Genomic DNA, 45,166 nt, shown 5'->3' with positions numbered 1-45,166 from the left:
AAATAGATGTTAATTTGCTGCAATTTTCTTTCACCCATTGGGTGAAAGAATGGTTTTGGCTTAACGATTATAAATACTTGCTTAAAGGGTTATATGAGTAGATTGCACGTAGAATCTAGGTGTTATCATTATAACAAATCTAAAAAAAGTTTATATGGTCAAAAGTCACACAAAAGTTAAGAATTCATCACAAAATTTTTCAAAAACTGCCGCCGGCCATCTGGACATTCCGAAGAATGAACAGATGGCCGGCGCTTATGTATAATCTTGCTGATGACTTAGATCTATTTTGATTTGCCGATGGTTATGCTGAGTTACTCCCATCTCCTATCTTCAGTCGACTTTGCTGAGCGAATTAGAAAGGCGCTATCTCAACGGCCTCTTCTGAAGAAAGGTCTGCCGGTATAATTTCAGTTGTGCCGCGGTTAGGTGTCAAAAATCGAATATGTGACGCAATGATATCTGTGTTGAACACTTTATCCCCATCCTTATTTTCATAAGATGAAGTTGAAACCCTGCCTTCCACGCTGAACAAATCACCCTTCTTCAAATACGTCTGGCAGGTTTCCGCCAATTTCCCCATTGCGACAACTCTTGGAAAGTCTGCGGTCGGTTTGCCCTGACGCCTGAGCTCATCCCGTTTTTCGCGCCCGAGTGAACGGTCCACCGCAATGATCAGCTTGTTGACAGCTAGTCCGCCCTGGGTAAATTTCAACTCTGGTTCATGGGTGAGACGGCCGATCAGACTAACATTGTTCATAGAATCCCTCCTGTGATTGGTATATTTTTACATTATCAAAAGAGGGATTAATTGTCAATATTTACCACACTGAATTTGCGAATTTTTTTATAAGTGTGGCGAGAACACCCGTGACTTGAGTCATGGGAAGTTCAAATGAAAACCACTACCACATCAACCCTTCGCGCACTAAAAAAAGAAGTTGGTTAAAATTAAGAATCCGCAGAGCGTTCTCATCTCAACCAACTTCCACCAAAACTTCACATTAAACTTTCTTCGCTACTCATAAAACCCGGCAGACAAGGACTCCAGCCCTGCATAGTCCTTGATGAGGATCTGGCTGCGGCGCTTCTCAATAAGTCCCTGGTCAGAAAAATCTTTGATCACCCGGCACAAATGTCTGTAACTGGTCCCCAGCATGGTTGCGATTTCCCTGAGATCAAAGGTCTTTATTTCCTGAACGCGTCGGTCATTAACCTGAGAGGAAATCGACAGCAAATACCCCGCAAACCTGTTTTCCAGCGGATAACTCAGATTGATGGCCATGGCATTGGACACCGCCATGACTTTATGGCTCAGACTCTCGATGATGAAATCCTTAAACACAGAGTCCTCTGCCGTTTGCGCCTTAATCACCTCAAGGTGTATTCCAATCAGGTGACAATCCGTCGCAGCGCTGACGGAGGTCCTCACCGGCCTGTTGATGCCAATCTCAACATCCCCGCACACCCCCGGCGGTTTTATAAATCTGAGAAGCACGACTTTCCCATTATCCAGTGCATAGGAAACCTTCAGCGTCCCCATGGCCAAAAAGTAAAACATGGTCACCGGCTGATTCAGTTCGTATACCTCTTCCCCGCGCTCAATCTGATACAGGGTCATATGAGGTCTGAGATCCTTTGAAAAACACGACATAACGCCCAGTTTCTCCACATAGTAATCAATCAGCTTTTCATCCATCAGTCTGATCACACGTCATCCCTCCTGCCATTTGTCCTTGTTATTGACATTATACCACCAATAGGGATCTTGCCGCCATAAATTAGGTCAATCTGCCACAAAATAAAGAGGAGTTGAACTATGGCGCCACGCGCCATAGTTCAACTCCTCAACCTTAACTAAACCTTATCTGGTCCGCCTTACGCCGTCGCCTCTTTAATAAACGCCCCAAAGAGTCGCTTCAGATAGTTCGTCTCTTCAATCGAGTCGAAGAGTCTGCCTTCCTGCGGGATGACGTAACGTCCATGAGCCGCCAATTGCTCGCGAGTGTAAAGCTGCGGGGACTGACCGATTGGCCAGTAGACAGGACCATCGGCAGCCTTCATTTTATTAGTGAGGCCTACATAGCCAAACATGTCGCGGCTGTACTCCTCGGTGATCTCCTCGTGGCTCTGGACCGCGCAGTTGGTGCTGTAGGTATTCATGAGCTCCTTGAAGATCTCCCAGTTGCTGAGACCCGTTGGGGATTCAACAGCAGCGCTGACGCTGTGGATGCGGCGCTCCGCGGAAGTGATCGTGCCGTTTGACTCAACCATGACCGTGGCAGGAATGACGACATCCGCGATTTTCGCGAGCTCAGTCATGTGGGTATCCTGAACCATCAGGAAGGACAGTCCGCGGACGGCGTCCACAGAGACATCCTCACCAAAGACCATCAGGCCTTTGATTTCGCCGCTGGCGATTTTCGCGTACTTGGACGCGCTGTCGAGGTCAATGCCCATGTCGACGAGGCCCTGGCCGTTGGCGTTGGCGCGCAGTTTGATGAAGCCTTCCCGCGCGGACGCAATATGGCCGGACAGCATGCAGAGTGATGCAATGAGCTGCTCGCCTTCGAGGCTGATTTCACGGCCGTCATACACGATCATGGCCTTCTTGGCGTTGAGATAGAGCTCCGCAATTTCTGCGGCTTCGGAAGACACGCGAACATCTGAGAGAGATGCCTTAACGTCCTCTAAACCGGCAGCCCGGATTGCCTTAGTGCTGTGATCTGCCAAATACTTGGCGATTTCGCGGAGGAATTCCAGATTATTCTCCAGCTTGACGGAGCGCGCTGCCCAATCGTCCAGCTTATTCTTGCGATTATTGAGGTGAATCAGTTTAGCGCCGTTTCCAACCGCTTCCTTCACCTTCAGCGCCGCGATCGCGTAATCCGCCATCATGTCGCCGCCAACAGAGATTATGACATCCGTCCTGGTCAGCTCGTCGAGCAGGTTCGGAGACGCGTCATACGGGAGGACATCCTTAAGTCCGCTCTTCTTGTTGCCAAGGGAGAAGATTTCGTTGGTACCCAGAACCTCGACGCCGAATTTCTTCGCCATGTAGAGCTCCTCGTTGGTGTAGCGGTCAGAGATACTGATACCCACGGAATTGCGTCCGTGCAGGAGATGCAGGCTCTGAGCGCGTCTTGCCGCATAGAGGAAGGCCTCTCTGAAAGTCGTTTCTACCAGTTCGCCGTCTTTGCGGACCATCGGCTTAGTAATACGGTTTTCTGTGATATATGCCGAGAAGCCAAAGCGGCCCTTCGAGCACAGGAGCCCGTCGTTGACCGTGTTTTCACCGCTCACCGGCAATGAGCGCAGCAGCATGGCGCCGCGGCTCTCAAGGTCGCGGGTACAGCCCACGGAACAGCAGGAGCAAGCCGTCGTAGTCAGCGTAGTGCGAACCGGTACCGGCTTATGGATTGGCGTACGCTCCTGGAGCGCTCCGGTCGGACAAACGCTGATGCACTGGCCACAGGAAATACACTCCGTCTCTTTCAGGTTTTTCTCCATGGATGGCTTCACAATAGTGTCAAAGCCGCGGCTGACAAGACCCAGCGCCGTGTTGTCCATGACCTCGTCACAGATTCTGACGCACTGGCCGCACAGTATGCACTTGTTTGGATCCCGCTTGATAAACGGATGATCGTCGTCGTCCATACGCTTGTGCATCTCACCGGCAAAGCGCTCCGGTTTGACATCATAGGCCTGGGAATGGGTGATCAGATCGCACTCGAAGTAATCGTGGCAGCCGCACTCCAGGCATCTGTTGCCTTCCTGCACTGCCGCCGCCTCGGTATAGCCCTTGACGACCTCTTCAAAGTTGTGCTTTCTCAGTTCAGGATGCTCATGAGCCATATGCGGGCGAAGCTCGCGAACCACATCCGGGAAGCTCTCGCTGGTGAGGTCCTCACGCTTGACGTAGAATGGATCCTTGTGGGGCTTCAGGTTGCCGTGGAGATAGGTATTCATGACGCGCGCCGCCCACTTGCCTTCTGCAATCGCAGCAATGGCAATATCCGCGCCCTTATTCGTCGCGTCCCCGCCGGCGAAGACGCCGTCCAGGTTGGTCATGAAGGTCTCAAGATCTGCAACAATGTAGCCGTGCTTGTTCAGGGCGAGCTCCTCAAAGCCATCCCCTTTAAGACGTTGTCCAACGGACATGATCACCGAGTCTACATTCAAAATTTCCTCTTCGCCTTCAACAGGCACCACTTTTTTGCGTCCGTCCGCACCGCCGCCGACGACCTGCATTTTCTGCAGCCGGATCTGCTTCACGCGGCCGTTTTCGTCGCCAATAACCTCAATTGGGCTGAGAAGGAACTTAAAGACGACGCCCTCTTCCATAGCCTCTTCAATCTCGATATCCACCGCAGGCATATCTTCCTTGGTTCGACGGTAAATAGTGTAGACTTCTTTGGCGCCAAGGCGGATCGCCGTTCTTGCCGCGTCCATAGCCGTGTTGCCGCCGCCAATAACCGCGATGCGCTCGCCGGTCTTGATTGGTTCATTGACCGCGAACTTAGTCAGAAACTGTATGCCGCCAATGACGCCGTCAAGCTGATCCCCAGGGCAGTCAATGCCCATGCTCGTCCAGGCGCCTATGCCTATGTACACCGCGTCAAACTTCTCTCTGAGATACTCCAGGGTCACATCAGTACCTATACGAATGTTAGGCTTGAGCTCGACGCCCATGCTGCGGATGACTTCCACTTCTGACTTCAGGACATCCTTTGGCAGTCTGTAGAGCGGAATACCATATTTGAGCATGCCGCCAAATTCCGGCATAGCTTCATAGACCGTTACCGCGTGGCCTTGGGTGCGCAGGTAGTAAGCCGCGGAAAGTCCGCTCGGGCCGCCGCCGACTATGGCGACTTTCTTCCCGGAATCCGGCAGCATTGGCGGCATGTAAGGGCTTCCGCTCTTCAGGTCGAGGTCCGCGACAAAATACTTCAGCCATGCAATGGTGATGGACTCGTCCACGAGGCCGCGTCGGCATTGTGTCTGGCAAGGATGAGGACAAACTCTGCCGATGGACGCAGGAAGCGGCAGCTCTTTCTTGATGAGCTTCAGTGCCTCCTGGTACTGTTTGTTGGCGATTAGGCCGACGTAGCCCTGAACGTCAACGTGGCCCGGACAGCCATGGGTACACGGTGCCTTACAGTCGCCGGTATGGTCGGACAGCAGCAGCTCAAGGGTCGTCTTCCGGCTTTCCCGGATACGGTCAGACATGGTTCTGATGACCATGCCGTCCATGATCTCAGTAGAGCAGGAGCGCACCAGGCGCGGGTTGCCCTCGACTTCTACGACGCAGATGCCGCAGGAGCCGTAGTTCTCTATCTTATCGTCGTGGCACAGGGTTGGGATGTCAATCCCGGCCTGAGCCGCGACTTCCAGGATCGTATGGCCGCGATAGGTCTGAATCTCACGGCCATCGATATTAACTCTGATATATGGCATTTGTTCACATTCCTTTCGCCGTTAGTAGACACGAATCGCGTCGAATTTACACTTCTGGAAGCATTGTCCGCACTTGATGCAGGCATCCTGGTCGATCTCGTGGACCTTGCGCAGCTCGCCCTTGATGCAGGAGACCGGACACGCCTTCGCGCATACCGTACAACCGATACACTTGTCCGCAACGACCTCATAGCGGATCAGCGCAGCGCACTGCTTCGCCGTACAAGTCTTGTTGTAAATGTGATCCTCGTACTCGTTGCGGAAGTACTTGATCGTCGTTAAAACCGGGTTTGGCGCCGTTTGGCCGAGGCCGCACAGGGAGCCGTCTTTAACCTTGTAGCTGAGCTCCTCGAGGAGTTCAATGTCGCCGTCTTTGCCCTGGCCGTTTGTGATGCGCTCCAGGATTTCCAGCATGCGTTTGGTGCCCATGCGGCAATACGTACATTTACCGCAGGATTCCTTGCAGGTGAAGTCCAGGAAGAAGCGCGCCATATCCACCATACAAGTGGTGTCATCCATGACGACCATGCCGCCGGAGCCTACAATTGCGCCGGTGCGCGTAATAGACTCGTAGTCGACGGAGGTGTCAATCAGCTGCATAGGCACACAGCCGCCGGAAGGTCCGCCCAGCTGAACCGCTTTAAACGGTCTGTCGCCCACAATGCCGCCGCCAATGTCATAGATGACCTCTCTCAGGGACATGCCCATAGGCACTTCCACCAGGCCGCCTTTTTTGACTTTGCCCGTCAGGGCGAAGACTTTCGTCCCCTTGCTGCTCTCAATGCCGAACTTGGCAAACGCCGCGCCGCCGTTGCGGATGATCCATGGCACGTTGGCGAAAGTTTCGACGTTATTGATGTTGGTAGGCAGCTGCCAGAAGCCCTTTTGCGCCGGGAACGGCGGCTTCAGTCTAGGCATGCCGCGCTCGCCTTCGAGGGACGCGATCAAAGCGGTTTCCTCGCCGCAGACAAAGGCGCCGGCGCCTGCTTTGATGCGGAGATCAAAGTTTCTGCCTTTGATGCCAAAGATATCTTTGCCAAGGATGTTTTTTGCTCTCGCGTCTTTGATAGCCTTCTCAAGACGGCGGATCGCCAGCGGATATTCCGCGCGGACGTAGACGACGCCTTCGTCAGAGTCAATGGCAAAACCGCAGATCATCATGCCCTCAATCAGAGTATGGGGATCGCCCTCGAGTACGGAACGGTCCATGAACGCCCCCGGGTCCCCTTCGTCCGCGTTGCAGACGACATATTTCTTAGGACCAGGTGATTTTCTGGCCGCATCCCACTTGAACCAGGTCGGGAAGCCCGCGCCGCCGCGCCCTCTGAGGCCTGAAGTTTTGATTTCGTTAATGACGGCCTCCGGCGAGCTCGATTCGTAGCAATTGCGAATCGCCTCATAGCCGCCTATATTTATGTAATCCTCGATATCCTCAGGATTGATGACACCACAGTTTTTCAGAACGACGCGGGGCTGCTTCACGAGACTGTCAGCATCCTCCACACTGATCCGGTTATTTGCGTAATTTCTGAAATCCTCCAGGATTGGTCTGACATCCTCCGGCAAGACTTTGACGAACCGGAACACCTCGCCGCCTTCATGAACCTCCATGATAGGCTCCAGGTGGCACATGCCAATACAGCCTGTGATCTCGTAATCGATTTGAAGATCCTGGATGGCTTCCAGCTCATCCATGAGTTTATGCGCGCCTGCTGCAAATCCGCAGCTGCCTGCGCCGACAAGCACTTTCATCAGCTGACCTCCATTTCAGATTGGGCCTCTGCCCTGAGTTCTCTCAGTACGCCGACCGTCTTCTCCGGTGTCAGCTTCGCGTAAGTTTCGCCGTTGATCATCATGACCGGCGCCAAGCTGCAGCAGCCCAGGCAGGCGACATTCGTAAACGTGAAAATACCGTCACTTGTCGTTTCGCCCTCACAGATGCCGAGCTCCTCCACGATTGCCTTCTCAATGGCAGACGCCCCGTTAACGTGGCACGCCGTCCCCTGACAAAGCATGATCAGATTCTTGCCGACCGGCTTCATTCTGAACTGTGTGTAAAACGTGGCGACGCCGTAGAGCTTAGCTTCTTTCATGCCCGTTTTTTTGGCTATGTAAGTTAACGTTTCAGACGGCAAAAACCCGTAAGTTTCCTGCACACCCTGAAGAATAGTGATTGTACTGCCTTTGACCTTGCCGTACTTTTCAATGATAGGATCAATCAGACTGAGATCCACGAGCGCTCGATCCTCAACTTGATCCTGAATCCCCATGGGATCCTGTTTGCAGCTGCATGTCATTTTGGCACCCCGTTTCTTGATGTTTAAGCAATCAAAGCCTTGTTGAAATTTTCTAAACCTGCGGCATCTTTTTTGCTTTTTTTTGCCGATGGTCTTTTCTGCAAATGTTCGTTTAACTTATGTCAAACACAGCCTTCGAGGCACATTGCACCACTATTTTATCATAAAACGAGTCATATGTTACCCAACATCTTATAATATCTTCACTTTATAAAAAGACCACAAATTTTCTAATAATTCTGCAAATTGTAACTATTTTTTGGCAATCCGGGACACTTAGTGTCCCGACTTGATTTTCAAAGGGTTGGAGTAATTTCCTCCAGTGAAGTCGAGGAAGGAAGGCGGTGTCAGACACCGCCTTCCCTACCAATTTTTTTGTCAATATTCACAGAAAGCAACCCAATTTACTCGGGTTGCTTTTCCTTAAAATTCAAATTAATTAAACGCGTTTAACTATTTCCTTAAACCATGGCGTAAATTTCTCCGGATGTGCTTTGATCTCAAGTTTCAGCGTCTCCATGTCGATCCAGCGGACAGCCTCCACTTCTTCGGGATTGATGTTTTCAACCGCCCCATCAAAATGACCAGCCACCATGGTATCGTGTTCGTGCTCCGTAAGGCCATTGTCGAAGGTTGCTTTATAAATAAAATGGCCCTTGACCTGAAGGGCATCCTGCGGGATTACTATACCCAGCTCTTCCCTCAATCGACGGGACGCCGCCGCGGCAACGTCTTCCCCCTCTCTGGGATGACTGCAGCAGGCATTGGTCCAAAGGCCGGGTGTGTGATACTTCCCAATGGCGCGCCTCTGAATCAGCATCTCCCCGGCGTCATTGTACAGGAGTACCGAGAAAGCCCTGTGAAGCAGGCCTTTTTGATGAGCCTCAAGCTTTTCCATAGTTCCGAGAACAACATTCTCCTCGTTTACCAGTACCACTTTTTCTTGCATATTGGGATTCAACATTACGCTGCCTCCGAAGTGCCTTGCCGTTTTTTGAGTTTATCGACGAGGTTGAGTTCAGCCACCAGCATCCCGGCCAAAATGAGCCCGCCGCCTATGACGCCGTTTCTCCCCAGGACTTCACCGATCATCACATAGGCGAACATGGCCGCGAAAACAGGTTCTCCGGAAAAGATGAGTGCCGTGTGAGTTGAAGTGGTGTATTTCTGAGCTACATTCTGAACAATAAACGCTAAGGACGTACAAACTATGGCTAAAAACAAAATGGCAAACCAGGTCTCGCTGCCTGTCGGTACAACTGGCGTTTCAAACAGCAAGGAGGTTATGCCGCTGAAAACGGCAACTGTGCCGAGCTGTACAATGGCAAAGGGGATCGAGTCTACCTGCGTGGTATATTTGCCCACTGCAAGGATATAGAGCGCAAAGCCCACTGCGGCAATCAGCGTCAGCAAATCGCCCAGGTTCAGGCTGCCGGCAGCGCCCGCATCTGAGCTCCCTCCAGTCAGCGTCATCAAGCCAAGACCTACAAACGCCATGAAAGCACCAACCAGCGAGGACCTGTCCGGTATGCGCTTCAGAAAAAGCGCCATAAAAAGCGGAACCATCAGCACACTGGTGCCTGTTATAAAGGCAGATTTTGAAATCGTCGTCAGAGTGATGCCCACAGTCTGAAGGGCATAAGCCGCGAACATCACCGAACCGACACCTATGCCAAGCAACAAAGTTTTTCGGCTCATCCGGATCATGTCCTTCAAAAAAATAACGACTGAAATGAGCGTCGCTATACCAAAGCGAACAGCTAGAAAATTAAAGGTCTCGAGGCCGACCAACGCATTTTTCGTCAGCAGGAAAGAAACGCCCCAGGCTATTGTCACAATGAGCAGCGCCAAATCAGCTTTAACCTGATTTTTGTTCATGAACGCGCCTCCGTGTCAATATCTGTTTCCAGCAGCTGATTCTCAATGTGGGCTCTGGCGAAGTTGATCACCGCCGCATAAATCAAATAGAGAAACAGAACTACCGCCGGCTTTGAAATCAGCCAGGCAGCAAGGGCTACCCCAACAAATCCAAGGCCTATAATCAGGTGATAACGTCTCGTCTTTTCCAAAAATAGTGTCTGACTGGCTGCATCTTCATATCTGATCCGCTGGCCAATGCTGCCGTACTGGGGTTTTCCCCCCTGTTTGATCTGGAGCGCGATATAAATCATCCAAATGCCAAGCGCCGCAGTCAATGTTACCAGAATAATTTTACCCATGATTCACCTCATATGAATTGTCTAAGCAGCATTTAAGGCGCCATGAGCAGAACTGACCGGCTCTTTGCCTCACAAACGGGCCTCTCTCAAAGACAGGCTGTGAAGCATAAAAACGACGCCTTACTGTCGTAATAAATTTTTTGGCATGCGGGCTGCTGTTATGGCCGCAATGGCAACTTTAAAAAAATCCCCTGCCAGAAACGGCAAAGCGCCTGCAATAAAAGCCGCCCCCAGGGACATGCCCGTAGAAATTGCCAGCCAAGGTACGCCTATTGCGTAAACGACTATAACCCCACCGACAAGCGATGCGATCACTGCGCCTTTAAACCCTTGAATTTTGGATTTCAACGCATCAATAACAACAACTGACAAGATCCAGCTAAAAAGATAGCCGCCTGTAGGACCTACTAAAATCGACAAGCCGGCACGTCCCCCTGAAAAAACGGGCACTCCGACCGCACCGAGAAGCAGCATCAATGTGACAGCCATCACGCCGCGCTTTTTCCCAAGCAGGAGACCAATAAGCATGATCCCAAAGGTCTGCCCGGTAACCGGTACGGGTGAAAAGGGCAGCGGGATGGCAACGTAAGCCAGAACAGCGAGAATCGCCGTAAACATGGACACCAGCATCATATCCCGAAGGGATAAGTTTGTACTTTTGGCAGCATTTGTAGTCGTCATGATTGTAAACCTCCAAAGTTAAATTAGTTGACAATTCGAGTATAAAACCCTGGTCATCAATTGTCAACCTATTTAATTTTTAGGTTTACGTTAAGCAAACTTTTGCTGTTAGACTTCTCTTTCTCTTAGAACTACACTGGCCTGAACCTCAGCTTCACCAATCCTTACTGCGAAGCGCGCGCTTTTTGCGAGGATCTTGAACTGACGGTAGGTCAGCGCTTCCATTTTTGCTCCCTTGGCTTCCGCCAGACTCTCAATATAACTCTTCGCTTCTGAATCTGCCTTTTCCAGCTCTTCAGTCCTGGTGATCTGGTCAATGTCCAGCTGAGACATCAACAGCTCAAAAGTGGTCTTAAAGGACGGGACTCCGTCACAAAGGGCAAGGTCAATCACCTCTACACCCTCCGGCGCCGGAAAACGCGCTGCTATGACCACGATCCGGTCCCCTGCGCCAACTTTACTGAGTGCCGCGTTCAGAGCAGCATTGAGAATAGGATTTCGACTCATGAAAATTCTCCTCTTGTTAAAATTTTAATTGGGTGACGCGGACAAAAACAAAACCGGTGCCTGTCACCAAACTTGAAATGGTGCCAGAGCTTCACACAATTTGGACACAATTTATCAGCTTTTCATCCAAGCCTTCTTCATTCGCCAATCTTTTTCCTGCCAGTTTCCAAAGTCCCTCAACCGGCCGCAGGGCGCTCCCTGTTTAATTTCTGGTCCAAAGGTGTATAAATAGAACGTCAAACAAACCTATCACCTATGAATCATTCGAGGAGGGTTCCTCATGGAAGTCTTACTGGCAAAGCAATGTATTCCCTGCACTATCGACACCCCGCCCCTTGAGGCGGATGAGATCCAGCGCCTGAAGCCACAGCTTCACAGTGACTGGACAGTACTCGAGGACAAGCAGCTGGAACGCCGCTTTAAATTCAAGGATTTCGTCAGCGCTCTGGAATTCGTCAACAGAATTGGTTTATTAGCCGAAGAGGAAGGCCATCATCCCGACCTTGAACTGAGTTGGGGACGCGTCGTCGTCCGGTTGATGACCCATAAGATCAAAGGTCTGTCCTACAACGACTTCATTCTGGCAGCAAAAATCGACCTTTTGTAAGGCTGCCGGCCACTTCCAAACTGTCACTATGCAGCGTCACAATCCAAAGCCCAAAGCGCCCTACCAGCGCGCTCTCCCAAACCACGGCGAGAGCGCGTTTTTTCACGCCTATGCCCCTACCCCTTCATCATCAGCCGCTCATACAATTCCGTCCAGCTGCTGACCGCCTCGCCGTCCCAGCCCCGGTTGTAATCCGTAATCCTGCCGTTGTAATTAAACAAAATTTTTCGTTGGGCCTCCGTGGACCGCAGATTGGCCGGATGGTCATCCACGAATACCGCCCCAGGCTCCAGCATGTGAACACGGCCTTTGCCAACCCCATTATTGGATTTGTTGACTAAAATGATGATCTCATCCACAAAGGGCATGTGCTGCTCAATCCACATCACCTTTTTCGAACCGTTCTCAGGGGAGGCAGAGGTACAAATGACTATTTCGTACTCGGACTTCAGTGCCTGTATGGTTTGAAAGGCACCCTCGTAAAACTCAAGATGGCTGAAAAAGTCCTCCAGACCAAAAATCCGCCGCACTTCGGCAACCGGATCCGCGCTGCGCTGATGAATCAGCGGGCACGCATGCCGGAACACCCAGTCCCCCGCATGCTCTTCGTGAGCAGGCACAAAATCTTCAAAGTGCTGATAATGCTGATTATATACCGCGCAAAAAGCGCGTTCGGAATTGACAATGGTCGAGTCAAAATCCAGATAAAGTGTCGGTTTCATGTCAACCTCCCAAAGCATTCAAAACTCATTATAAAAATTGCATGTTTAATTATTATACCTCGTTCGCGCATTAAAGGGAAGACGGTGAAACAGAAACAGGACCCTTTCATCCAACTTCTGTTTCCCCATCTTCCCCCGTCTTCCCTCATCTTTCGAACCTTACAACCCTCTTCTAAAATCCGCAAACACGCGTCCTTCCCGCAGCTCGATCACCCGGTCGGACCTCTCTGCCAGGACCCGCTCGTTGTTGACCATAATGCAGGTCGTCCTGAATTTCTCATGGATCTGCCAAATCAGCCGGATCATGACCTCAGCCGAACGCTCATCCATCCCTGCCACAGGCTCATCGATCAAAAGGATCGACGGCATATTGACCAGTGCCCTCACCAGCGTCACCGTCTTCTGCTGGGTCTCGGACAGCGCCCATGGAAATTCCGCTTCACAGCCGGACAAACCGGCTTCCAGGATCAGCTTCTTGGCATAAGGCAAATTTGACGCTTCCACTTTTCCGTTCAATATACGGTCTGTAAGCAACACATTCTCCAGCACGGTAAATTCTGGAATCAAGGCAGGGCGCTGAAAAACGAAGCCCAGTTCCTGTCTTAAATAGCGTCCACGTGTCGCCCCTGTCATCTCGGAAACACGCCGCTCCCGCACCATGACCTCCCCTTGATCCGGTGTCAGCATCAAACCGGCGATCTGAAGCAGCGTACTCTTGCCAGCGCCGCTTGGGCCGGTGATTGAAGTGATCTCACCATCGGCAAAAGCCAGGTCTATGCCTGAAAGCGCACGTTTCTCATTATTTTTGCCAAAGGATTTGACAACCCCGGAAAGTGATAATGCCGATGGCTGAATATTACCCATGCCGAATCACCTCCGCAGGATCTTTGCTGATCACCCACTGGGCCACGCCCCTCGCTGCCACAGCCGAAGCCAGCGGCAACACCGCCAGGGACAGGACCAGACTGACCAGATTCAGCTCAGGTGCCTGCTGATAGGCGCTGATCCCCAAAACAGACTGAGTCTTATAAAGTCGAATAAGCCCCGACCCTGCTGCAATCCCTCCAAAGACCCCAAACAGCGACAGGTAAAAAGCATAGAGCGCAAACACCATTCCCCCCTGACCGCTGCGAAGTCCCAGGGACTTAAACACCGCCAGCTGAACAGCACGCTGATACACGGACAAGGACAGAATCAGCACCGTCCCCACGAAAATGATCAGCGTCACCGCGATCATCAACAGCCTTATGGCACTGCGCTGCAGGGCTGCGGCTTCAAACAGCTGCTCATGGGTCGTCTCCCAGCTTCTGATTTCGAGGAACGGCCGGTCAAGCACAGAGGCCAGCTGAAGTGACGCTTCGCCTGCCTTGAAAGCGTCTTCCAGCTGCAGCTCAATTTGCGCCGCGGCCTCTTCCAGTCCAAACGCCAACTGCAGCGCGGATAAATCCACATAAGCCATTGACGCATTTTCCTCTTCGAGCTTCAGGTCAAAAATACCAACGACATTAAAAGTTGCCGTTTTCCCATGATCGTCCTCCAGCACCACCCCATCGCCAACCTCCAGAGACAGGCGTTCGGCGAGCAAAGTCCCCACGACAATTTCACGGCCCTCTTTAAAGGTTCGACCGCTGATCATGGCGCTTCCCAGCGGGTACAGATCCCCAGCGCGAGCCAGCTTCAGCCCCCGCATCGTCAGAGGCGTGTCCCCCCCAGCTGCCGGATCGGACGGCGGCAGCCTCAGCACCACTTGCTGATCCAGCGTCGGGGTCATGGCCACAAGCCCAGGCAGAGCTTTGCCGATGGTCTCCTCAAGCCCCACCCTATCCTCCAGGCCTTGCGTCGTTTCTCCCAACTGTCTCACCACAAGGTGCGGAATGTTCCCTGCATAGGTCTCGTCCATGGCAGCGCGCATCCCTTCGACGAGCCAGGTCGTGATCACCAGCACCGCGACGCCCATAGTCAATCCGGCCACAATCAAAGCGGACTGCACCTTGGATCTTTTGATAAATCTCATGGCGAAATAAGAAGCCAGCCTCATCTGAGCTCACCCCTTATCATTTCAAACAGCGCGTCATGATTCGTCACCACTCTGACCTCAGGAAAGGCGTCCGCATTGTGCCTGAGGGAAGCGCCGCCTGCAGCGATCAACAGCTGCGGAAACTTGCCTTTGAGCTGGGTTATGGTATCTTTTAGCGCCAAAAGGTTATAATGATGTGTCACGCTAAACACTACGGCTGCCGGCTTGACACTGTCAACCAAAGACATCAGCTGATCCGCCGGCAGGTCTGCGCCTATAAAGCGCGCATTGAACCCTTTGATCCGCAGCAGCGACGTGGTAACCTTGGCGCCAAGGGTGTGGGTTTCGCCGTCTGGACAGGCGACGATTACTGGCGCGGCGCCTTTTTTGTTTTTTTGATAGAACGCCTCTATGTTGAGCCTTAGATTGGCGAGAACCAAATCCAAGATCTCACTCCGTATGTGCTCCTTCCAGATCGCGCCGCCATCCCTTGTCCATCCTTGGGTGGAACTCATGCTTTGGACAAATCCTTCGCGAAGAAAGCCTGTTAGGGTTTCTTCGGCATCCGCGTAGTCGACAGCGGCCTGGATCGCACCTTCGAGATCCTCGGCACCGACCAGGCTGTAAAACGTCTCAAATTGGGTCATAAGCTCACCTCGCGTACTTGATACCCAAAACAAAGACCCGTCTAACGATGTTGTTCGCTTGACAGGCCTGGCATTCACGGGTATTTTGTTGTGGGCGAGCCGGCGGCTTAATGGGATCCGCCGCTTTTTTTTAATCTGACCCAGGTGTTTTGACGCTGGATCTGGCAGGCATCTTTCTCGTCGCTATAAGGTCCACGCCGCTGCCGCCAACGTTCCTGAATACAGTGGCGCCGGCTTCCACGGGCGCCTTTACGGCTGCAGGCTTCAGCGCGGCTTCAATGATTTCCGAAAGACTTTCGCCGATGGGCACCTCCGTTCGCAGCGCCATACGCTTCATGTGCCCGTTCTCCACCGGGACCAGATAGGTCCTGATCTTGACGGCGTCCGGATGGTAGGCCTTCGCGAAGGCTTCGCCTCTGGGGCATTTGCTGCCTTTCAGATTGCCGCTCTCCGGCTCGAAGACCATCCTGCACTTTGCCGTACAGGCCTTGCAGACGATTATCAGGCTTTTTCCGGGGTCATGTTGCCTGGAGTTCATCATCTTGTTCCTCCGCGGGACAACGCCAGACGTAAAGGTCCGGAGCCGTGTAAATTCGCTTGTAGCCTGACTTTTCCAGAACACGGATGGACGCGGCGTTGTCTTTATTTGTACAGGCTATAATTTTTTTCGCCCCCGGCAAGGTGAGTCCAAAGGCTGTGAATACCTTCAGAGCGTCCGTCATGTAGCCTTTTTCCCTGAATTTTCGGCGGATGCCATAGCCAACCTCTATGGTGCCATCCTCATCCGGTGCGCCTTTGTACCCTATAGTGCCCAAAATTTCATGATCCTCCAGCGCTGCGATCAAAAAATAAGTTGAGAAAATGGCGAGCTCCGGGGCCTCATTCATCTTCATCAGCTTGATTTCCAGTATTTTAGACATATGCTCATCCGGCGCCTCCAGCGCGCCTTTCAGATCATACCGACTGGCTGTCCGTCCCGGATCTGTCAGTTGGTCCTCCAGATCCTCCGCCGTCAAAGGAATTAAATAAGTCGTTTCGCCTCTCAGCGCTCTGTCCATCATGATGCGATGTATCCGGATTCGGATGCATCACGACCCCCCTTTTGTCAGTTTGCTGATCTGTTGATCATGCATGTTTAGGATTTCCAATTTTACCAGCGGTCGGTCTTTGGTTTAAGAACATTCCGATGGCCATTACGTCTTCTAGTTCCTATATTATTTATATTATCACTTTCTGAGCCAAGATAAAATGTGAAATGAATTTTCCAATATTTTCGAATTCTGCATTGACATTTCTAACTCGCACTGATAGAATCATACTTGTAAATTTTAATTCATTGGAGGAATTTGAAATGGAAAAAGGAACAGTAAAATGGTTTAACTCGGAAAAAGGCTTCGGCTTCATCACTGTTGAAGGCGGCAATGACGTTTTCGTTCACTACACTGCGATCCAAGGCGAAGGCTTCAAGACTCTTGAAGAAGGCCAAGCAGTTGAGTTCGAGATCGTTCAAGGTCAAAAGGGTCCTCAAGCTGCTAACGTCAGCAGACTCTAATTTCCGAAGAACCACACTTCGTCTTATTCAAACTTTGAGACAAAAGTCTGTTCCTTGTTCTACTTGGAATAGCACCTTGATTCAAAAAGTAAATTAAGATCACGAGGAAAGGGCTTACGCCCTTTCTTCTTTTTTTGTTAAAGAAACGGGAACATGGCGACGTCATGTTCCCGTTTCTTTTTGTATAACTATCAAAAAAGGATGTGCTCCGTTACCATAAAGACAATAATGCCAGCAGCAACAACACCGGCTATGATGGCCATAGACGCGTTGCGGGGACGAATCCTCAGGATTACCGCCGCTATGCAGCCGGTGTATACCCCAGTGGTGGGCACAGGAATTGCCACCAGAATAAAAAGCCCCAGGAGTCTGTACTTCCTGTAATTCTGTACCTTTGACGCCGCCCGGACTTCCAGGCGTTCTACAAAGCCCCTGAGCTGTTCCAGACGCTTCATGTGCGCGAACAAAGGCTCAATGATGAGCAGCAGGACCGGCACGATCACTGAATTCCCAATGATCGCGAGGATGGTGCTGTGAAGCGTCGAAAAGCCCAGGGATACCCCAAGGGGAATCGCGCCTCTGAGCTCTACGACGGGCATCATGGACATGGCAATAATATAGAGTTCATTTGGAATCTGCTCTAAAAAACTCATAGGCGCTCCCTAAGCCTGCCTCTGGCAATGGGTACATAAGCCAGGCGGCCGGAAATTCTCTTACTTTCAAACAGCGTCAGAGTCTCAACGCGAACCTTGATCCTCTCTGTTTGGATCACTGCCGCGTCATCCTCTGCGACTATTTCACGACCCAGGGTGACATGGGGTCTGAAGGGCCTGTTGGCGCCAGGCTGCGTTGAAGCACCGGGTTTTCCCTGAGATGACAAGGTGTCATCTGCTGCAGACATGACATGTTTGTATAAAGTCTCAAGGCGTTCTGAAGCCTCAGAGCCAAACCAAAGAATTTTGCGGTTCTTCCTGGAGAAAAACCCTGTATGACAAAGGATCAGGTCGAAGGCTTCGCTGACTGCAGCAGCCTCAGCCACGCACGCTTTCCAGGCGGCCACCGCTTCCTCGGTTACTTCTCCAATAAAAAATACAGTCAGGTGATAATTGTCCGCCTCTGTCAATTTGCCCTTTTGAATCCGCGACAGCACCGGCCCGGCAGCTTTGTGGATGCGGGCTTTTGCTGCCGGAGGCAATTCAAGACCAATAAAGAGCCTGATCTTGCCGGGTTTTTCTTTCCCCTGCCTGATCCCTCCGGCGCCATCCGTCTCAGAGTCTGCAGCAGGCGAACCCACCGCCTTACCCTTGATAATCTTGCCCTCTTGCTCTCTCATTTGGACAACCTTTGAACAATGTCATGACGGGCACAGGACACCAAATGGTCATTGATGATCCCTGTCGCCTGGAGGTGGGCGTAGATAATTTTGGTGCCCACGAATTTCATCCCCCTGGACTTGAGATCCCGGCTGATGGCATCAGAAACTTCATTCTCACAAGGCACCTCTTCCAGGGTCTTGGGATAATGAATCAGAGGCTTCCCTTCCACATAACGCCACAGGTAGTTCGAAAAGCTGCCGAACTCATGCTGGATTTCCAGAAAAATCTTAGCGTTCATAATGGACGCTTCTATCTTTTTGCGATTCCGGACTATACCGGGGTCCTGCATCATCAGCTCAACCTCAGCAGGCCCGTAAGCCGCCACTTTAACTGGATCAAACCCTTCATAGAGACGTCTGTAGTGGTCGCGCTTTCTCAGAATGGTCAGCCAGCTGAGGCCAGCCTGCGCGGATTCCAGCACCAGAAATTCAAAATGTATTCGATCCTCATAAACCGGAACGCCCCATTCATGATCGTGGTAATCAATATAAACGGGGTCAGACAAGCACCAAGGACAACGGGACATCACAGATCCCTCCATTCTATTCTTTGCCAAAACAGTCGGAGCGTTATAAGCTACAAGGTCTTCTTATACAGTTTCCTTCCATGCTCAATATCTTTTTCCATGACCTCTTCCGGCACCATGCTCCCACCGGTTGCCCAGGAGAGGTGGATCGACTGATTAAGGGCCTCCGGTGTATACCGCTTAAGCAGCGCCTTATAGACGGCCGTATCACGCTTCAGCCAGGACGGCCCGCTGATGCCCGCGAGGGCGGAAGGCTCCAGGCGAAGGGACTCAAAATCCGCCATCATTGCCAGGTCGGACAGCATATGTTCGTCTGTGACACTGAAGACACCATCCAAAAGATGTCTCAGGACTTTCCCTACGAACAGGGAAGGACGTCCGACGGCAAGACCATCGGCAATAGTCCGGTTGTCCAGGCCAAAATCCTGGACGCTGACAGCGTCATGCTGGTCGGTCATCATGCCCAGAAGCATGCAGGGCGAATGGGTCGGCTCAGCGAAGTAGCAGTGGACGTGCTCGCCAAAGAGCATCTTGAGGCCAAAAGCGACCCCGCCGGGACCACCGCCGACACCACAGGGCAGATACACAAACAGCGGCGATGCTTCGGAAGGCGTGTAGCCCAGATGATCCAGCTGACCTTTAAGTCGCAGCGCGGCCACCGCATAGCCCAGGAACAGATTCAACGAGTTTTCATCATCCACAAAATAGGTTTTGGGATCCTTTTCTGCTTCCTTTCGCCCCTGCTCCACGGCAACGCTGTAATCCGAATCGTACTCGAACACTTCAACGCCCTTCTGACGCAGCAGCGCTTTCTTCCAGGCCTTGGCGTCCGAGGACATATGCACTTGGGCCTTAAAGCCCAGCGCGGCACTGATGATGCCAATGCTGAGTCCCAGATTACCTGTGGAGCCCACTGCGACGCTGTAATCAGAGAAGAATTTTTTGAACCTTGGCTCCGCGAACGCGGCGTAGCTCATGCCGGGGGTCAGTAGTCCCGCTTCCACCGCCAGCTGTTCCGCATGCTGCAGAACTTCATAAATACCGCCCCGGGCCTTGATCGATCCCGATATTGGCAGGTGGCTGTCGAGTTTGAGCATCAATCGGCCAAAAGGCACTGCAAAGGGCGTCTTCTCAAGTTCGGCCTGAAATGACTCGACACGGCGAATTTTCGATTCCAGAAGGCCCTGAGTGCTTCGCGTCTCAGGAAACGCCTCCATGAAGAAGGGGGCGAAGCGTTTTAGTCTATGCTCCGCAGACTGAATTTGCTCAAGGGTAATCCCCGTTTCAAGAATCGCGTCCTCAACAGGCTTCAGATTTTGATTGCTCCAGAACACCTCTTCATAGCTCCTGATGCTGCGAATTTTGGGGTATTCAGTTTCCCAGGTCTCAAGGGCTTTGCCAAGAACTTGATTCACATCAGATGCTGCTTGCAGTTGAGTCTTCTCTGACATCTCCATACGCCTCCAACTTTCAGTTGATAAACAGACACAACCCGTGGGCTGCTGTCGCCGCTCACGGGTTATTGATCAATTTTTCTTATTCAACTTCAAAAATCCAGCCTTTAGGGGCTTCAATTTCGCCAAACTGGATGCCCGTCAGCGTGTCATAAAGTTTGCGCGTGACCGGTCCAACTTCCGTCTCACTGAAGAAAATCTTTTCTTTGCCTTTGTGGGTGATGGAGGCAATTGGCGTGATGACTGCCGCAGTGCCGCAAGCGCCGGCTTCAGCGAACTCATCCAGATTGTCGATCAGTACGTCGCGCTCTTCGACTTTCATGCCGAGATAATCCCTTGCAATCTGAATCAGAGAGAGCTTGGTAATGCTCGGAAGTATGGATGGAGATTTAGGTGTGACGAAGACGCCGTCCTTGGTGATGCCAAAGAAGTTGGCTGCGCCTACTTCCTCAATCTTTGTATGGGTGGCCGGATCCAGGTAGATACAGTCCGCATAGCCCTGCTTCGCCGCAATTTCATGAGGCAGCAAGCTGCCGGCATAGTTGCCGCCGACCTTGGCTGCACCTGTTCCGTTTGGCGCCGCGCGGTCATAATCCGTGACAATGAATTTAACCGGTGCAAGTCCCGCTTTGAAGTAAGCGCCTACCGGCATGCAGAAAATGCTGAATAAAAATTCAGGCGCGGGTTTAACACCTATGTTATCTCCTATTCCGATCAGGAACGGACGCAGATAAAGCGTCGCGCCATAGCCATAAGGCGGAACCCATTCGCGGTTGGCTTTCACAACTTGCTTACAGGCCTCAATAAATTTCTCAGTTTCATAGTGCGGCATAAGTATGCGGTCACAGGTCGCCTGCATCCGCTTCGCGTTCTCATCCGGTCTGAAAAGGTGGATGCTGCCATCCTTTGCGGTATAGGCTTTCAAGCCTTCAAAGCATTGCTGTCCATAGTGGAGAGAGGTTGATGCCTCACTGATGGTGATTCTGTCGTTGTCGAACAAGCCACCCTCATCCCATTTGCCGTCTTTCCAGAACGAACGAAAACGCCAGTCAGCTTTCATATACCCAAAGCCTAACTGACTCCAGTTGATTTCATTAGGTCTCATCGATACGCCTCCTTTTGCCTTTATCATACCGCTGCCAGCGGCATCTGTCCAGACTTCCGAGACTAAAAATTGGCAAACTGAATCCTCACAATTCGCTCATAATTTCATGCTATAATCTACTTAAAGTTACCGGCAAGGCACACAACAACCTGTTTTTTCAGATATTGACTTTACCGATGGTCATCATGACGCGTCAACGCGACCATCGGCCAGTTTTTCGTCTTGGTGGCGTTGACGCCGTCATGACAGCACCCGCAATCCCTGGAGGCGATCCAACATGAAATCTGAAATCATCCTCGTCGTCGACGACGAGCCCAGAATCCTCGATATTGTCTGCGCCTATCTTGAAAAAGAGGGCTACCAGACACGCCGCGCCACTCGCGGCCATGAAGCCCTGGAGATTTTCCGGGAGGAAGAGGTCGCCCTGGTGATCTTGGACCTCATGCTCCCGGACCTCACCGGCGAGGAGATCTGCCGTCAGATCCGGCTTAAAAACAATACGCCCATCCTGATGCTGACCGCCAAAGTCGACCGGGACTCCATTGTCCACGGACTCAACCTGGGGGCGGACGACTATGTCACCAAGCCTTTTGACGGCAAAATCCTGGTGGCCAGGGTCAAAGCCCTGATGAGACGCCAATCCAGTCAGGCCATCCCGGCGGAGCAGTTTATTTTCGGAGAGGGTCACCTGGAAGTGGACCTCGACCGCAAGACCGCTTCACGTCACGGCCTGGCCCTGCCCCTGACCCCCATGGAATTTGAGATTCTGGGACTTATGGCCCGGCATCCCGGCCGCCTCTTCTCCCGGGATGAGCTCATCATGAGAGCCATAGGCTATGACTACGACGGCAGCGACCGAACCATTGATGTCCACATCAAAAACATCCGCCAGAAAATTGATGACGCCGAGCACAAATACATCCGCACGGTTTATGGCCTTGGCTACCGCTTTGAGGGGGGCTCTTCATGAAGCATACTCTGAGAGGACGTCTGACGCGATTCCTGCTGGCCTCCGCCCTGGTCAGCGGCCTCACTGCGCTGCTGCTCACCAACGCTGCCCTCTACAGCACTTTTTACAATTACAAGGAAGCCGTCCAGCTCCAAAGCGCCAGCGACTTTTCAGAATACGCCTCTCGGGTTTACCAGCTGAATGATGGCTGGACCGGGAAAACGCTGACTATGCTGCTGGCCTATCCGGGCACGGATGAATTCAGCTTCAGAATCTACGACACTCAGGAACTCATGGTGATGAACAGCCAGCTCCGCCCGGACCGCGTCAGCTTTCACCAGAACATGATGCGGCGCATGGGCAGAAATGCCATGTTCTTTCAGTCCAGGTTCTATGACGGTACTAATGTCGTCGAGGACATTGTGATAAACGGGGAGACTATTGGCACCGTTGAATTGGTCTATCCTTCCACCTTTTCAGTGGACACCGCCGAGCTGGACTTTACATCCGGCGTCAACCGCTCCCTGCTCATGTCACTGGCTATTGCCCTTGGTCTTTCCGGGCTGCTGTCCGCCTATTTGTCCAAACTGCTCTCCCGCCCCATTGTCAACCTCACCGAGGTCACGAAGAGCATCCGAAACGGTCATTTTGGACGGCGCGCTGAAGAACGTCAATCCGTCCGCGAGCTGACCGAGCTTTCCGGCGCGGTCAACGATCTGGCCGAGACCCTGTCTCACCAGAGCGAAATTAGAAAGCGCCTGACCTCAGACCTCGCCCATGAGCTGCGGACGCCCCTGACCATCATCCAAGGCCAGCTGGACGCCATACTGGAGGGCATCTTCGAGGCGACACCTGACCGTCTGCTCGTCGCCCGCAGTGAAACCGAACGCCTGATTGGCCTGGTGGAACGCCTCCGTGAGATCGCAGACCTTGAGGACGACACCGTTGAGCTCACCTATGATGACATTGACCTCACCGTTATTGTCCGCGACGTCCTGACTCTATTTGAAGCGGATGCCATGACCCGCGCTCAGACCTTAACCTCCGACCTTGCTTTTTCTTTGCCGATGGTCGGTGACGCCCACCGACTCAGACAGGTTCTTGTCAACCTTCTTTCCAACGCTGTTAAATACACACCGGACGGTGGCCGCATCCATGTGGAGACCGGGACCATCGGCAGCAGCGAAGCGTTTTTGAAGGTCTTTAACAGCGGGGCAGGCATTGCGCCCGAAGATCTGCCATTTCTCTTTGACCGGTTTTACCGGGCGGACGTGTCGCGCCACAGGGAGACCGGCGGCAGCGGCATTGGCCTGACCATTGTCAAGCTGATCGTGGACGCCCACCATGGGCGCATTGAGGTCCACAGTCCGGCCGGGGAAGGGACGACTTTTACAGTGATCCTCCCCCTTCAGCCCTCTTCATAATTCCTACACATTCCTCCTTTATACTTAGGGTAAGTAAAGGAGGTGCATAGTTATGTTGTCAACCTGCTTCAACGCGTTCAGCAGCTTTAGAGGCGGCTATAACGGCTTCGGCGGCATGGGGTCATTCAGGGACATCAATCCAATGTGGATGATGGGCTTCGGGCTTCTCAGGCTCCTGATTCTCGGCCTGATTATCTTCCTGGTAATTCGTTATCTCGTTCCAAGACTCAGGCGCACAGAACCGGCACCTCATGTCAGCGGTGCAGTCCCAGGCGGCACTGGTTCAGTCGATGGTGCTCTGGCCATCCTGAACGAGCGCTACGCCAAAGGCGAAATCGACTCAGAGGCTTATCAGACCATGAAAGAAAATTTATTGAAGTAACCAGGCAAAACACAGGAAAGAGGAAGGCAGCCGCTTCAACCGGGCTGCGCTTCCTCTTTTTTCTTTTGGCTTTTTTGTAGTTAGAATGGGTATTCAGAAGTCGTCGCTAAAGTTCAACAGTTTATGGGCCTGGTTAAATTCAGACCTGAGCAGCCCATACACCACGTGGTTGACATAGTGGTCATAGAGCCACTCGTTCTGGCGAAGGATCCCTTCAATCCGGAAGGACAGCCGCTCAGGAACGGCCCTGGACTTGACATTTTTCTCTGCGCAAAACATCTCTATGCGGTTCAGCTTGAGGTCCTGAAAGGCCATTCTGACGACCGCGTCCGCCGAGCGCAGGATGATCCCTTTACCCTCCGAGGATTTTCCGATCCAGTAGCCTATGTTGGCCTTCCTGTTTTCCCAGTCTATGTGCTGAAGCCCTATGATGCCGCATATTTTTTTGTTGTGGATAATGACAAATTCATAGCCGGTTTGCTGCAGCCGTTTACGATCCGACATTTCTATATAGCTGAGGACGGTATGAATGGTAAAAGGCTTCACCACCCAAGGCAGCCACTGCTTCAAATGCTGTTCGTTGTCAAGTATCAGCTCCAGAACGGCCGTAGCGTCTTGCAGTTCAATGGGGCGAAGCATCAGCTCCCGGTTGATGATGAGTCTCATTTTATTCCTCCAGTCTGTCCTTCAACAAACGTACAAAATTGGCTCCGGCTATGTTCTCAATGTCACTTTCTTTGTAGCCACGCTCTCTGAGATGCTTCAGAACCTCAGAAGCCTTTTCGGCGGTTTCGAGCCCCAGGGTATCCGGCGCAGTCGACCTGGATGCATCCAACATACCGCCCTGGATCAGGTTTTCTTCAATATAATCGCAGAAGTCATAGCCAAGTCCAACATGCTGCACGCCAACCAGCGACACTATGTAGTCGATATGATCCACAAAGCGCTCTATGGTTTGCTTCGCAGGATCGAGATCTATAAAATCCCTGTAGCTGTTGATCCCAATGATCCCGCCGGTTGAGGCAATTGCTCTGATCTGCTCATCTGTGAGGTTGCGCGCCGCGTCGCACAGCGCCCTGGCATTGGAATGTGAGGCAATCAGCGGCTTAGAAGTCGCCGACATGACCTCCCAGAAACTCTTCTCGTTGAGGTGACTGACGTCCAAAAGGATCCCCAGTGCTTCAATTTGTCTCACAGCTTCAAATCCCAGGGCTGTCAGGCCGCGGTCCGGGGCCTGTTTGACGCCGGTCGCCAGAGGGTTTGCCTCATTCCAGGTCAGCGACATGTGACGGATTCCCAAGTCATAAAGTGCTTCAAGGCCCCCCAGATCGCTTCCAATACCGCTTAGACCTTCCACGCCCCAAACCACTGGCATTTTGCCCAGGGCAGCCGCTGCATCGAAATCAGAAGCGGATCTGACCAGGTGCAGAAGACCTGAGGCTTCCTCCAGCTCCGCTTGAGCCGCTTTGATTATTTCGGCCAGCCTCTGCTTCGGATTTTGATCAAAGGGCGGATCAATCCACATGACGAAAATGCCGCCGCTGACGCCGCCCTTCTTAAATTTTTCCAAATGGCGGTTTCGAAAGACTTCTCTCTCGCCTCGACTGCGCCGCACCACCACATCACTCCAGATGTCCGCGTGGGCATCAAAGATAAACGTCATAGACAGGCTCCTCTCCCGGTTATGCTCCTGGTTATGCTCCTGGTTATGCTCCTGGCATTGAAATATCCGGATTGTTCAGCAGGGCGACTATACGGTCTCTGACAGCGTCCGGCAGAGGCTGCTCCAGGGCTTTTTCCAGCCGGTAGGGCGCTTCAATGCCGTTGGCGCCAAAATGGGACTCAATGAGCGCAACCTTGTTTTCCTTTCTGTCCATGAGCATATAGAGGACATACCAGTCTTCCAGCGCTGCTATTGGGACCCCGACACCGTTCAGAATGGCGACCCGGTCAATGGCATCATGATCGAACTGATAGTGGTAAACCCCCTGATCGTGGGCTATGGCAAACCCTGCAATCAAATCGATTTCAACGCCGTTCACCTTGTATTCCCTAAAAAATGCCGTCTTGTATTTAGGATGATCCAACTCCGGCGGTTTTGAGGCAAAGGGTTCCAGGTACGCGTCCAGCTTCGCGGCATCCTCCAGCTGTACCAGGATGTCGAGATCGTTCACGGATGCCGTGAGCCCATGCTCGTATAAAACCGATGAGGCGCCCGCAGCCCAAACGACACCAAGTTGGTTAAGTTGCGCTGCCAATTGGCTGAGATGCTCTGTCCATGCTGCAGCTTCCAATTTATTTCCTCCTTTGTTATTATTCCGGTGTTTGAATACTTAAATACTTTTTCTCCAAGTTGACTATTTTGAAGGCTTTCAAAGCATTTTAAATTTTGACTGCTCAAACACCGGAATAATGAGATCACAATGACAGGTCTTTACAATTCTATGATATAATACTCTAATGAGTTTTTCATTAAAAAGATTCTTGCGGGCGCTGGAATGTGACATTCAAAAGGCACCCACCTCTTATAGAATCGCCTTTGAGGAGTCGTGCGTCCATGTCAAAACTGAGCAATAAAGAACTGATCAACTGGCTGGCCTATCTGACGGTCTGTATCGTCTGGGGCTCTACCTACCTCGCCATAAAAATTGGCGTCACCGGCATTGCGCCACTGTTTTTCACCGCCCTGCGCTTCCTGATCGCAGGCACTTTGATGCTTGGGTTTGCCATGGTGAAGGGCTACAAGTTCCCGACCCTTGCCAAAGAAGTGGTTCAGCATGGCATCGTCGGTCTGCTGCTGCTCTTTGGCGGAACAGGCCTCGTAGGCCTAGCCTCACGATATATCAGTTCCGGGTCCTCCTCCCTGATTGTCGCTTCCTCCCCACTACTCATGGCCCTGCTTCAAATGGCCGTCTACCCTGAGATGAGAAAGACGGATTGGCGGATCTGGCTTGGCCTGGTGATTGGCTTTGGCGGCGTTGGACTTCTGATAGTGTCCGGCGGTGGCGAGATGAGTCTAGATCCCCGGGGCGTAGCCCTGGTTCTGGCTGCCGTGACCCTGTGGTGCGTCGGCACCATTTACTCCAGAACTGTCAAGCCCCAGTGCCATGTGGTGGTTCAAATTGGCCTGCAGATGCTGATCGCAGGCATAGGGATTATGATTGTCAGCTTTCTGGCAGGTGAAAATCACACCCTTCAGGTTTCAACCTCAAGTCTGCTGGCGCTCTTTTACCTGGTCTTTTTTGGCTCCATCCTGGCCTACAGCGCTTTCATCTACATCATCCAGCAATGGCCGCTTTCCAGAGCCAGCACTTATGCCTACATCAATCCCGTGATTGCGGTGCTTCTGGGCTGGCTGGTCCTCAGCGAACCGGTCACGCCTAGTATTTTACTGTCTATGGTCGTCATTCTGGCGGGGGTCATCCTGGTTCAAAGTGTCAATACGAGGCCAAAGCCGGTTTTGGAAAAAACAGATCAAGGTGCCTGAGAACCTTTAAAAAGAATTTTTGCCGATGGTCCCGAAAGCCCACCATTGGCACAGACTCATTAATATCTTAGAATAAGAATAGGAGCGCTGCTGTACTCAAGTTCAGCGACCTCAAAATACTGCCTTAGGAGGGCCAAACCATGGAATATCTTTGCACTGTCTGCGGCTATCGCCATAAAGGGGACGAGCCCCCTGCCTTCTGCCCGATTTGCCAGGCAGACCACACCAAATTCGTTGAAATGACGCCGGAGAACGAAGAGAAGTATCACCACTTGTTTGTGGACGCGTTTTAAAGCCTTATGAAGAACCCCGCAGCGGGCGCCGCTGCGGGGTTCTTTGCTTAGAAAACTCGGTGTTGATAGGCGCCAGCCGCTGACACCAAGTTTCGGGAGAAACTTGGTGTCTGACACCGAGTTCCACTAAATCTCCGGCTCCCCTTCCATATCCTCAGCCGGCTTGCGGCCAAAGTTGAAGAAGGTCCCAAAGGACGGCTTCATCTTCTTCGCGAGCTGGTCCAGGGGCTTACCCACCATGGACAGCATGAAGCTTCGGGTGTCGCGGCGCGCCTTGCGTCTAAGGTCAACATCGCTTTCACCGGTATTATAGAGGGACCTCTCAAAAGAGAGAATGGAGAGATAGCCGTAGTAGTAAGTCATGTAACCATTGGCAAAACCCTGAAGGATCGAGGACATGATGACGTCCGCAAACGGGATCTTTCTCGTCAGCTCAAGGCTGCGGCTGCTGAGAATCTCGACGATTTCATCATCCAGACTTTCAAACAAGCCGGTCACGGAAGCCTGAAGCACCGTGCTCCTATAGTAGCGCGCAATATTGAGAAATGAGTCCCGCATCCTGAAAGACGTATAGATCTTGTGGATCATGCTGATGTTGAAGATCAAAATCATAACTGCGTCCAGAACAGAATTCTGGTTGGCGGCTACGACGGCAAAGCACTGGGTCGCGGAAGCTGCGGCGGCAGTCTTAGCCTCCGCGCTTCGTTTCTTATAATAGGCTTCCAGATACGCCTGAACCGCCTGGTCGTCCTCACTTTTCAAAAGTACGTCAACCTCAGAGCGCAGCGCGTCCTCCGTCAAATGCCGTCTAACCTGCTTCAGCAGCTTTCGCTTTTGCTTCAGCGTCCCCCGCATGCTGACGCTGAGGGTCTCCGGCGTTGGATACGCCTGCCAGCGCAGAATGGGCAGCAGCACATAGACGAGGAACAAAATCCCCAGGACCGCGTAAAGCACGAGGTCCAGCCAGTCCACAATGCCGTCCAGAAGCCGCCCCCAGGTCAGCACCTGATCCACGGCCAGGCTCAGCATGACGAGCACAAAAAAGGTTGCCACAGCGGTAATCAGCTTTTTCAATTTATTTCCACCTTTCCATCGGCAAACTCCAGCTTCCGGCCTACAGCATACCCAGCTCAGATTGGCACTTCGGGCACAAGCCGTATACTTCCAGCCTGTGACCTGTAATTCTATAGTTTGTGGACCTGGCTAAAGCTTCTTCGTAGCCGGCCAGCGGACAGCCTGTGATGGTCATTCTGACCTTGCACTGGGTGCAAATGAGGTGATGTCCGTGTTCGTGACGGTTGAGCTCATAAATCGCCTTGTTCTCGTCCGCGCTGACGACTTTTTCCACGAGGCCCTTCAGTTCAAAGGCGTCCAGAATTCTGTAGACCGTGGAAAGGCTGATCGCGGCGGCCTCCTCCCGAAGGTTCAGGAAGAGCTGCTCTGCGGTTATGGGACCATCGGCCTTCTTTAACTGCTCTAAGAGGTCCAGGCGCTGGCGTGTCAGCTTAATGCCGCAGCTTTCCAGCATCTCTTTATTCCCAGAGCTTTTGCCGATGGTTCCCTGACCAGCCCCCGCCACAGTTTTCACACGCTTGCTTCCACTTTCACTGTTTGGTTTCATCTAGTTTCACCTCTTCTCACGCACTCAATCACTCTGATCAGCGCCGCAAGGCTTTGATCAGGAAGGCCAGGGCGAAGGCTATGGCGTTCATGAGGACTATGACCGCGCCGGTGGGCAGGTTGTAGGCAAAGGAGATGAACACCCCCAGCACAACGCAGACCACTGAGATCACCGTCGCTATGAGAATGGTCATTCTGAAGCCCTTGGACACTTGCAGGGCGGTGACCGTTGGGAAGACAATCAGGCTGGAAATCAGCATGGTGCCCACAATGCGGATGCCGAGGGCAATTGTGATGGAGGTCAGCACGGCCAGGAGATAGTTGTAAAACTTAGTGTTCATGCCCACGGCCTGGGCATATTCCTCGTCGAAAGTGACGGCGAACAGGTCGTGATAAAAGAACATGACCGTCACAATGACGACCAGGGACAGTGCCGCGGAGATCGCCACGTCAAAGTTGCTGATGACCAGGATGCTGCCGAAGAGATAGCTCATCAGGTCCACATTGAACCCTTTGGCCACGCTGGCGATCAGCACGGCCATGGCAATGGAAAAGGAGGATACCAGGCTGATGGCCGCGTCTCCGTGCATGCTGGCCTTTTCGCTCAGCTTCAAGATGAAAAACGAGGCGAGGATCACTATGGGGATGGAGACCACCAGCGGCGAGGCGGACAGCCAGAGGGCTATGGCCACCGTGGCGAAGCTGACGTGTGCCAGGCCGTCGCCAATCATGGAGTACTTTTTCAGGACCAGAAAGAGGCCCAGCACCGACGCGCTGATGGCGATCAAAGATCCGACCAGAAGTGCTTTGAGGATGAAGTCGTATTGGACGGCCTGCTGAATAGACTCGATAAAGGTCATCATGGGCGCGCCTCCTTGTCAGAGGATTCCGTTTTTCTTGCCGATGGTTCCTTCGCCCCCACCCTCTGCAGCTCGTCGTTGGATTCCTCAAGGAAACCCTCGTCGCTCTCGTGACTGTGATCTATGGATTGGCCATGGGCGTGGACGTGGTCTACATGAATATGAGGCGCGTGAAAGTGAAAGGTCGGCTTGGCCGAAGCCGTCTCCGGCAGGTCATCATGCTGCCAGCAAAATTTGTGCTGGGAAAGGGGACCGAAGTAATGAGTCATATCCTGGGAATGACAAAAATCCCCATAGGTCCCGAAAAAGACCACCGTTCTGTCCAGGTAGAGCATTTTTTTGGTGTATTGTCCTATGGAGCCTATGTCGTGGGAGACCAAAAGTATGGTGACCCCGTCCTGTTCATTGAGTTCTTTCAGGATGCCGTAAAAATTCTCACGCACTTTGGGATCCAGGGCGCTGGTCGGCTCGTCCAGAATCAGCAGCCGAGGTGACGACACTAGGGCCCTGGCGAGAAGCACCCGCTGCTGCTGTCCTCCGGACAGATTTCCAATTTTTTTCTCGGCCAGGTTCCCTATTTTCAAGCGGCTGAGGATCCCGTCTACTTTTTTGTAGTCCTCCTGGCTCAGATGCTTTGGAAAACGCTTGGAGGACAGGAGTCCCATGGCGATGACCTCTCGAACTTTCGCCGGAAACAGCGGATCCCCGCTGATGACTTTCTGCGGCAGATATCCAATGAACCGGTTGTCTCTGACCTCGCCGGCGTAGGAAAACTGCCCGCCGGTGGGTGTGATAAGTCCCAGCATGGCTTTCATCAGCGAAGTTTTGCCTGAGCCGTTAGGCCCGACAATCCCGATATAATCTCCCGCTTCAACCGTAAAGCTCGCGTCCGTCAAAACCTCGTGTCTGCCATACTTCAGTGTGATATTGTCCGCTTTGAGGATGATGCTTTTGAGATACTCTGATTTCGGGGGTTGTTCAGCGCTTATCGATTGTGCTTCGTTTAGGTTGACTCTGTCAGGATTATTCACGGTATCCCATCCCCAATTTCAGTTTTTCGAGATTCTGCAGCATGAGTTCCAGGTAGCGCGTGCCGCTCTCCAGCTCTTCCTTCGAGAGATTGTGTGCGCCGTGAAGCAGGACCATTTCAGCGCCGGTTTCCTGGGAGACAAGCCTTGCAATCTTTGGATCCACGAGCTCTTCATAATAGATAACCTTAAACTTCGCCTGATCCATGGCGTCGATCAGATCTGCGATTCTTTTGGGTGTCGGCTCCGCATCCGGTGAAAATCCGTCATAAGGCGACACAGTGGTGAGTCCGTAGGCTTTCGCGAAATAACCAAAGACGAAATGTCCGCCATAATAGATGGTCTGAGTTTCAGACTTTGCGAACAGATCCTTGAAAGCCAAGTCGAGGGCGGTCAGCTCCTCAAGGTAAGCCTCGGCATTTTCCCTAAAGACGGCTTCATTCTCAGGTTCAATTTCAATCAAGGTTTCCAGCAGCGTAGAGACCATGATTTTGGCGTTATTGGGATCCAGCCAGATGTGCGGATCGTAGGCGCCCTCTTCATGGGCGGCTTCCCCCTCTTCTTCGTCTTCGTGAGCGTCTTCCTCACCCTCATGACCCTCTTCATTATGAGTTGAGGCCAAAAGCGTAATCCCTTGGCTCAGATCGACAATTTTGACTGACTTTCCGTCCAAATTGCCAATAATTTTAGTGGCCCAGGGTTCCATGACCTCGCCGGTGTAAAGAAATGCGTCCGCTTCCGTAATCCCCGCAATATCTTTTGGTGTCGGTTCATAGGAGTGGGATTCTACCCCGGGCGGCAAAAGGAGTGACACTTCGACCAGATCCCCGGCGATCTCTCTGACAAAGTCATACTGCGGGAACAGAGTCGCTACCAGCTGTGGTTTTTCGGCAGTTTCTGAAACTTCCGGTGTTTCAGAGGTTGGCACCTCTGATGAAGCTTCAGGATTAGCTGTTCCACAGGCTGTGAAAATCAAAGCTGTAAAAAGTATTATGCCCAATGCCAGGCGTGATTTTATTAAGTATGACATATGATCTCCCTCGTTTCAGTGTGATGGATTTTAGTTGCGAATCATTCGCATTTGCATTTACATTATATACCTCCCTCAGGATATTTTCAAACGCGATCTCTAAATTTTTTCTGATGAGGAGTTTGAGTTGGTGTCTGACACCGAGTTTGTTTTGGTGTCTGACACCAAGTTTGTTTTGGTGTCTGACACCGAGTTTGTTTTGGTGTCTGACACCAAGTTTGTTTTGGTGTCTGACACCGAGTTTGTTTTGGTGTCTGACACCGAGTTTGTTTTGGTGTCTGACACCGAGTTTGTTTTGGTGTCTGACACCGAGTTTGTTTTGGTGCCAGAGCTTGTGAGAATGTTTGTTAATGAGACCATCGGCAAAAGCTTCTTTGGTATTAATTCCTTCCATCTGAACAACGTTACTCTTGTTTACGTCAGCAGAAACGGGTATATTTAATCTTAGGCTGGATTTTTCTTCGTACACCGGCACTCCCTATCATGCTTTGCCTGTCGACTCGGCCTTCAGAACTTCGTAAGCTGTCCAGGCGATCATGAACTTAACGAAAGGTCGATTCTATGAGAACATTAATCTGGTATCTCTATTTTGGAATATCGCTGCTTGAAACGTTGCCTGAATTGTCAAAAGCACGAAAGCTGGAAGCCGCGGGAGAAACTGAGGCTCTGGACCAAATGGCATTCAAACGTGCCCGAATGTGGTCTCAGAATCTCGTCAAAAAAACAGGAAGCAAGATCACCGTCACAGGTGCTGAAAACCTCCCTGCCAATGGCGCCATCCTCTTCGTCTCGAATCATCAGTCGCACTTTGACATTCCTCTGATTTTGGGCTATGTCCCCGCGGACCTTGGTTTTGTCGCGAAGATTGAAATGCTGAAATTCAGGATCGTGAATGAGTGGATGAAGTACATGCACTGTATCTTCATGAATCGTGATGACATACGGCAGGCCATCAAGGTAATCAATGAGGGCATTGAGGTTTTAAAGTCCGGGTACAATCTGGTGCTCTTTCCCGAGGGGACCCGCAGCCTGACGGGTGAGCTTTCTGAGTTCAAACCGGGCGGCATGCGGCTTGCGGTCAAATCCGGGGCACACATTGTGCCTATCGTACTGCACAACGCGAAGGACATCATGAAAAAAGGCAGCATCACCATCCACCCTGCTGAAGTGGAAATTCAGATTCTTCCTCCCGTCGAGCTTCAGGAAGGCGACCATAAGGATTCCATCGCCCTCAGCCAGAGAGTCCATGCGCAGATCGAAGCGGCACTGAATGAGAAAAAAGCAGTTAAGTAAACGACTTTTGCTAAACGCGACAAAAGAAGCCGCGGCGTATACAAGGTGTTTTCAGGACACCTTCTACACGCCGCGGCTTCTTTCCATTTTGAAGTTTATCGAAATCGTTCATCCCACTCGCCGAACACTGCCGCGGATCACACCACCTTGGATTTAACGGCGTAATAGGCTTGCTTGATGACTTCCACCGCCGTTCCCAGAATGATAATGACCATTAAAATCTTCAGATTCAGAATGCCAAGCTTTGCCAGACTCGATAAATCGATACCGTATTGAATCAAGGCCGTTTTGATGCCTTCCGTATTAAACACAGCCGGATTTTGGATCAGGGCAATGAAGATGCCAAGCCCCAAAAGGCTGACAAGAATCTTGACCATGCGTTCTGCGAATCCCCAGCGGCCCTTCTGAATCAGTCTCACGTGCAGCAGCGCCTCCAGGACCCACACAAAGTTGTAAAACATCACATAAGCGCTGAGAATGGCGACGTTGAACAGTGGAATGGCTACCCATTTCGCGACAGCGTCATCAAAGAAATAAGCGCCAATTTTATCCGGATAGACATTAAACACCAGCAAAGCAAGTCCTATGAAAACCAGGGAAACAACGCTGTCAGAAATGCTGACTCGGTCAGTGGAGGCAGGCACGACGGGAAGCTGGTCTGCAGACCAGGTCTTCGTTTGCTTTTCTTTGGCGTGCTTGGATTTTCCTGTACGCGGCGCTTCTGTCTCTTTAAATGCCTCTTCAATTTCCCTGCCCGCTTGGCGCAGTTCTTCTGCTGCCTTTGAATGGCTGAATTCCTGACCCGCGGTCGTATATTGAATCACTGCAAAAATGATGGTAATGGTTCCAACCAGACTTATAGCGGCTGACCAAAGTGTTCCAAAGTAGCCTATAATGATTTCGATGAGTCCCTTTTGTGTCGGATCGCCTTGAAGTGCTGAAACAACAAGGGCAATGGTCAGGCCTATGCCAACTGCGATCCCGACAATTTTCAAAATCATCCAGTATAAGTCGATCAGTTCAGGACCAATCAGATAGCGCTTTTCCGGCATGTATTCTGAGGCGACTTTTTCAGGGTCTCCAAATTCGTTAAGCAGATCAAGTACATCCTGCTCCGTGGCGTCGCGGCCTTCCAACCGTTCTTCCAGGGCATCCATCAGATTTGAGCGCAGCTCCCGCTCAATATCCTCTCTCATGGATTTAGGGAGTCTTCGCGTCACAGCATAGAGATATCTGTCCATCCAGGTCATCATTTTGACGCCTCCTCACTATCAAGTGAAAGCATAAGGTTCATGGTTTTAACGAGCTCGTTCCATTCCGTTTTTAAGGCTTCAAGGGCCTCCCGACCCGTAACGCTGAGCTGATAATAACGTCTCGGCCTTGGATCCTCGACCTCCCAATTGCTTTCGAGCAGGGACTGCTTTTCCAGACGTCGAAGCAACGGATACAAAGTGCCCTGATCTATGGTCATGCCGCTGTCGTTTAACTTTTGAACCAGCGAGTAGCCGTATTCCGGCTCGTGCAGCTGACTGAGCACCCCTATGACCAGGGTTCCGCGGCGAAGCTCCTGCATCAGATTTTGAATCGCATCATTTTGCGTCACTCTGACCGCCTCCTTATGATCCTATTATACTATACGATACACACTATTGTCAATTCTTTAATATTAATCCTAAGTCATCATTAACGAATTATTAATACTATGTTTTATGACTTAAGTCACATTGATGGCTTGGATTACTTTTATTGTGGTGGCTTCATTGACTTCATTCGGGACCGTTTCATGAAAAAAGCAGGGGCTTTTGATCCCCTGCTTTTCTTGATTCTACATTCAATAATGAACACATACAATTTTTAGTGTTGCGATTACATTACCGTCCGCGTCCCCAAGTCAAAACCTGTCCGCGTCCCCAACCTACCGACGCATCCACAACCCAGTTCAATCTACTTGATATCCGCGTGATACTCCTGCAGCGACTTGAGCTTGTAGCCGCCCTCGCCGTTAGCCTTGAAGGCCGCAATGCCCTTCGCGCAAGCCATGCCGGCAGTCAGCGTCGTCACATATGGAATCTTGTGCTTGATCGCTGATTTTCTGACATAGGAGTCATCAATCTGGCTGACCTTGGAGGCCGGCGTGTTGATGATGATCTGGATTTCTTTGTTGGCAATGCCGTCCGCAATGTTCGGACGACCGTCGCTCATCTTGTAGATCAGCTCGGACTCAATGCCGTGCTGGGCGAGGAACGCCTTGGTGCCGCTGGTCGCTTTCACGGTGAAGCCAATCTCGACGAAGGCTTTGGCGACGTCAACTGCATCCGCTTTATCCTTGTCGTTGACGCTGATGAGGACGCAGCCTTCCGTTGGAAGCATCAGGTTCGTCGCTTCATAACCCTTGAAGTATGCCATGCCAAAGTTGTCCGCCATGCCAAGAACTTCGCCGGTAGAACGCATTTCAGGTCCAAGAACCGGATCAACTTCAGGGAACATGTTGAACGGGAACACCGCTTCTTTCACGCCAAAGTGTGGAATCACGCTGGTTTTAAGGTCCTTGACGCTGGACTCGACGCCGGTGAAGTGGGCCATCATGAGCTCAACTGCGATCTTAGCCATAGGAATGTTGCAGATCTTCGACACGAGGGGTACCGTTCTGGACGCGCGCGGGTTCGCTTCAAGAACGTAGACCTTGTCGTCCGCTATAGCGTACTGCATATTCATGAGACCAATGACGTTGAGGGACTTGGCGATTTTCTTTGTATACTCAACAATAATGTCGAGGTTCTTCTGAGAAATGGTTATTGGAGGAATGACACACGCTGAGTCGCCGGAGTGGATCCCCGCCTGCTCAATGTGCTCCATGACAGCCGGCACAAAGGCATCCTTGCCGTCTGCAATGGCGTCAGCTTCGGCTTCAAGGGCGTTGTTGAGGAATCGGTCGATCAGAACCGGACGCTCCTTGGTGATGCCCACAGCCGCTTCCATGTAGCTCTTCATTTGCTCTTCTGTATAAACCACTTCCATGCCGCGGCCGCCAAGAACATAGGATGGACGCGCCATGACCGGATAACCAATGCCGCCAGCCACTTCCAAAGCCTCTTCCAACGTCACTGCCATGCCGGCTTCCGGCATTGGAATTTCAAGCTCTTCCATAATCTTTTTAAACTGGTCGCGGTCTTCCGCCAGGTCAATGGTAGCAGGCGTTGTGCCAATGATCTTGACCCCGGCCTTCTCAAGCTCACCTGCAATGTTAAGCGGCGTCTGACCGCCAAACTGAACAATGACGCCCAGCGGCTTTTCCTTCTCGTAGATACTGAGCACGTCTTCGACCGTCAGCGGCTCAAAGTATAGTTTATCCGATGTATCATAATCCGTCGACACCGTCTCCGGGTTACAGTTGACAATGACCGTCTCATATCCCATGTCACGCAGCGCGAAAGCCGTGTGGACACAGCAGTAGTCGAACTCGATGCCCTGACCGATTCGGTTCGGGCCGCCGCCGAGAACCATGACCTTCTTGCGGTCGCTGGCCGTCGTCTGATCCGGAGCGTTGTAAGTGGAGAAATAGTAGGACGCGTTTTCTACGCCGCTGACCGGAACCGCTTCCCAGCCTTCAACGACACCAATGGCTTTTCGCTGCTCGCGGATATCCACCTCAGGGACACCAAGGAGCTGAGCCAGATAACGGTCCGCAAAGCCATCTTTCTTGGCCTGGGTCAGAAGCGCGTCAGGCAGCTTGCTCCCTTTATACGCGAGAACCTCTTCCTCCAGGTCGACCAATTCCTTCATCTGCTGAAGGAAATACGGCTTGATATACGTCTTCTTGTACAGCTCCTCTATGTCCGCGCCTTTTCGAATCGCTTCGTAAAGGATAAACTGACGCTCGCTGGACGGCTCCGCCAGCATGGACATCAGCACGTCCAGGCTCAGTTCGTTGAAGTTCTTCGCGTAGCCCAGACCATAGCGTCCAATTTCAAGGGATCGAATAGCCTTATGCATGGCTTCCTTATAGTTTTTGCCGATGCTCATAACTTCCCCAACCGCGCGCATCTGAGTGCCTAGTTTATCAATGGAACCAGGGAATTTTTCGAATGCCCATCTTGCGAACTTGATGACGACATAATCGCCATACGGCTCGTATTGATCCAGGGTGCCTTTTCTCCAGTATGGAATCTCATCCAGGGTCAGACCCGCAGCCAGCATGGCGGAGATCAGCGCGATCGGGAAGCCCGTCGCCTTGGAAGCGAGTGCCGATGATCGCGACGTCCTAGGATTGATCTCAATGATAACAAAGCGCTCCGTCTTTGGATCGTAAGCGAACTGAACGTTCGTACCTCCAATAACCTCAATCTCCTCGACGACTTTGTAAGCCGCCACCTGAAGGCGCTTCTGCAGTTCCTCACTGATCGTCAGCATAGGCGCCGAGCAGAAAGAGTCGCCCGTGTGTACGCCGACAGCGTCGATATTCTCAATAAAACAGACAGTAATCATTTTATTCTTTGCGTCACGCACGACTTCGAGCTCTAACTCTTCCCAGCCCAGCACGGACTCCTCAACGAGAATCTGACCTACCATACTGGCCGCGATGCCGCGATTAGCTATGGTTCTGAGTTCTTCGATATTGTAGACCAAGCCGCCGCCGGTGCCGCCCATGGTGTACGCAGGTCGAATAACGACCGGGTAACCGAGCTCATGTGCGATTTGCTCCGCCTCTTCAACCGTGTAAGCCGGCATGCTGCGCGGCATGTCAATGCCAAGTCGGTTCATGGCCTCTTTGAATGCAATGCGGTCTTCGCCGCGTTCAATCGCGTCAATCTGAACGCCAATGACCTTGACGCCGTACTTCTCAAGTATACCTTGTGCGCTAAGCTCCGAGCACAAGTTGAGCGCCGACTGTCCACCGAGGTTAGGAAGCACCGCATCAGGGCGCTCTTTTTCGATGATCTCTGTCAGGCGCTTCACGTTTAGTGGCTCAATGTAAGTCACATCTGCGGTTTCAGGATCTGTCATAATAGTCGCTGGGTTTGAGTTCACCAGGATGATTTTATATCCGAGGTTTCTGAGCGCTTTGCAGGCTTGAGTCCCTGAATAGTCGAATTCTCCGGCCTGGCCGATCAAGATCGGTCCTGAGCCAATGATCAAAATGCTTTCAATGTCAGTACGTTTTGGCATGATTTACCTCCTGAGTATTTAGGTGCGTCAATCTTAATTATGCGCACGTATGTATATTTATTTACTATTTTACAAAAGACTTCAGCAAATTGCAATTGTTTTTGTTGCTGCACGACATAGTTTTTTTAATGATACACTTATTTTGCTCAGATTACAAACGTCGATATTAAAGAGATTAGAGAATCGTGTGAAATCAAATTGTCTAAGCCTCAGAAAAAGAGTAAGATAGAGTTAATACACAAGAAATGCCGATGTAAAATCCATTGTATTTACCAGCGAAGGAGTCCCGGTCATCTTACCCTGCGTCAGAATCTACAGGATATTCCAGCTCACCTACAATTATGCGCCTAAGAGCATAAAAATCCTAGATCACCAGTCCTAATGCGCTTGAACTACACTCACCGATTCTCCCCAACTGGAGGCGATCCCCTTTGAAAACACTGTCAGAAGTCGTCCAGCATTACCCGGCGTCCGGTATTAGAAAGATGTTTGAGCTTGCCGCTCAATATGAGGATGTCATTAGTCTGACCGTCGGTGAACCTGTCTTTGATACACCAGCCTTCATCAAAGACGCGGCCAAAAAAGCCATGGACGAAAATAAAACCCACTACGTGGGAAATGCCGGCATCCTGTCACTTAGAAAAGCCATTGCTGAAAAGTACTCACAACAATTGAATGTCCCTCACACAGAGGATCATGTCATGATTGCCTTTGGCGGTATGGAGGCTATTTTGCTGTCACTCATCTGTGTTGTCAATCCCGGGGATGAGGTGTTAATCCCCGATCCCGGCTATCCAAATTACGCGGGCCAGATTCGCCTGCTCGGCGGGATCCCGGTCCCGGTTCCGGTCTATGAGAAAAACCAGTTTTGCATCCAGGCGGAGGATATCGAAGACGCCATCACTGAAAAGACAAAGGCAATGATACTCAACTCTCCAAGCAATCCGTTGGGTGCGGTCATCCCCTATGAGGGCATGAAAAAAATCGCTGAAGTTGTAGAACGTCACGATCTGTTCGTCGTGTCCGACGAAGTTTACGAAGCACTCGTCTATGATGACGCCCGCCATCACAGTCTTGCCGAATTCGACCGCATCCGCAGGAATATCCTGATCGTCAACAGTTTCTCAAAAACCTATGCCATGACCGGCTGGCGCATTGGGTATGTCGTGGGCGATCCGCGAATCATTTCCAATATGCCTAAGCTTCAGGAGGGCATTGCGTCCTGTCTGCCTGAATTTACTCAGGCCGCTGCAGCGGAAGCCATTGAAAAAGGTGATGCCGCCATTAGTGAGATGCGCGCCCAGTACATTATGAATCGCAATCTCGTTCTGGAAGAGCTCGCATCGATCCCGGGGATTACCTGCCACACCATAGCCGGCACCTTTTACGCGTTTGTCAATATCAAAGCCTTTGGCAAATCCTCTCAGGCTTTCGCCGAGGACCTGATTCATCACGCCAGAGTGCTTACTGTACCAGGCTCTGCTTTCGGCGCTATGGGAGAAGGCTATCTCAGGCTGGTCTTTGCCGGTTCGGAAAGTATGCTTCGCGAAGCCTTCAGAAGAATCCGGACTTATATTGAATCCCTCGACAGCATTTAGCAATTTCATAGAACAGTAAAAGGGACGGAGCAAGTGTAGGCAGACTGTCAAAACTGACTGCCATAAGACCTTGCGCCGTCCCTTTATTATTTTTTGCCCGTACAAGCTTCCAAAAACTTCATCATCAGTTCAGGCCTGCTGCCATAATGCAAATGCGGATAACCGGCAAACAAAGTCTCTGAGAGGTTCATGCAGTGCCAACTGCGCTGCTTCTTTTCAACAAAAAAGCCGTCGCCGTTGTGATCGCTGTCCGAATAATGAAACTCGTGAACGGGAATTTCCGCACCGGCCTCACACAGGAGATTATCCTTCAATGCCTTCATTTTGGCATAACCAAAACGAACCAGGTGATTCAGCATTTTGGATTCGCCCTCAATCGCCCCTACCATGGCGTGCCGTTGTCCCTCAGCATCAACCATCGTCTCAAGCAGATACATAAAGCCGCCGCACTCCGCCAGCGTTGGCAGATTTTGCTTAACAGCAGTCCTTATGCTCTCCAGCATTGAGGTGTTGCGAGACAACTGTTCCCCATAAAGCTCAGGGTATCCGCCGTAGAGAATCAGTCCCTGCAGGTCCTCAGGCAGCTCAGAGTCCTCCAGCGGCGAGAAGAAAGCAAGTTCTGCGCCAAGGGTTTCCAACAGATCGAGATTATCCTGATAGAAAAAGCAAAATGCCTTATCCCTGGCGACGCCAATTCTAATTTTATGTTCTGGGGTTTTTCGAACAGACTGCCATAGATCCGTCCATTCCAGCGTCTCTGCTTCATAAGCAAGTTCGGTTAAACCGTCCAGGTCAACAGAGCGCTCCGCGGCTTGCGCCAGCTTCTGAATTTTATTCTGCAGATCCACGATTTCGTCCGCTGTGACAAGTCCTAAGTGCCGGCTGCCGATGGTCGCTTCCTCTACCATCGGCAAATAACCATAAACCCGGATGCCAAGCTGAGACTCGATCATGTCTTTGTAATACGCATACAGACCCTCGGAGCACTGATTCAAAATGATCCCCTTGATCAGATTCGGCCTGAAATTCAAATATCCCTGGATCAGCGCCGCGAGGGAAAGCGCCATCCCGCCAACCTCCACAACCAGGATTTCAGGTGTCCCGGTCAGCCTGGCGAGGTGATTCGACGAAGCCTCATCCGAGCTCATGCTGACGCCATCATACATTCCCATGACACCTTCGATAATCGAAAGATCCGCATCCTGCGCTGACCTGGCGAGCAGGAAGCGAACCCCCTCCTCCCCACTCAGGAATATGTCTAGATTTCGGGATTTAACGCCAATCACGCTCGTATGAAACATTGGATCAATAAAATCCGGGCCGCATTTGAAGCCGGCGACACGGTTGCCCCGCAGCTGCATTGCCTTCATCACGGCACAGGTGACCGTTGTCTTTCCTGAGCCGCTGCCTGTCCCGACGATCATCAGGCGCGGCAGTCTGCTATTTTGAACCTCCATGGCACACCTCATTCAAGCATTTTGTTTTGTTTTATCTGGTTGTTGGAAATCTGTTGAAGACAGTTTCAGTCGCCTGATAAATGCCCTCCGCGACGCGCTGCTGAACCTCAGGGTTCGTCAGCTTCGCCAGATCATTTGGATTTGTCATAAACCCGAGTTCCAAAATAATTGCGGGCATTTTAGTGTGCCTGAGGACATAAAGGCCATCTCGTGGCTTCAGTCCCCGGTCTGCCACATCCACGATTGGCAGCAGTGTTTCATGGAAAATCTTCGCAATTGAAATTGAACTCAATTTCGTCGTTGAACCACCTGGCATGTAGAGCGTCTCCATCCCTTGAAATGCCGGCGTATTCATGGCATTATTGTGAATACTGACAAAGATATCCGCCTCGAGGGTATTCGCAAGGTCTGTCCTGTACTGAAGACTCTTGTTGACGTCGGTGGTTCTGGTATAGTAAACTTTGTAATTCTCCGAACCGTCAAACAGCGCCTTAACGTAATTTGAAATCACCAGGTTTATCGATTTTTCATGTACGCCGCCAGCCACCGCACCTGGATCTGTACCGCCGTGTCCTGCGTCTATAACGACAATTTTGTCATAGAGCGCTTTAGGCTTATAGCCTGCGATCACAATGCCCTTGGCCGTCACTTCCAGCTTGTACTCATAGTACTCCAACTGTTTAATGACAATCCGCGTTTTGCCGTCCGGATCCTGCTTCAACTCAATATTATCAATAGCTCGATCATCCACAACCAGCTTACCGTTTCCAAAACTGTCTGAAACATCCTCTGGCAGTATGAAGGTGTAGGTCATGTTCTCGTAGTCGTCAATCACTTCGATGTCCGATTTGTCAAAGTTCAAGTTTCTCTGGTTAAAGCGAATCATTGGATTCGTGTCGTTACTCATATATTCAAAGTTTTTCAGTCCTGTTTGAGTAAATTGAATCCAGGTTTCAGAACCATTCTGGATCACTTCATAGTTCGCTGTTCCGTTCATCACGGCCACCACGCGGGTTGTAACGGCGTTGTACTGGTCCGTCCTGATGCCGGTTACAAATTGGCCGCTCGCTTCTGCTTCCTTCCAGCCGATGGAAGTCTGCGTACCCACGAGATCAATAACCACCCTATCCGGATCCGACATTCTGAAGGTCTTAACACTCGTTGGCGCCATACCAGAGACCCGAATATAATCTCCGAGGTGACTCTGACCAAGCTCAATAGTGTGAATGGTCTTAGGCTCAAATTCGACGATCAGAGTTTTTCTGTCTTCGCTTAAAGTGACGAGACATCTTTCGTCGTTGCTTTTTAAATCGATGACAATTCTAGTTGTCATTGGATCCACAGCAAATTGACTAGTCCTAACTCCAGACGCCACAGGATTGCTGGTATACGTCTGCTGCGACAAACCATTTTGAGCGTTGACGATGTCCATGACAATCTTCTTATCCATGGTTTGAACCTTTATGTCAGAAATTGGTCCGGAAGCAGAAATTTCGAACCTCGGCCTATTATAGTTGAGTGTATATACCAAAGATTGAATTTTCACCACTTCGCCTGTAATGGCATTGAAATTCAGATTTGCTTCAGGCTTAGTTAAAGATACTGCGTTGTTTGGATTTCCATCAGTCCAGAGAATTGGATTTCGCTTTAATGCTGTCGGTAATGGTGAAATATCATTACCAGTCTTCAATACAAAGTTCGCGTTGGTGCTTAAAGCGTCATCGATATCCGAATCATAATTTGGCAAAGGTAATGGTTCCGGCTGTGGTTGTGGCACAGGGGTTGGCTCAGGCGTTGGTATTGGTTCCGGAACAGGAACAGGGGCTGGTGCCGATTCAATTTCCGGCGCAATAATCGCAGCAGTGTAAGTGATAGGATCCCATGCAACCTCATAACCCAGCGTTTCAGAAACGAACCTGAGTGGAATCATGGTCTTGGCATATTGCTTACTCGTGTCTCTGATGAGTTTAGGGACAACCTTGGCATTGTCAGGATCAATTTGCTTCTTCTCACCATTGACATAGGCGACATTACTATTGATGGCGACCACAATCGTATTGTCGTTGTATGTGACTGTGACCTCTTTTCTTTCATGGTTCCATTCTATCTTGGCACCAAAACCTTCGCTTTCAAAGACTTCTTTAATAGGAACCAACGTTCTTCCCTCAAGAATAATGGCAGGCATGTCGCCTATGGCGATCTCCTCATCCTTTACTTCAATAGTAACAGTCCTTGCGGTATAATCCTGCACTTTTCCGTCAACCTCTATTTTAAATCCTAATCTCGCTTCGCCAGCCATTGAAGGCTGGACAACGCCGAGCAGCATAACAATCATAAGTAACCAAACGGTCCACAGCTTTCTCATCTGTCCTAAAACCCCTTTCGTTGCTCTGTTGCAGTAATTTAACCGTACAATATCATTATACTCGCATTTAAATTGCTCGGGGGTGCTGCTGCGCAATTGTAATTATGTTTTAATGTCATTGCCACAAGATTGTAAAGAACATGAGAAGTAAGTAACGCAAATGTTTAGACGCCTATGTCTTAATTCTGGTTCCATTAGACTTAGACCTATTTCAAAGACAGCTTTCTGGAAATCAACCACTTCAAAAGCAAATTCTGTTGGTTGTTCAGTCAGATATGAACTTACTGATTTTTACCCGTCGCTTAATACAAAAGGTGCGGTTTTGTTATGACATGGTCATAACAAAACCGCACCTTTTACAGTTTCGGCAGAAGAAAAATTCAATTCAATTTCGCTGCAAAAGCAAGACCCTTCTCAACCACTGCTATTTGGCTGTCATCTGCTATGTCATCCATAGTATAATTCCAGTTTGATGCAACATGGACGATTTGATTTGACTCAGGGTATTGCATTTTCAATTCATTTAAAGCAACTGATTCTACATGGTTGAGCGATACTGCATTGTCGATGTGAGCCCTCAATTCTTCCACTTCAAGATGCATGTCTCGAATCTCGCTATGTAAAATATGGATTTCATATTTAGCCTGGTAGATCGCTGCGCTGCGTATTACAACTCCGGAAAATGCCAGGCAAAGAACTGCACATATTGCAATAACCTGAATTGCAGCATTTAATCGCCTATTTTCATGCCGCTGACATAACTCAGTCTCATAACGCTGCTGTGCTTCTTTTATATTCTTATCAATGACGTATTTCCAATAATCATCATAATAAACAAAGTCCTGTTGAGTTTTGTAATTTGACAATGACAAGCCTCCTTCAGATTCTATCTGGTAAAAGAAGCGTGGGGCAATATTGGAGTTGATTTTAACAGGCTATTGAATTGAAGGTGAATTGAATTGAATTGCTGAATTGGTAGTATTTAGTTTTTATTGTCATTTTTGTTATTTTGTGTCTACATTTATATATTATCACATTTATAGCTGT

General features: G+C 51.0%; 46 protein-coding genes. 10 read left to right on the top strand and 36 right to left on the bottom strand.

Annotated features, from left to right (window positions below; all coding sequences use genetic code 11):
* Positions 1-355 precede the first annotated feature (355 nt).
* The 10 genes from OEL90_RS10815 to OEL90_RS10770 all read right to left on the bottom strand — a co-directional run bounded on the left by OEL90_RS10815 (position 356) and on the right by OEL90_RS10770 (position 11,161).
* Positions 356-760, bottom strand: coding sequence for a single-stranded DNA-binding protein (locus OEL90_RS10815; RefSeq protein ID WP_291403804.1), 405 nt, complete (start codon positions 758-760; stop codon positions 356-358).
* Positions 761-1,018: 258 nt separating this feature from the next.
* Positions 1,019-1,711, bottom strand: coding sequence for a Crp/Fnr family transcriptional regulator (locus OEL90_RS10810; protein ID WP_291403802.1), 693 nt, complete (start codon positions 1,709-1,711; stop codon positions 1,019-1,021).
* Between the two features lie 167 nt (positions 1,712-1,878).
* The gene (locus OEL90_RS10805) at positions 1,879-5,457 is read right to left on the bottom strand and encodes an FAD-dependent oxidoreductase (protein ID WP_300688504.1); all 3,579 of its coding nucleotides are present in this window, start codon (positions 5,455-5,457) and stop codon (positions 1,879-1,881) included.
* Positions 5,458-5,478: 21 nt separating this feature from the next.
* Positions 5,479-7,209, bottom strand: a complete 1,731-nt coding sequence (locus tag OEL90_RS10800; protein WP_291403798.1) for an NADH-quinone oxidoreductase subunit NuoF — start codon at positions 7,207-7,209, stop codon at positions 5,479-5,481.
* On the bottom strand, positions 7,209-7,754 hold the full coding sequence (gene nuoE, locus OEL90_RS10795) for an NADH-quinone oxidoreductase subunit NuoE (protein ID WP_330583764.1): 546 nt from the start codon (positions 7,752-7,754) through the stop codon (positions 7,209-7,211). The genes OEL90_RS10800 and nuoE overlap by 1 nt, the downstream gene beginning before the upstream one ends.
* 439 nt (positions 7,755-8,193) lie before the next feature.
* Complete coding sequence (gene idi / locus OEL90_RS10790; RefSeq protein WP_300688502.1) at positions 8,194-8,718, bottom strand: isopentenyl-diphosphate Delta-isomerase; 525 nt, start codon at positions 8,716-8,718, stop codon at positions 8,194-8,196.
* Complete coding sequence (locus OEL90_RS10785) at positions 8,718-9,632, bottom strand: DMT family transporter (RefSeq protein ID WP_291403794.1); 915 nt, start codon at positions 9,630-9,632, stop codon at positions 8,718-8,720. The genes idi and OEL90_RS10785 overlap by 1 nt, the downstream gene beginning before the upstream one ends.
* Positions 9,629-9,973: a hypothetical protein gene (locus OEL90_RS10780; RefSeq protein ID WP_300688497.1), complete on the bottom strand. Its 345-nt coding sequence runs from the start codon at positions 9,971-9,973 to the stop codon at positions 9,629-9,631. The genes OEL90_RS10785 and OEL90_RS10780 overlap by 4 nt, the downstream gene beginning before the upstream one ends.
* 120 nt (positions 9,974-10,093) lie before the next feature.
* Positions 10,094-10,654: a biotin transporter BioY gene (locus tag OEL90_RS10775; RefSeq protein ID WP_300688494.1), complete on the bottom strand. Its 561-nt coding sequence runs from the start codon at positions 10,652-10,654 to the stop codon at positions 10,094-10,096.
* 108 nt (positions 10,655-10,762) lie between these two features.
* Positions 10,763-11,161, bottom strand: a complete 399-nt coding sequence (locus tag OEL90_RS10770) for an RbsD/FucU domain-containing protein (RefSeq protein ID WP_300688491.1) — start codon at positions 11,159-11,161, stop codon at positions 10,763-10,765.
* Between the two features lie 280 nt (positions 11,162-11,441).
* On the opposite strand from OEL90_RS10770, the gene OEL90_RS10765 reads away from it, so the two are divergent.
* The gene (locus OEL90_RS10765) at positions 11,442-11,768 is read left to right on the top strand and encodes a 4a-hydroxytetrahydrobiopterin dehydratase (RefSeq protein ID WP_291403786.1); all 327 of its coding nucleotides are present in this window, start codon (positions 11,442-11,444) and stop codon (positions 11,766-11,768) included.
* Here the strand turns inward: OEL90_RS10765 and OEL90_RS10760 are convergent.
* The 7 genes from OEL90_RS10760 to OEL90_RS10730 form a co-directional block, all read right to left on the bottom strand.
* Positions 11,737-11,874 (bottom strand): hypothetical protein, encoded by a 138-nt coding sequence (locus OEL90_RS10760; RefSeq protein ID WP_291403783.1) that lies wholly within the window; start codon positions 11,872-11,874, stop codon positions 11,737-11,739. The genes OEL90_RS10765 and OEL90_RS10760 overlap by 32 nt on opposite strands.
* A gap of 10 nt (positions 11,875-11,884) precedes the next feature.
* Positions 11,885-12,490, bottom strand: a complete 606-nt coding sequence (locus OEL90_RS10755) for a 5' nucleotidase, NT5C type (RefSeq protein WP_291403781.1) — start codon at positions 12,488-12,490, stop codon at positions 11,885-11,887.
* A 159-nt stretch (positions 12,491-12,649) separates the two neighbouring features.
* Positions 12,650-13,354: an ABC transporter ATP-binding protein gene (locus OEL90_RS10750; protein WP_291403779.1), complete on the bottom strand. Its 705-nt coding sequence runs from the start codon at positions 13,352-13,354 to the stop codon at positions 12,650-12,652.
* Positions 13,347-14,528, bottom strand: a complete 1,182-nt coding sequence (locus tag OEL90_RS10745; RefSeq protein ID WP_300688486.1) for an ABC transporter permease — start codon at positions 14,526-14,528, stop codon at positions 13,347-13,349. Before OEL90_RS10745 ends, OEL90_RS10750 begins: the two co-directional genes overlap by 8 nt.
* On the bottom strand, positions 14,525-15,154 hold the full coding sequence (locus OEL90_RS10740) for a cobalamin B12-binding domain-containing protein (RefSeq protein WP_291403775.1): 630 nt from the start codon (positions 15,152-15,154) through the stop codon (positions 14,525-14,527). Before OEL90_RS10740 ends, OEL90_RS10745 begins: the two co-directional genes overlap by 4 nt.
* Before the next feature lie 130 nt (positions 15,155-15,284).
* Complete coding sequence (locus OEL90_RS10735) at positions 15,285-15,695, bottom strand: DUF1667 domain-containing protein (protein ID WP_300688482.1); 411 nt, start codon at positions 15,693-15,695, stop codon at positions 15,285-15,287.
* The gene (locus OEL90_RS10730; protein ID WP_300688479.1) at positions 15,673-16,215 is read right to left on the bottom strand and encodes a GNAT family N-acetyltransferase; all 543 of its coding nucleotides are present in this window, start codon (positions 16,213-16,215) and stop codon (positions 15,673-15,675) included. Before OEL90_RS10730 ends, OEL90_RS10735 begins: the two co-directional genes overlap by 23 nt.
* Before the next feature lie 290 nt (positions 16,216-16,505).
* On the opposite strand from OEL90_RS10730, the gene OEL90_RS10725 reads away from it, so the two are divergent.
* A complete protein-coding gene (locus OEL90_RS10725; protein WP_092592578.1) occupies positions 16,506-16,706 on the top strand; it encodes a cold-shock protein in 201 nt (66 codons plus the stop codon).
* Between the two features lie 191 nt (positions 16,707-16,897).
* Here the strand turns inward: OEL90_RS10725 and OEL90_RS10720 are convergent, their stop codons facing one another.
* The 5 genes from OEL90_RS10720 to OEL90_RS10700 all read right to left on the bottom strand — a co-directional run bounded on the left by OEL90_RS10720 (position 16,898) and on the right by OEL90_RS10700 (position 21,167).
* Complete coding sequence (locus OEL90_RS10720; RefSeq protein ID WP_300688475.1) at positions 16,898-17,359, bottom strand: COG2426 family protein; 462 nt, start codon at positions 17,357-17,359, stop codon at positions 16,898-16,900.
* A complete protein-coding gene (gene thpR, locus OEL90_RS10715; RefSeq protein WP_291403763.1) occupies positions 17,356-18,039 on the bottom strand; it encodes an RNA 2',3'-cyclic phosphodiesterase in 684 nt (227 codons plus the stop codon). The genes OEL90_RS10720 and thpR overlap by 4 nt, the downstream gene beginning before the upstream one ends.
* On the bottom strand, positions 18,036-18,608 hold the full coding sequence (locus tag OEL90_RS10710) for a DNA-3-methyladenine glycosylase I (protein ID WP_291403761.1): 573 nt from the start codon (positions 18,606-18,608) through the stop codon (positions 18,036-18,038). The genes thpR and OEL90_RS10710 overlap by 4 nt, the downstream gene beginning before the upstream one ends.
* 50 nt (positions 18,609-18,658) lie before the next feature.
* The gene (locus OEL90_RS10705; protein WP_300688473.1) at positions 18,659-20,059 is read right to left on the bottom strand and encodes a D-serine ammonia-lyase; all 1,401 of its coding nucleotides are present in this window, start codon (positions 20,057-20,059) and stop codon (positions 18,659-18,661) included.
* A gap of 85 nt (positions 20,060-20,144) precedes the next feature.
* The gene (locus tag OEL90_RS10700; protein WP_300688470.1) at positions 20,145-21,167 is read right to left on the bottom strand and encodes a branched-chain amino acid aminotransferase; all 1,023 of its coding nucleotides are present in this window, start codon (positions 21,165-21,167) and stop codon (positions 20,145-20,147) included.
* Between the two features lie 277 nt (positions 21,168-21,444).
* Between OEL90_RS10700 and OEL90_RS10695 the strand changes: the two genes are divergently transcribed.
* The 3 genes from OEL90_RS10695 to OEL90_RS10685 are packed head-to-tail and all read left to right on the top strand — an operon-like array spanning position 21,445 to position 23,922.
* On the top strand, positions 21,445-22,137 hold the full coding sequence (locus OEL90_RS10695; protein WP_300688468.1) for a response regulator transcription factor: 693 nt from the start codon (positions 21,445-21,447) through the stop codon (positions 22,135-22,137).
* Positions 22,134-23,540 (top strand): sensor histidine kinase, encoded by a 1,407-nt coding sequence (locus OEL90_RS10690; protein WP_300688465.1) that lies wholly within the window; start codon positions 22,134-22,136, stop codon positions 23,538-23,540. The genes OEL90_RS10695 and OEL90_RS10690 overlap by 4 nt, the downstream gene beginning before the upstream one ends.
* 52 nt (positions 23,541-23,592) lie before the next feature.
* Positions 23,593-23,922: an SHOCT domain-containing protein gene (locus OEL90_RS10685; RefSeq protein WP_300688463.1), complete on the top strand. Its 330-nt coding sequence runs from the start codon at positions 23,593-23,595 to the stop codon at positions 23,920-23,922.
* A 93-nt stretch (positions 23,923-24,015) separates the two neighbouring features.
* Here the strand turns inward: OEL90_RS10685 and OEL90_RS10680 are convergent, their stop codons facing one another.
* From OEL90_RS10680 to OEL90_RS10670, 3 genes are read right to left on the bottom strand one after another with little or no spacing between them, the layout of a single operon-like run.
* A complete protein-coding gene (locus tag OEL90_RS10680; protein ID WP_291403750.1) occupies positions 24,016-24,588 on the bottom strand; it encodes a GNAT family N-acetyltransferase in 573 nt (190 codons plus the stop codon).
* 1 nt (position 24,589) lies between these two features.
* Positions 24,590-25,585: a dipeptidase gene (locus OEL90_RS10675; RefSeq protein WP_300688460.1), complete on the bottom strand. Its 996-nt coding sequence runs from the start codon at positions 25,583-25,585 to the stop codon at positions 24,590-24,592.
* Positions 25,586-25,628: 43 nt separating this feature from the next.
* Positions 25,629-26,216 carry a hypothetical protein gene (locus OEL90_RS10670; RefSeq protein WP_291403745.1) on the bottom strand — a complete coding sequence of 196 codons (588 nt, stop codon included), beginning with the start codon at positions 26,214-26,216 and terminating at the stop codon, positions 25,629-25,631.
* Positions 26,217-26,479: 263 nt separating this feature from the next.
* Between OEL90_RS10670 and OEL90_RS10665 the strand changes: the two genes are divergently transcribed.
* The gene (locus OEL90_RS10665) at positions 26,480-27,409 is read left to right on the top strand and encodes an EamA family transporter (RefSeq protein WP_291403743.1); all 930 of its coding nucleotides are present in this window, start codon (positions 26,480-26,482) and stop codon (positions 27,407-27,409) included.
* Between the two features lie 140 nt (positions 27,410-27,549).
* On the top strand, positions 27,550-27,702 hold the full coding sequence (locus OEL90_RS10660; protein WP_330583762.1) for a rubredoxin-like domain-containing protein: 153 nt from the start codon (positions 27,550-27,552) through the stop codon (positions 27,700-27,702).
* 126 nt (positions 27,703-27,828) lie between these two features.
* Here the strand turns inward: OEL90_RS10660 and OEL90_RS10655 are convergent, their stop codons facing one another.
* The 5 genes from OEL90_RS10655 to OEL90_RS10635 are packed head-to-tail and all read right to left on the bottom strand — an operon-like array spanning position 27,829 to position 32,240.
* A complete protein-coding gene (locus OEL90_RS10655; RefSeq protein ID WP_300688458.1) occupies positions 27,829-28,776 on the bottom strand; it encodes a DUF697 domain-containing protein in 948 nt (315 codons plus the stop codon).
* 40 nt (positions 28,777-28,816) lie between these two features.
* A complete protein-coding gene (locus tag OEL90_RS10650; RefSeq protein ID WP_291403739.1) occupies positions 28,817-29,323 on the bottom strand; it encodes a Fur family transcriptional regulator in 507 nt (168 codons plus the stop codon).
* 37 nt (positions 29,324-29,360) lie between these two features.
* A complete protein-coding gene (locus OEL90_RS10645) occupies positions 29,361-30,185 on the bottom strand; it encodes a metal ABC transporter permease (RefSeq protein WP_291403737.1) in 825 nt (274 codons plus the stop codon).
* On the bottom strand, positions 30,182-31,213 hold the full coding sequence (locus tag OEL90_RS10640; RefSeq protein WP_300688455.1) for a metal ABC transporter ATP-binding protein: 1,032 nt from the start codon (positions 31,211-31,213) through the stop codon (positions 30,182-30,184). The genes OEL90_RS10645 and OEL90_RS10640 overlap by 4 nt, the downstream gene beginning before the upstream one ends.
* A complete protein-coding gene (locus OEL90_RS10635; RefSeq protein WP_291403733.1) occupies positions 31,206-32,240 on the bottom strand; it encodes a metal ABC transporter substrate-binding protein in 1,035 nt (344 codons plus the stop codon). The genes OEL90_RS10640 and OEL90_RS10635 overlap by 8 nt, the downstream gene beginning before the upstream one ends.
* A gap of 130 nt (positions 32,241-32,370) precedes the next feature.
* Here OEL90_RS10635 and OEL90_RS10630 point away from each other — a divergent pair, with 130 nt between their 5' ends.
* On the top strand, positions 32,371-32,682 hold the full coding sequence (locus OEL90_RS10630) for a hypothetical protein (RefSeq protein WP_300688453.1): 312 nt from the start codon (positions 32,371-32,373) through the stop codon (positions 32,680-32,682).
* Positions 32,683-32,801: 119 nt separating this feature from the next.
* Complete coding sequence (locus OEL90_RS10625) at positions 32,802-33,533, top strand: lysophospholipid acyltransferase family protein (RefSeq protein ID WP_291403729.1); 732 nt, start codon at positions 32,802-32,804, stop codon at positions 33,531-33,533.
* A gap of 137 nt (positions 33,534-33,670) precedes the next feature.
* Here OEL90_RS10625 and OEL90_RS10620 read toward each other — a convergent pair whose 3' ends face one another.
* The 3 genes from OEL90_RS10620 to carB form a co-directional block, all read right to left on the bottom strand.
* The gene (locus OEL90_RS10620) at positions 33,671-34,786 is read right to left on the bottom strand and encodes an HAAS signaling domain-containing protein (RefSeq protein WP_291403728.1); all 1,116 of its coding nucleotides are present in this window, start codon (positions 34,784-34,786) and stop codon (positions 33,671-33,673) included.
* Positions 34,783-35,136 carry a PadR family transcriptional regulator gene (locus OEL90_RS10615; RefSeq protein WP_291403726.1) on the bottom strand — a complete coding sequence of 118 codons (354 nt, stop codon included), beginning with the start codon at positions 35,134-35,136 and terminating at the stop codon, positions 34,783-34,785. Before OEL90_RS10615 ends, OEL90_RS10620 begins: the two co-directional genes overlap by 4 nt.
* Positions 35,137-35,477: 341 nt before the next feature.
* Positions 35,478-38,699, bottom strand: a complete 3,222-nt coding sequence (carB, locus tag OEL90_RS10610; RefSeq protein WP_300688450.1) for a carbamoyl-phosphate synthase large subunit — start codon at positions 38,697-38,699, stop codon at positions 35,478-35,480.
* Positions 38,700-39,130: 431 nt separating this feature from the next.
* On the opposite strand from carB, the gene OEL90_RS10605 reads away from it, so the two are divergent.
* Positions 39,131-40,297, top strand: a complete 1,167-nt coding sequence (locus tag OEL90_RS10605) for a pyridoxal phosphate-dependent aminotransferase (RefSeq protein ID WP_300688447.1) — start codon at positions 39,131-39,133, stop codon at positions 40,295-40,297.
* An 86-nt stretch (positions 40,298-40,383) separates the two neighbouring features.
* Here OEL90_RS10605 and OEL90_RS10600 read toward each other — a convergent pair whose 3' ends face one another.
* From OEL90_RS10600 to OEL90_RS10590, 3 genes are all read right to left on the bottom strand, one after another.
* The gene (locus tag OEL90_RS10600; protein ID WP_300688444.1) at positions 40,384-41,754 is read right to left on the bottom strand and encodes a cobyrinate a,c-diamide synthase; all 1,371 of its coding nucleotides are present in this window, start codon (positions 41,752-41,754) and stop codon (positions 40,384-40,386) included.
* Between the two features lie 31 nt (positions 41,755-41,785).
* Positions 41,786-44,119, bottom strand: a complete 2,334-nt coding sequence (locus tag OEL90_RS10595) for an N-acetylmuramoyl-L-alanine amidase (protein ID WP_300688442.1) — start codon at positions 44,117-44,119, stop codon at positions 41,786-41,788.
* A gap of 380 nt (positions 44,120-44,499) precedes the next feature.
* Positions 44,500-44,985 carry a hypothetical protein gene (locus OEL90_RS10590; RefSeq protein ID WP_300688440.1) on the bottom strand — a complete coding sequence of 162 codons (486 nt, stop codon included), beginning with the start codon at positions 44,983-44,985 and terminating at the stop codon, positions 44,500-44,502.
* Positions 44,986-45,166: the final 181 nt, after the last annotated feature.

The organism is Acidaminobacter sp. (assembly GCF_030247605.1).
Classification (GTDB): domain Bacteria; phylum Bacillota; class Clostridia; order Peptostreptococcales; family Acidaminobacteraceae; genus Acidaminobacter.
Note: the sequence above shows the minus strand (reverse complement) of the source record. Positions and strands in the feature narration are given on the sequence as shown.

Coding starts and splice junctions, on each gene's coding strand:
- OEL90_RS10815 (WP_291403804.1), bottom strand. CDS start 760: ATGAACAATGTTAGTCTGATCGGCCGTCTCACCCATGAACCAGAGTTG.
- OEL90_RS10805 (WP_300688504.1), bottom strand. CDS start 5,457: ATGCCATATATCAGAGTTAATATCGATGGCCGTGAGATTCAGACCTAT.
- OEL90_RS10800 (WP_291403798.1), bottom strand. CDS start 7,209: ATGAAAGTGCTTGTCGGCGCAGGCAGCTGCGGATTTGCAGCAGGCGCG.
- nuoE (WP_330583764.1), bottom strand. CDS start 7,754: ATGACATGCAGCTGCAAACAGGATCCCATGGGGATTCAGGATCAAGTT.
- idi (WP_300688502.1), bottom strand. CDS start 8,718: ATGTTGAATCCCAATATGCAAGAAAAAGTGGTACTGGTAAACGAGGAG.
- OEL90_RS10785 (WP_291403794.1), bottom strand. CDS start 9,632: ATGAACAAAAATCAGGTTAAAGCTGATTTGGCGCTGCTCATTGTGACA.
- OEL90_RS10780 (WP_300688497.1), bottom strand. CDS start 9,973: ATGGGTAAAATTATTCTGGTAACATTGACTGCGGCGCTTGGCATTTGG.
- OEL90_RS10775 (WP_300688494.1), bottom strand. CDS start 10,654: ATGACGACTACAAATGCTGCCAAAAGTACAAACTTATCCCTTCGGGAT.
- OEL90_RS10770 (WP_300688491.1), bottom strand. CDS start 11,161: ATGAGTCGAAATCCTATTCTCAATGCTGCTCTGAACGCGGCACTCAGT.
- OEL90_RS10765 (WP_291403786.1), top strand. CDS start 11,442: ATGGAAGTCTTACTGGCAAAGCAATGTATTCCCTGCACTATCGACACC.
- OEL90_RS10755 (WP_291403781.1), bottom strand. CDS start 12,490: ATGAAACCGACACTTTATCTGGATTTTGACTCGACCATTGTCAATTCC.
- OEL90_RS10750 (WP_291403779.1), bottom strand. CDS start 13,354: ATGGGTAATATTCAGCCATCGGCATTATCACTTTCCGGGGTTGTCAAA.
- OEL90_RS10745 (WP_300688486.1), bottom strand. CDS start 14,528: ATGAGGCTGGCTTCTTATTTCGCCATGAGATTTATCAAAAGATCCAAG.
- OEL90_RS10740 (WP_291403775.1), bottom strand. CDS start 15,154: ATGACCCAATTTGAGACGTTTTACAGCCTGGTCGGTGCCGAGGATCTC.
- OEL90_RS10735 (WP_300688482.1), bottom strand. CDS start 15,695: ATGATGAACTCCAGGCAACATGACCCCGGAAAAAGCCTGATAATCGTC.
- OEL90_RS10730 (WP_300688479.1), bottom strand. CDS start 16,215: ATGATGGACAGAGCGCTGAGAGGCGAAACGACTTATTTAATTCCTTTG.
- OEL90_RS10725 (WP_092592578.1), top strand. CDS start 16,506: ATGGAAAAAGGAACAGTAAAATGGTTTAACTCGGAAAAAGGCTTCGGC.
- OEL90_RS10720 (WP_300688475.1), bottom strand. CDS start 17,359: ATGAGTTTTTTAGAGCAGATTCCAAATGAACTCTATATTATTGCCATG.
- thpR (WP_291403763.1), bottom strand. CDS start 18,039: ATGAGAGAGCAAGAGGGCAAGATTATCAAGGGTAAGGCGGTGGGTTCG.
- OEL90_RS10710 (WP_291403761.1), bottom strand. CDS start 18,608: ATGTCCCGTTGTCCTTGGTGCTTGTCTGACCCCGTTTATATTGATTAC.
- OEL90_RS10705 (WP_300688473.1), bottom strand. CDS start 20,059: ATGTCAGAGAAGACTCAACTGCAAGCAGCATCTGATGTGAATCAAGTT.
- OEL90_RS10700 (WP_300688470.1), bottom strand. CDS start 21,167: ATGAGACCTAATGAAATCAACTGGAGTCAGTTAGGCTTTGGGTATATG.
- OEL90_RS10695 (WP_300688468.1), top strand. CDS start 21,445: ATGAAATCTGAAATCATCCTCGTCGTCGACGACGAGCCCAGAATCCTC.
- OEL90_RS10690 (WP_300688465.1), top strand. CDS start 22,134: ATGAAGCATACTCTGAGAGGACGTCTGACGCGATTCCTGCTGGCCTCC.
- OEL90_RS10685 (WP_300688463.1), top strand. CDS start 23,593: ATGTTGTCAACCTGCTTCAACGCGTTCAGCAGCTTTAGAGGCGGCTAT.
- OEL90_RS10680 (WP_291403750.1), bottom strand. CDS start 24,588: ATGAGACTCATCATCAACCGGGAGCTGATGCTTCGCCCCATTGAACTG.
- OEL90_RS10675 (WP_300688460.1), bottom strand. CDS start 25,585: ATGACGTTTATCTTTGATGCCCACGCGGACATCTGGAGTGATGTGGTG.
- OEL90_RS10665 (WP_291403743.1), top strand. CDS start 26,480: ATGTCAAAACTGAGCAATAAAGAACTGATCAACTGGCTGGCCTATCTG.
- OEL90_RS10660 (WP_330583762.1), top strand. CDS start 27,550: ATGGAATATCTTTGCACTGTCTGCGGCTATCGCCATAAAGGGGACGAG.
- OEL90_RS10650 (WP_291403739.1), bottom strand. CDS start 29,323: ATGAAACCAAACAGTGAAAGTGGAAGCAAGCGTGTGAAAACTGTGGCG.
- OEL90_RS10645 (WP_291403737.1), bottom strand. CDS start 30,185: ATGATGACCTTTATCGAGTCTATTCAGCAGGCCGTCCAATACGACTTC.
- OEL90_RS10635 (WP_291403733.1), bottom strand. CDS start 32,240: ATGTCATACTTAATAAAATCACGCCTGGCATTGGGCATAATACTTTTT.
- OEL90_RS10625 (WP_291403729.1), top strand. CDS start 32,802: ATGAGAACATTAATCTGGTATCTCTATTTTGGAATATCGCTGCTTGAA.
- OEL90_RS10620 (WP_291403728.1), bottom strand. CDS start 34,786: ATGATGACCTGGATGGACAGATATCTCTATGCTGTGACGCGAAGACTC.
- carB (WP_300688450.1), bottom strand. CDS start 38,699: ATGCCAAAACGTACTGACATTGAAAGCATTTTGATCATTGGCTCAGGA.
- OEL90_RS10600 (WP_300688444.1), bottom strand. CDS start 41,754: ATGGAGGTTCAAAATAGCAGACTGCCGCGCCTGATGATCGTCGGGACA.
- OEL90_RS10595 (WP_300688442.1), bottom strand. CDS start 44,119: ATGAGAAAGCTGTGGACCGTTTGGTTACTTATGATTGTTATGCTGCTC.